This window comes from Rothia sp. HMSC065G12 (assembly GCF_001811455.1).
Lineage (GTDB): Bacteria > Actinomycetota > Actinomycetes > Actinomycetales > Micrococcaceae > Rothia > Rothia dentocariosa.
On the sequence record NZ_KV804815.1, the window covers coordinates 540,333 to 598,003 of the forward strand.

45 protein-coding genes and 2 tRNA genes (1 of these 47 only partly in view) are annotated in these 57,671 nt (G+C 53.8%); 13 read left to right on the plus strand and 34 right to left on the minus strand.

Annotated features, from left to right (window positions below; translation table 11 throughout):
* The 8 genes from HMPREF2804_RS07555 to HMPREF2804_RS07590 all read right to left on the minus strand — a co-directional run.
* Positions 1 to 1,401, minus strand: a 1,401-nt coding sequence (locus HMPREF2804_RS07555; RefSeq protein WP_246824210.1) for a hypothetical protein, incomplete at its 3' end; no start/stop codon positions are given.
* Positions 1,394 to 2,143, minus strand: a complete 750-nt coding sequence (gene nadD, locus HMPREF2804_RS07560; RefSeq protein ID WP_013399181.1) for a nicotinate-nucleotide adenylyltransferase — start codon at positions 2,141 to 2,143, stop codon at positions 1,394 to 1,396. The genes HMPREF2804_RS07555 and nadD, both read right to left, overlap by 8 nt.
* A 17-nt stretch (positions 2,144 to 2,160) precedes the next feature.
* Positions 2,161 to 2,391: a hypothetical protein gene (locus tag HMPREF2804_RS07565; protein WP_004004816.1), complete on the minus strand. Its 231-nt coding sequence runs from the start codon at positions 2,389 to 2,391 to the stop codon at positions 2,161 to 2,163.
* Positions 2,392 to 2,534: 143 nt separating this feature from the next.
* Positions 2,535 to 4,133, minus strand: coding sequence for a GTPase ObgE (obgE, locus tag HMPREF2804_RS07570; protein ID WP_070554390.1), 1,599 nt, complete (start codon positions 4,131 to 4,133; stop codon positions 2,535 to 2,537).
* A 159-nt stretch (positions 4,134 to 4,292) separates the two neighbouring features.
* Positions 4,293 to 4,550, minus strand: a complete 258-nt coding sequence (gene rpmA, locus HMPREF2804_RS07575; protein ID WP_004004819.1) for a 50S ribosomal protein L27 — start codon at positions 4,548 to 4,550, stop codon at positions 4,293 to 4,295.
* A 40-nt stretch (positions 4,551 to 4,590) separates the two neighbouring features.
* On the minus strand, positions 4,591 to 4,902 hold the full coding sequence (rplU, locus tag HMPREF2804_RS07580) for a 50S ribosomal protein L21 (RefSeq protein WP_006887214.1): 312 nt from the start codon (positions 4,900 to 4,902) through the stop codon (positions 4,591 to 4,593).
* 400 nt (positions 4,903 to 5,302) lie between these two features.
* Entirely contained in the window at positions 5,303 to 8,917 is a 3,615-nt protein-coding gene (locus tag HMPREF2804_RS07585) for an Rne/Rng family ribonuclease (RefSeq protein ID WP_048755288.1), read from the minus strand.
* Between the two features lie 469 nt (positions 8,918 to 9,386).
* Positions 9,387 to 9,626: a nucleoside-diphosphate sugar epimerase gene (locus HMPREF2804_RS07590; RefSeq protein ID WP_238382412.1), complete on the minus strand. Its 240-nt coding sequence runs from the start codon at positions 9,624 to 9,626 to the stop codon at positions 9,387 to 9,389.
* A 158-nt stretch (positions 9,627 to 9,784) separates the two neighbouring features.
* Here HMPREF2804_RS07590 and ndk point away from each other — a divergent pair, with 158 nt between their 5' ends.
* On the plus strand, positions 9,785 to 10,198 hold the full coding sequence (gene ndk, locus HMPREF2804_RS07595; RefSeq protein WP_048755287.1) for a nucleoside-diphosphate kinase: 414 nt from the start codon (positions 9,785 to 9,787) through the stop codon (positions 10,196 to 10,198).
* A 78-nt stretch (positions 10,199 to 10,276) separates the two neighbouring features.
* On the opposite strand, the gene HMPREF2804_RS07600 is transcribed toward ndk, so the two are convergent.
* The 4 genes from HMPREF2804_RS07600 to ileS all read right to left on the minus strand — a co-directional run bounded on the left by HMPREF2804_RS07600 (position 10,277) and on the right by ileS (position 16,698).
* The gene (locus HMPREF2804_RS07600) at positions 10,277 to 10,951 is read right to left on the minus strand and encodes a vitamin K epoxide reductase family protein (RefSeq protein ID WP_048755286.1); all 675 of its coding nucleotides are present in this window, start codon (positions 10,949 to 10,951) and stop codon (positions 10,277 to 10,279) included.
* A 203-nt stretch (positions 10,952 to 11,154) separates the two neighbouring features.
* A complete protein-coding gene (locus tag HMPREF2804_RS07605) occupies positions 11,155 to 11,613 on the minus strand; it encodes a DUF4233 domain-containing protein (RefSeq protein ID WP_070448482.1) in 459 nt (152 codons plus the stop codon).
* Between the two features lie 6 nt (positions 11,614 to 11,619).
* Positions 11,620 to 13,188, minus strand: coding sequence for a bifunctional folylpolyglutamate synthase/dihydrofolate synthase (locus HMPREF2804_RS07610; RefSeq protein ID WP_070448483.1), 1,569 nt, complete (start codon positions 13,186 to 13,188; stop codon positions 11,620 to 11,622).
* 162 nt (positions 13,189 to 13,350) lie between these two features.
* Entirely contained in the window at positions 13,351 to 16,698 is a 3,348-nt protein-coding gene (gene ileS, locus HMPREF2804_RS07615; protein WP_070448484.1) for an isoleucine--tRNA ligase, read from the minus strand.
* Between the two features lie 1,054 nt (positions 16,699 to 17,752).
* Here ileS and HMPREF2804_RS07620 point away from each other — a divergent pair.
* Complete coding sequence (locus tag HMPREF2804_RS07620; RefSeq protein ID WP_238382260.1) at positions 17,753 to 18,262, plus strand: DUF3995 domain-containing protein; 510 nt, start codon at positions 17,753 to 17,755, stop codon at positions 18,260 to 18,262.
* Between the two features lie 261 nt (positions 18,263 to 18,523).
* On the opposite strand, the gene HMPREF2804_RS07625 is transcribed toward HMPREF2804_RS07620, so the two are convergent.
* On the minus strand, positions 18,524 to 19,327 hold the full coding sequence (locus HMPREF2804_RS07625) for a DUF6318 family protein (RefSeq protein ID WP_141744089.1): 804 nt from the start codon (positions 19,325 to 19,327) through the stop codon (positions 18,524 to 18,526).
* Between the two features lie 135 nt (positions 19,328 to 19,462).
* Positions 19,463 to 19,804, minus strand: coding sequence for a nitrite reductase small subunit NirD (gene nirD / locus HMPREF2804_RS07630; RefSeq protein ID WP_070448485.1), 342 nt, complete (start codon positions 19,802 to 19,804; stop codon positions 19,463 to 19,465).
* Positions 19,805 to 20,320: 516 nt separating this feature from the next.
* Between nirD and nirB the strand changes: the two genes are divergently transcribed.
* Together nirB and cobA are read left to right on the plus strand one after the other, a co-directional pair.
* Positions 20,321 to 23,008: a nitrite reductase large subunit NirB gene (nirB, locus tag HMPREF2804_RS07635; protein WP_070448486.1), complete on the plus strand. Its 2,688-nt coding sequence runs from the start codon at positions 20,321 to 20,323 to the stop codon at positions 23,006 to 23,008.
* 10 nt (positions 23,009 to 23,018) lie between these two features.
* A complete protein-coding gene (gene cobA / locus HMPREF2804_RS07640; protein ID WP_070534422.1) occupies positions 23,019 to 23,912 on the plus strand; it encodes a uroporphyrinogen-III C-methyltransferase in 894 nt (297 codons plus the stop codon).
* Between the two features lie 137 nt (positions 23,913 to 24,049).
* Here the strand turns inward: cobA and HMPREF2804_RS07645 are convergent, their stop codons facing one another.
* From HMPREF2804_RS07645 to HMPREF2804_RS07660, 4 genes are all read right to left on the minus strand, one after another.
* Complete coding sequence (locus tag HMPREF2804_RS07645) at positions 24,050 to 24,811, minus strand: sirohydrochlorin chelatase (protein ID WP_070627857.1); 762 nt, start codon at positions 24,809 to 24,811, stop codon at positions 24,050 to 24,052.
* Between the two features lie 177 nt (positions 24,812 to 24,988).
* On the minus strand, positions 24,989 to 26,770 hold the full coding sequence (locus HMPREF2804_RS07650; RefSeq protein WP_070627859.1) for an LPXTG cell wall anchor domain-containing protein: 1,782 nt from the start codon (positions 26,768 to 26,770) through the stop codon (positions 24,989 to 24,991).
* Between the two features lie 339 nt (positions 26,771 to 27,109).
* Positions 27,110 to 27,907, minus strand: a complete 798-nt coding sequence (locus HMPREF2804_RS07655) for an SDR family oxidoreductase (protein ID WP_070448591.1) — start codon at positions 27,905 to 27,907, stop codon at positions 27,110 to 27,112.
* Positions 27,908 to 28,107: 200 nt separating this feature from the next.
* A complete protein-coding gene (locus HMPREF2804_RS07660; RefSeq protein ID WP_037230985.1) occupies positions 28,108 to 28,404 on the minus strand; it encodes a hypothetical protein in 297 nt (98 codons plus the stop codon).
* Positions 28,405 to 28,940: 536 nt separating this feature from the next.
* On the opposite strand from HMPREF2804_RS07660, the gene valS reads away from it, so the two are divergent.
* Positions 28,941 to 31,673 carry a valine--tRNA ligase gene (gene valS / locus HMPREF2804_RS07670; RefSeq protein WP_070627861.1) on the plus strand — a complete coding sequence of 911 codons (2,733 nt, stop codon included), beginning with the start codon at positions 28,941 to 28,943 and terminating at the stop codon, positions 31,671 to 31,673.
* 277 nt (positions 31,674 to 31,950) lie between these two features.
* A complete protein-coding gene (locus tag HMPREF2804_RS07675) occupies positions 31,951 to 33,408 on the plus strand; it encodes an LssY C-terminal domain-containing protein (protein WP_070628024.1) in 1,458 nt (485 codons plus the stop codon).
* A 76-nt stretch (positions 33,409 to 33,484) separates the two neighbouring features.
* Here the strand turns inward: HMPREF2804_RS07675 and HMPREF2804_RS07680 are convergent, their stop codons facing one another.
* The 9 genes from HMPREF2804_RS07680 to HMPREF2804_RS07720 form a co-directional block, all read right to left on the minus strand.
* Positions 33,485 to 34,132: a mycothiol-dependent nitroreductase Rv2466c family protein gene (locus tag HMPREF2804_RS07680; RefSeq protein ID WP_048751457.1), complete on the minus strand. Its 648-nt coding sequence runs from the start codon at positions 34,130 to 34,132 to the stop codon at positions 33,485 to 33,487.
* Between the two features lie 65 nt (positions 34,133 to 34,197).
* The gene (gene clpX, locus HMPREF2804_RS07685; RefSeq protein ID WP_048751527.1) at positions 34,198 to 35,493 is read right to left on the minus strand and encodes an ATP-dependent Clp protease ATP-binding subunit ClpX; all 1,296 of its coding nucleotides are present in this window, start codon (positions 35,491 to 35,493) and stop codon (positions 34,198 to 34,200) included.
* A gap of 333 nt (positions 35,494 to 35,826) precedes the next feature.
* Positions 35,827 to 36,501, minus strand: coding sequence for an ATP-dependent Clp protease proteolytic subunit (locus HMPREF2804_RS07690; RefSeq protein ID WP_048751458.1), 675 nt, complete (start codon positions 36,499 to 36,501; stop codon positions 35,827 to 35,829).
* 17 nt (positions 36,502 to 36,518) lie between these two features.
* Complete coding sequence (locus tag HMPREF2804_RS07695) at positions 36,519 to 37,157, minus strand: ATP-dependent Clp protease proteolytic subunit (protein WP_048751459.1); 639 nt, start codon at positions 37,155 to 37,157, stop codon at positions 36,519 to 36,521.
* A 276-nt stretch (positions 37,158 to 37,433) separates the two neighbouring features.
* Positions 37,434 to 38,735 carry a trigger factor gene (gene tig / locus HMPREF2804_RS07700; RefSeq protein ID WP_048751461.1) on the minus strand — a complete coding sequence of 434 codons (1,302 nt, stop codon included), beginning with the start codon at positions 38,733 to 38,735 and terminating at the stop codon, positions 37,434 to 37,436.
* A gap of 96 nt (positions 38,736 to 38,831) precedes the next feature.
* Positions 38,832 to 38,906, minus strand: a tRNA-Pro gene (locus HMPREF2804_RS07705).
* Positions 38,907 to 39,377: 471 nt separating this feature from the next.
* Positions 39,378 to 39,448, minus strand: a tRNA-Gly gene (locus tag HMPREF2804_RS07710).
* 81 nt (positions 39,449 to 39,529) lie between these two features.
* Positions 39,530 to 40,414 (minus strand): Fpg/Nei family DNA glycosylase, encoded by an 885-nt coding sequence (locus HMPREF2804_RS07715; RefSeq protein WP_048755273.1) that lies wholly within the window; start codon positions 40,412 to 40,414, stop codon positions 39,530 to 39,532.
* A gap of 239 nt (positions 40,415 to 40,653) precedes the next feature.
* A complete protein-coding gene (locus HMPREF2804_RS07720; RefSeq protein ID WP_048755272.1) occupies positions 40,654 to 41,142 on the minus strand; it encodes a ribose-5-phosphate isomerase in 489 nt (162 codons plus the stop codon).
* 57 nt (positions 41,143 to 41,199) lie between these two features.
* On the opposite strand from HMPREF2804_RS07720, the gene HMPREF2804_RS07725 reads away from it, so the two are divergent.
* Positions 41,200 to 41,436: a hypothetical protein gene (locus HMPREF2804_RS07725; RefSeq protein WP_141744370.1), complete on the plus strand. Its 237-nt coding sequence runs from the start codon at positions 41,200 to 41,202 to the stop codon at positions 41,434 to 41,436.
* Positions 41,437 to 41,591: 155 nt separating this feature from the next.
* Positions 41,592 to 44,141 (plus strand): aminopeptidase N, encoded by a 2,550-nt coding sequence (gene pepN / locus HMPREF2804_RS07730; protein ID WP_070534428.1) that lies wholly within the window; start codon positions 41,592 to 41,594, stop codon positions 44,139 to 44,141.
* A gap of 731 nt (positions 44,142 to 44,872) precedes the next feature.
* On the opposite strand, the gene HMPREF2804_RS11115 is transcribed toward pepN, so the two are convergent.
* Entirely contained in the window at positions 44,873 to 45,016 is a 144-nt protein-coding gene (locus HMPREF2804_RS11115) for a hypothetical protein (RefSeq protein WP_168162140.1), read from the minus strand.
* A 185-nt stretch (positions 45,017 to 45,201) separates the two neighbouring features.
* Between HMPREF2804_RS11115 and HMPREF2804_RS07735 the strand changes: the two genes are divergently transcribed.
* The 3 genes from HMPREF2804_RS07735 to HMPREF2804_RS07745 are packed head-to-tail and all read left to right on the plus strand — an operon-like array spanning position 45,202 to position 50,675.
* Positions 45,202 to 46,098: an ABC-three component system protein gene (locus HMPREF2804_RS07735; RefSeq protein WP_070534429.1), complete on the plus strand. Its 897-nt coding sequence runs from the start codon at positions 45,202 to 45,204 to the stop codon at positions 46,096 to 46,098.
* Positions 46,099 to 48,093, plus strand: coding sequence for a site-specific DNA-methyltransferase (locus tag HMPREF2804_RS07740; RefSeq protein ID WP_070534430.1), 1,995 nt, complete (start codon positions 46,099 to 46,101; stop codon positions 48,091 to 48,093).
* The gene (locus tag HMPREF2804_RS07745) at positions 48,093 to 50,675 is read left to right on the plus strand and encodes a DEAD/DEAH box helicase (protein WP_070534431.1); all 2,583 of its coding nucleotides are present in this window, start codon (positions 48,093 to 48,095) and stop codon (positions 50,673 to 50,675) included. Before HMPREF2804_RS07740 ends, HMPREF2804_RS07745 begins: the two co-directional genes overlap by 1 nt.
* Here the strand turns inward: HMPREF2804_RS07745 and HMPREF2804_RS07750 are convergent.
* Complete coding sequence (locus HMPREF2804_RS07750; protein ID WP_070534432.1) at positions 50,659 to 51,357, minus strand: recombinase zinc ribbon domain-containing protein; 699 nt, start codon at positions 51,355 to 51,357, stop codon at positions 50,659 to 50,661. The genes HMPREF2804_RS07745 and HMPREF2804_RS07750 overlap by 17 nt on opposite strands.
* Positions 51,358 to 51,484: 127 nt before the next feature.
* Here HMPREF2804_RS07750 and HMPREF2804_RS07755 point away from each other — a divergent pair, with 127 nt between their 5' ends.
* A complete protein-coding gene (locus HMPREF2804_RS07755; RefSeq protein ID WP_368664735.1) occupies positions 51,485 to 53,332 on the plus strand; it encodes a DNA methyltransferase in 1,848 nt (615 codons plus the stop codon).
* Between the two features lie 88 nt (positions 53,333 to 53,420).
* Here the strand turns inward: HMPREF2804_RS07755 and HMPREF2804_RS07760 are convergent, their stop codons facing one another.
* From HMPREF2804_RS07760 to HMPREF2804_RS07770, 3 genes are all read right to left on the minus strand, one after another.
* Positions 53,421 to 53,822, minus strand: coding sequence for a GNAT family N-acetyltransferase (locus HMPREF2804_RS07760; protein ID WP_070627864.1), 402 nt, complete (start codon positions 53,820 to 53,822; stop codon positions 53,421 to 53,423).
* Between the two features lie 131 nt (positions 53,823 to 53,953).
* A complete protein-coding gene (locus HMPREF2804_RS07765) occupies positions 53,954 to 54,421 on the minus strand; it encodes a globin domain-containing protein (RefSeq protein WP_070627866.1) in 468 nt (155 codons plus the stop codon).
* Complete coding sequence (locus HMPREF2804_RS07770; protein ID WP_070627869.1) at positions 54,418 to 55,293, minus strand: DUF8185 domain-containing protein; 876 nt, start codon at positions 55,291 to 55,293, stop codon at positions 54,418 to 54,420. The genes HMPREF2804_RS07765 and HMPREF2804_RS07770 overlap by 4 nt, the downstream gene beginning before the upstream one ends.
* 34 nt (positions 55,294 to 55,327) lie before the next feature.
* On the opposite strand from HMPREF2804_RS07770, the gene HMPREF2804_RS07775 reads away from it, so the two are divergent.
* Positions 55,328 to 56,224, plus strand: coding sequence for an acyl-CoA thioesterase (locus HMPREF2804_RS07775; RefSeq protein WP_070627871.1), 897 nt, complete (start codon positions 55,328 to 55,330; stop codon positions 56,222 to 56,224).
* Positions 56,225 to 56,359: 135 nt separating this feature from the next.
* Here HMPREF2804_RS07775 and HMPREF2804_RS07780 read toward each other — a convergent pair whose 3' ends face one another.
* Together HMPREF2804_RS07780 and ettA are read right to left on the minus strand one after the other, a co-directional pair.
* Positions 56,360 to 56,935 carry an HdeD family acid-resistance protein gene (locus tag HMPREF2804_RS07780; protein WP_048751473.1) on the minus strand — a complete coding sequence of 192 codons (576 nt, stop codon included), beginning with the start codon at positions 56,933 to 56,935 and terminating at the stop codon, positions 56,360 to 56,362.
* A gap of 242 nt (positions 56,936 to 57,177) precedes the next feature.
* Positions 57,178 to 57,671 carry the 3' end of an energy-dependent translational throttle protein EttA gene (ettA, locus tag HMPREF2804_RS07785; protein ID WP_048755266.1) on the minus strand. It continues 1,186 nt past the right edge of the window, so only the last 494 of its 1,680 coding nucleotides appear in the window; its start codon lies beyond the right edge, outside the window; its stop codon occupies positions 57,178 to 57,180.

The following is a 57,671-nucleotide window of genomic DNA, read 5'->3' on the forward strand; positions in this document are numbered from 1 at the left end:
CTTAGGCACAGACCCAGTACGCGAAGAAGACACCTGCGAGACGGAACCTGTACGGGTGTTCACCTTCGGGGTGGCGCCGGTACGCTCGGAAACCTTCGGAGTCGAGCCAGTACGATCCGAGACCTTCGACATCGAACCAGTACGAGTAGGTACCTTAGGCACAGACCCAGTACGCGAAGAAGACACCCGCGATACAGACCCGGTACGCGGTGAGACCTTGGGGGTTGATCCGGTACGATCGGACGCCTGCGATGGTGAATCTGCGCCCATCGGATTCTGTAAACGGACAGTATTCCAGGGGTTTACAACCTTCGGAGCTGCGTCTTTCTGCTCAGAAACCTTGGGGGTTGATCCGGTACGATCCGAGACCTTCGGCATAGATCCAGTACGGGCAGGAATCTTAGGAACGGTACCGGTTGCCGACGGTTTCCGTTTAGCAGAACCGTTCTTTGCCGCTTTCTGCGCAGGAAGAGCACCAGTCTGAGCATGCTGCGCCGAGCTCTTTGCTGCGACGGTATCGTTTTGTTCCTTAGCCTCAGAGCCAGCTTGAGCGGATGCGCTATCTTGCTGAGATTTCTCGTCCAGAACCGACAGGTCAAGTCCCTGAGCATCCATCGCGCGGATGGGTGAAGGAAGGTTCAACGGCACAGGAGCAACATTAATGCGGTTCTCATCGGCTTCACTCTGCGCATCAGCTGTATGACGGCTTTGCTGAGCTTTAGAGTCACTGGGTTTTACTGTAGGCTGCGGTGCAGTTGCCGGGCGAGCCTGCGAGGAAACAGTTTGCTCCTCGGTCTCAACGATCTCAGTATCTTCACCCTCGACAACAGGCTCATCGCGCACCATATACTGGTGCATCTTCGGGGAATTATCAGGAGAAATAATCGGGATTGACGAGGTGAACGTCAAATCGTCTGCCTCCACATGGAGGGAGTCCTGAAGCAGGGAGTCTTCCGGCTGTGGCTGAGGAGCAGGCACCGGAGGCGCGGCAGGTGCAGCAGCTGGCGCAGGCTTATTAGCTTTGACCTCTTCCGGGCGAAGAGCACGCATAGTGCTGGTTAGCGGCTCAGGTTCATGCAGTTTCTCTTCATCATTCGCATTTAGCTTAATAGACCCCTGAGTAGCGAGTGCAGCAAAACGACGCTGTACTGCAAGAACGCGCGGATCTATATCGTGAGTATTTGCCAAAGACCCCATATTCTCAACAGGGTTAGGGCGCTCGCCACGACCCATAGCGCGCAGATAGTTCGCCACGTCTTCGCGATAACGTGCTAGACGGCGCGGACCCATCACACGCGTGGGAGGCGGCACCTCAATGCCGTCCTCAGTCACGTATGTTTCGTAGAGGTACGCGTCTCCCTCGCTGTAGGGCTTCTCTTCTTTGCCCTTAGCTTCAGCCATGTAAAACCTCTTGTTCCATTACTTTGTCTTCACTAGTTGGTTGAATATCTGTTGAGTCTTTCTGGCGAGGCAGCCCGCCGCCGTAGTGCGTGGCAGCATCCTCAGGAGAATACAACCGATACTTATTGATGTACTGCACCACGCCATCAGGAACCAAATACCAGATAGGGGCACCCTTAGAGGCGCGTTGGCGAATATCGGTTGACGATATTGCCATCGCGGGAATTTCAAGTGTGGTAATCTGCCGTCCTTCGCCTAGCGGAGGATCAAGCTCGTGTCCCGGACGGGTCACTCCCACAAAGTTAGCCAACTCCCACAGCTTATGAGCATTACGCCACGTCATGATCTGGCTAATCGCGTCTGCGCCGGTGATGAAGAAAAGATCTGCATCGGGTCGCAGAGCACGTAGTTCATTAAGGGTATCAAAGGTATACGTTGCGCCGCCACGATCTATATCTATCCGGCTTACCGTAAATCGTGGATTAGATGCAGTCGCAATCACCGTCATGAGATAACGATGCTCGGGATCGCTTACGTGCCTCTCCCCTGTCTTTTGCCACGGCTGACCAGTCGGTACGAATACTACTTCGTCAAGATCAAACACCGCCGCAACCTCGCTGGCAGCTACTAAATGCCCGTGGTGAATAGGGTCAAAGGTGCCGCCCATAACTCCTAAACGTACACGCCCAGGAGTTCGCGACGGAATCGACTCAAGGCTGAGCCGCAAAGCTTGAAAAGTCACGATACTTTCCTTAGCAACTAGCGGTTATGCTTCTCGCTATAGCTACGCAATGCCTGTGCTTCGTCACCCTCCATGAGCTCCGGTGTGTGATCGGGCCGTACAATACCGCGTCCACTGTACGAGAGAGTAACAAGCAGCAGAACGGTAAATACGACGGCAGCAACGATGCCGTAAACATAGGTCGGGATGCCGTTAAGCATTCCCGCAGTGTGCTCAGCACCGTGAGCTGCTAGGACAACCGAGTTCATGTGTGTGCTTCCTTTCGATGGTTAAGCTACTCTCTATGCTACCGGTTAGGGGCGAAAATACGCGAAACGACGGGCCTATATATGCGTGATAGTTGAGACATCTTCGCAAGTCGTCAGGCTGCCTAATTCCCCGGCTTACCGGGCTATTGCTTGGCCTCAGGCATATCAATACCTTCAGCTTTACCTTTTTCCTTGAGCTTACGGCGATATTCCACCGATTCAGTCCACACACCCGCAACGCGCTCTTGCTCAAGCTCGGCGCGAGCCTCTGCTTTTGCATCCATGCGTTCCTTATATTCCTCACGTTTTTGGGCTCGGGTGGGGCGAATAATCTCTTCGAGGCGAGAGTCAGTACCACGAGGGGAAGACAGAAGTTCAGCGCCGCCTACCATAGTGGGTTCCCAGTCAAAGACCACGGAGTTATCATTTTCACCGATAACCACGGCATCTCCGGCACGGGCCCCGGATTTAAAGAGTTCGTCCTCAACCCCCAGTTTTGCCAGGCGATCCGCCAGGTAACCAACAGCTTCATCATTATTGAAATCGGTCTGCTGAATCCAACGTTCCGGTTTCTCCCCAATAACCCGAAAGAGCGGCTCCAAATTACGTTCTTCACGGCGAATAATAAATTCTTGTTTTTTCTTGGAGCGGAAGCCCTGGGGGCGAATAACTGGGGCTTCAATCGTAGAATTATCTTCTTGAGTAACACGCTTCTGACGGTCTTCTTCCACAAGGTTTGCCATTGCAAAGATGAGCGGTTTAAGCCCTTCATGGGACGCCGTCGAAATTTCAAAAACCTTGTACCCCATGTTCTCAAATTCAGGTCGCACGAAATCGGCAAGTTCACGCGCTTCAGGCACATCAATTTTATTGAGAACAATAATCTGGGGACGATCATTGAGCGGCACAGTTACCCCAGCGGTGGGGTCTACCGCATAGTTTTCAAGCTCACCACGAATAACTTCAAAGTCGCTGATAGGGTCACGCCCGGGTTCTAAAGTGGCACAGTCAATCACATGCACTAGTGCGGAGGAACGTTCAACGTGACGTAAGAAACGGTGGCCAAGCCCTTTACCCTCGGAAGCCCCCTCAATCAGACCGGGAACATCCGCAACGGTGTACCGAACATCACCTGCCTGCACAACACCCAAGTTTGGGATAAGAGTGGTAAAAGGATAGTCAGCGATTTTAGGCCGAGCCGCAGAGATAGCAGCAATCAGCGAAGATTTACCGGCTGATGGGTACCCAACAAGCGCAATATCTGCAATGGATTTGAGTTCTAGGACAATATCGGTTTCTTCCCCCGGAATACCGAGGAGTGCGAAGCCGGGTGCTTTACGTTTGGTGGATGCTAACGCAGCGTTTCCGAGACCGCCCTGGCCGCCTCGTGCAGCAGTATATTCGTCACCCACATGCAACAGGTCGGCAAGCACGTTACCGTCACGATCTTTGACGACGGTTCCCTGAGGTACGGTAAGCACTAGGTCTTCGCCGTTGTAGCCGTGGTGCATATCGCCGCGGCCGATATCTCCATTGGGAGCGTGTTGGTGCGGGCTGTGATGATACTCCAATAGTGTGGTGGTTTGGTTATCAACACGCAAAATCACGTCCCCGCCGTTACCGCCGTTACCGCCGTTGGGGCCGCCGAGAGGCTTGAATTTTTCTCGACGTACAGAGACACATCCGTTGCCTCCGTGACCACCGGATACATGCAGGACCACGCGGTCCACGAATTCTGCCACGGGTGTTCTCCTTCTGGTAAATTCCTGGTTCGCACAAGCCTAAAATACACGAGATTGCTTGAGCTTGGCGAGGGGGCGCATCCTCAAGTAGATGCGGAAAATCTTATGGTAAGAGGGGGTAGACTTTCGCCTACCCCCTCTTCCTAGCGTGAGCGAGTTTTACTCAGCTGCTGCCAGGATGTTAACGACCTTGCGGCCCTTGCGGGTACCGAATTCGACGGTGCCTGCTGCCAGAGCGAACAGAGTATCGTCGCCACCGCGACCAACATTCAGGCCGGGGTGGAAATGGGTGCCGCGCTGACGAACAAGGATCTCGCCTGCATTGACGGTCTGACCGCCGAAGCGCTTAACACCGAGGTACTGGGGGTTCGAGTCACGACCGTTGCGGGTGGAGCTTGCGCCCTTCTTATGTGCCATTCTGTTTTCCTACCTTAAGGTTTGTATCCGGTGGTTAAGATTACGCGTTGATTGCGGTGATCTTAACGGTGGTCAGCTCAGCGCGGAAGCCCTGACGCTTCTTGTAACCGGTCTTGTTCTTGTACTTCTGAATAACGATCTTCGGACCGCGCAGGTCTTCAATCTTTTCAGCAGTTACCTTGGCGGAAGCCAGGGACTTTGCGTCAGCGGTGATCTTGTCACCGTCAACGAGCAGCAGTACGGGCAGCTCGATGGTGCTACCGGGTTCACCTGCAACACGGTCAAGGGTAATTTTGTCTCCGACAGAGACTTTTTCCTGGCGGCCGCCAGCGCGTACAATCGCGTATGCCACTTTGGGACTCACTTTTCTCGACATCTTGCTTCTTCGTATCTCACACGTGCAGACAGCCTGCGCTTTCATTGCTGTGCGCTCCACGTGTATCTCTCATGGTGAGTAATAAGATGTGGATGCGGCCCGCGCTCCTTGTGGGATTGCCCAGTTGGATGCGCGCTCGGTCTGCCGGTGGTGTCTTCCGGAAGTCCTCACTATGGGGGAAAACCAGAAGCGGTATCTCCCGCTGACCCTGCGTCGATAGGGCTTCACTGAGATAAATACCAATCGTTAAGGATACTGTATGCGCGGGGTCATGCGCAATTGTATCCCTAAACTATAAAATAACGTTGGCAATACAGCCTCTAGTCCTGCATTGCCAACGTTATATTCATCATCTGCGGCAAGGAATCATATACGGTTAGTCTTCCTTACCAAGCCGCTTAATATCTGCAGCAGAAACACCGATACCGAAGAGAGTCGGAGCCTCAGATTCGACGGGTGCTTTCGCATCTGCCACAGAAGCCGAAGCCACAACCGAACCGTGAGCCGACTCGGTGGCGTCCACCGTCACGACCTTCGACTGCGCTCCCGCCGACGAAGCGGCTCGACGGGAGCGACGTTTACGCGGTGCAGATGAAGCAGCTGGCGCAGCTATCTTCTGCTGAGAACCATCTTTATCGTTCTGAGTCTCAACCGAGTTAGAGGCAGACCCGCCGGGGGTAATCACACCGGACACACGCGGCGCGCTGCCAATAACACCACTTACACGGGAGGCCGAAGCTGACTCTTCCGCACGTTGCTCCTGCCCTCGACCTGAACGCTCCTTCTCAGAGGAACGGCGCGAACGGCGGCGCTTACGTGGGCTCTCGTGCACATCTTCAACCTGCAGATTCTCACGCTCGGCGCGAGGCGACTTCTGCTCTGCTGAAGACTCGTCACCCTGATTTGACTTAAATCCACCGCTCTCGCTGCGGGTAATGCGGCCAGCCTTCTGTGAGGCACGAGCCTTCGCCTCTCCAGCGCGGATAGCCTCCGAACGGGAAGACTCGCGGGTAAACCGAGCATCATGTTCTGGGTTCAAATCACGATCGAATGCCCCAGCAAGCTGTTCCAATGTGAAGTCACCCTGCTCACCAATCCAATCGGTCTCGGTTACCTCAGCAACCTTGTCCTCACGGGATGAGACTTCGCGGTGTGCCTTCGCTCCCGCTTTGATGCCTTGAATCTCCTGTTCCAGCGAAAGCTCGGCAGTTTCGGTACGACGAGAGCGCTTACGACGTTTACGCTTCTTACGGTTTGCTTGGTCCTCAGCTTCAAGCTCGTCAGCCGAGTGCGAGGCTGCAGCAATAGAGGCCATAGCGTTGCGGCGCTCTGCCTTCTTCTCGTCCTTCTCTGAGTCCACGCCCTCAGCGGCATCACGGGTATTATTGCGCGAAGCCGCTCGTGAACGCTTACGTTCGGTGCGCTCTTGACGGTGAATGAAATCGGAGGCACCGCCGGAACGTCCGCTTAACGGCTGATCGTGCACCAACAAACCGCGTCCACCGCATGAGTCACATTGCTCAGAGAAGACCTCAAGAAGACCTGTTCCCAAACGTTTACGGGTCATCTGCACAAGACCCAGCGAGGTTACTTCAGCAACCTGGTGCTTAGTGCGGTCACGCCCCAGGCACTCGATCAGACGACGCAGCACAAGATCACGGTTTGATTCAAGCACCATATCAATAAAGTCGATAACAATAATGCCGCCAATATCACGCAGACGCAGCTGACGCACGATCTCCTCTGCCGCCTCCAAGTTATTCTTGGTGACGGTCTCTTCAAGGTTACCGCCGCTACCGGTAAATTTACCGGTGTTAACATCTACCACGGTCATAGCTTCGGTACGGTCGATCACCAAGGAACCCCCCGAAGGAAGATATACCTTGCGGTCTAGTGCCTTCGCCAGCTGCTCATTAATGCGGTAATGGTCGAAAAGATCATCTTCGTCCTCCCACTTCTGCAGGCGTGAGAGCAGATCAGGGGCAACATAGGTCACGTAGGCCTCAATAGAGTCCCATGCGCTCTGGCCCTGCACGATCATAGAGGTGAAATCCTCGTTGAAGACATCGCGCACGGTCTTAATCATCAGGTCAGGTTCCTGATAGAGCATTTCGGGGGCAAGCACCTTGCGGGAATTCGCTTTTTCCTGAATCTCTTCCCACTGCGCGCGCAAACGATTAATATCGTGGGTCAGCTCTTCTTCGGATGCGCCTTCCGCTGCAGTACGCACAATCACGCCTGCGCCATCCGGCAGCTTATCCTTCAAAATCTTTTTGAGACGTGCACGCTCAGTATCGGGGAGCTTACGTGAAATACCGGTCATTGAGCCACCGGGCACATACACCAGGAAGCGACCGGGAAGCGAAACCTGACTCGTCAAACGCGCGCCCTTATGACCGATTGGGTCTTTGGTCACCTGCACCAGCACGGAATCGCCCGGTTTAAGTGCATTCTCGATCTTGCGGGGTGCACCGTCAAGACCGGTAACATCCCAGTTCACTTCACCCGCATAGAGAACAGCGTTACGACCACGCCCAATATCGACGAATGCTGCCTCCATGGACGGAAGAACATTCTGCACTTTGCCAAGGTAAACGTTCCCAATCAAGGAATCCTGCTGGGTTTTAGAGACAAAGTGCTCTGCCAGCACGCCGTCTTCGAGAACTCCAATCTGAATGCGCCCCTCTTTTTGACGCACAAGCATCTGACGATCTACTGACTCGCGACGCGCCAAAAACTCTGCCTCGGTCACGATGTGACGACGGCGACCCAGCGATCGGGACTCGCGGCGGCGCGCACGTTTAGCTTCAAGACGGGTAGAACCACGCACGCCAGTCACGGTGTCAGAAGCATGAGAATCTGCAAGGCGAGGAGTGCGGACCTTGGTAACGGTCTCAACCTCGTCATTGGCGTTACCTTCAATTTCTATATCTTCGGTTCCACGACGGCGGCGGCGACGGCGGTGACTCGTCACCTCAGCTTCAGCTGCTGCCTCTTCACGACGGCGCTCCATACGATCGCGGCGCTCTTGTTCCAAACGCTCGGCACGCAAACGCTCGCGCTCCACAGCGACTGCAGAAGCAAGCTCAGAAAGCTCAGTGGGTTCGGGCGAATAGAATAGGGGCATAGCGCCCGGGCGCACCGATTCGCGCAACTGCGCAATCTTCTCATTCTGTACGTCACGCAAAGTTTTTGCTGGCTCCGCCGTTTCCTCTTCGTCTGACTTTTCATCTTCGAATGTGCTGGCAGTGCTCTCTTCGTCTGTCGGCTCAGAAGTCTCAGCTTCATCCTCTTCAGCGTCGTAGGTCGCTTGAGGCTCAGAGTCTTCATCGTTCTCTGCCACTAATTCCTTTGACTGGATGGTATGAGGCTCGTCAGCATCTTTAGTGTTTTCTTCCGAAGATATCATGGCTGTCTTATCTTCTTGAGCAGCTTCTTCAGTCTGGGCTTCTTCACGGTTATCAGAGACAGGCTCTGCTACCTCAGTCTGTTCGGCAAGTTCGGACACCTCAGTGTCCACTTCGGGAGAGGCAAGGTTTTTGGCAGAAGAATCGCGGGTTTCAGTTTTCTGGGATTCGGGTTGGGGCATAGTTTCATCAGCTGATGCTGCAGACTCGGCGGCTTGGGTAAAAAGAGTATCAAGAGTGTTCGCGACTTCTTCGGCAGAGGCCGCAGCCACAGTCTTCCTTGGTGCAGGGGCATGCTTAGCCTTCTGATTACGTAAATCCGTTAACCCAGCCGCAACAGCGTCTTCGGGCGTGGGTTCAGCAACTTTCTTAGCGCGCGATGAGTTCTTACGACGCGGTGCTGCTGATACTGCAGATTCACTATCCTTCAGGGGATCTGCCTGCTTTTCAACCCGGGTATTATTTTTTTCCTGATGAGTTCTCATCGTCTCGCCGGAGACATCCTGTTTATCAGCGAGAGAGATCATGTCAGCAAGAACATCCATATTCATGCTAGATTGATGGGCGTTCTTTTCGTCAGCCATTCTTTTCTTTCTTCTTCCTTCAAGAATTTTACGCCGCATCGTAAAACTCTCTGCATCGACGCGTTAGCGTGTCATAAGCCTAATTACCAAGAAATACGTGGCTCAAGCCTGCTCTTTGTGTCTGCCTTCGTTTGCTTCCGGGCGTACAAGACGGCGAGCACGAAGTCGGCTTACTCCGCAAATACGGCGGATGCGTTTCTTCATGATTTTCTCGGCCAGTATGTTTAACCGAGATGTCACTAAGATGCCAATGCCTGGGGTCATCATCCGCTAACGTCTTATCTGAACTTTTGCTATGACGGATGCGCGTGCACGTTCTCTCGGTCAATATACTGGGTATCTTTTATGCGTGCGGGGCATAAAAATGTACCGCTCATCATTATACCGTGTGCAATCCAGAACACCCCATACATGCATAAAAAGCGCAACATTGGTGTGACCAACATTGCGCTTATAACGAGAGTAAAACCTAGCCGAGACCTAGTTCAGCATCACGTTTTTCGCGTGCTTTCTGCGCCAGTTTTGGGTTACTAGGCAGATACTCTGGCCCGGAACCTGTGGCAAAGGGAATACCGAGGATGAAAGCGAAAGGAGCTGCGATCAGTAAAATAACCCACACCATCGAGAACTTTCCTGCGGTCAGAAAGAGTAGCGCCGCCAAAAAAATTACTGCTGATGCCAGCATCAATGTTGTGCCAAAGCCTTTCACGGATTCTCCTCGGTGATTGAACAATAACGCTACGATTATACGCCTCTTCTTAAAAATTTCGATGCGTATCTTGGCTGAAGCACACATGTCGGCGCCTCTTTCCCCTATGATATTGAGCAACCACTACAGAATGAACGCAAACAAGATAGAGGAAAATTATGACCGAAAAGACCCTAATTCTGGTAAAGCCTGACGGTGTTGAACGCGGGCTTATTGGCGAGATTTTGAGCCGCTTTGAGACTAAGGGTTACGTGATTGAAGGACTGAAAATGCTTCAGCCCACCGAAGAACTTCTCGCCCAGCACTATGCTGAGCACGCAGGCAAGCCTTTCTATCGTTCCCTCGTGGATTTCATGGTTTCTGGTCCCGTGGTCGCCGCTGTTCTCAGCGGAGATCGTGTAATCGAGGGTGTACGTACAATGCTGGGAACCTCAGACCCGACAACGGCAGCACCGGGAACAATTCGTGGAGATTACGGACGTGATTGGGGTGAGGGTGTGCAAAAGAACCTGGTGCATGCCTCAGACTCCCCCGAATCTGCAGCCCGTGAGATTGCTCTTTGGTTGTCTTAGAGTTGAAACCATATAACAGTGAGGGTGGGTCTTCCAGAAGATTATGGAAGACCCACCCTCACTGTGTTCACATAAAAATTAGCGCATCATATTCATGATCACGTCAAAGAAGCGGATCACAATAATCCCAAAGATGAGAATGAGCACCAAGGTGATAGTAAACCAGCTCCACGTACCGATACTCTCACGAATATTTTCAGGGGCAGGAATAACGCTATGAGAAATATTGCGTACCGTCACCTTTACAAACATAGTAATCGTCATAACCCACACGATCATGCAGAAAAGACATAGTGCGTTAATGTGGAAGGTAGTCTCAAACCAGAGCCAGAAGACAAACGCCGTAGCGAGCGCTAAGCCGATGTTGGTGGCTACCCAGAACCATTTTTTGAAGGTAGCTCCTGCAAGCATGGAGGCGGCTATCGTCATAACGATGGAGAACCCTATGAGTCCGATGAAGGGGTTGGGGAATCCAAAGGCTTCAGCTTGCGGGGTGCGCATCACGGTGCCGCAGTTAAGAAGGGCGTTGATGTCGCAGACCGAGGTATGCCCCGCATCCACGAAAATCTGAAGACGCTCAAAAACAAGGGTTGCCGATGAAGCCAGGGCTATAGCTCCCGTCATAAAGAGCCAGATCGCTAAGGAACGCTCCGATCCTTCTGCCGTATCTCGCTCACGAGAGGAAACCTGGGAGTCTATAACATCTTCAGATAGTAGATCGTCGGTTTCCGATGTTTGCTCAACGGCACCCATGTGCTGCTCCTTTACATATACCTGTTTATCGGTGGTGATAAGTGACGCATCATACCGCAGCCGCAGTATGATGCGTTGAACCCTTTGTAGCTATCCTAACGTGTTCGGCGCCTAGGGTTAAGTTTCTCGTCATAAAGACAGGGATTTTTATACCTATATCTTGGTGTTGCCAGCGATCATGGCATAATCGCCTGTATCGTTGCTTACTCACTCTCATGTAAGTTTTTACGCTCCCATTCTTCTTGTTCGGCGGCGCGTATTTCGTTTTCGGCATCGATGCGGGTACCGGCGTGTAGCGCATACCACCAGCAGGCAACAAACGGGATTGTTACTACGAGCGAGAGGGGTAACGCAATGACTGAGGCAAGAAGCATGGCGCCTTGAAGCACCCAACCAGCAGAGTATCCCCACGGTTTTGCCAGCTTAGCGGGTAGGAATATACACGCACCGGCAAGAACCAAACCTGCAACCCAGATTATAATTTTTACAGTGCTCGGATCGTTGAAATGAAGTCCGAAAACGGCTAGTGTGCCGAAGAAAATCGTGAATGCTTCGAGTACCAAAATGGTGGAAGCAAACATGACTTTCGTAGAACGTGGTTTCTTAACCGTCCCGGGCTTCCAATCCCGTTGAGCGCGTGTCATAAACTGCTTTTTTGCCATATAGTCTTAGCTTTCCTCAGGATTATCGGTGCCGTCTGCCAGAGGCAATCCCAATGAGTCTTCTAACGGGATTTCACGAGGTTCCTCCCCCGCCAGCTCAGCCATAATCTCGCCAAATAGTTCATCGGAATCGGTTTCTGCAGCCTCAGCGAGTTCTTCAGGCTCGGCGTTGTGCTGTGCAGTGGATTCTTGGGCGGGTTGTGCCAGCAGGGTACGCGCCTCCCCAATGACCGTGACCGATCCTGTTACCAACACACCAGCAGTTTCCTGCTCAAAGAGGGCGTTCTCCATGGCGATGGCAAGAGCCTCATCCAGGTGGTCATATACCGTAATAATGTTTTCGTCGAACCCGGCGTCGAGGGCGATCTCTTGAAGTTCTTCCGGGGCAATGGCTCGGGAAGATTCTGAGGCAGAAAGATACAACCGGAATGTGGCATCGGTTGAGTCTACGTATTCTTCACGAAGTACTTCAAAAATACCGAGAGCGTCTTTTTCGCCTAGAATACCGACGACTGCATGCACATGGGACAGTTCAAATGCCTCTTTAAAAGCCGTAGATGCGGCGCGCACCCCATGCGGATTATGGGCGGCGTCAAGCACTACCAAAGGCTCGCTGCGAATCATCTCAAGCCGCCCTGGCGAACGTACCTGGGCGAATCCGGCGAGTACTACATCTCGCGCAAGGGCACGATCCCCACCGAAAAATGCCTCGACTGCGGCAAGAGCTAATGATGCGTTCTGCCCCTGGTGCTCACCGTGTAGGGGGAGCTCAATCTCGGGGTATTCTCCTGCTAAACCTCGGAGAGTCAAAAGCTGCCCGCCGACCGCGCGGTCACGCTCAACCACACCAAATTCAACACCTTCGAAGGCGTACTTGGCGTTCTGCTTACGAGCAGTATCAAGAAGTATGGTCGCTACTTCAGGGTCTTGCGCCGCAGAAATAAGGTATCCGTCGGGTTTAATAATCCCGGCTTTTTCCGTTGCAATCTCAGCCAGAGTATCCCCCAGCATATCGGTATGGTCAAGGCCAACGGGTGCCACGACGGAGACAATACCGTCGGCTACATTCGTAGAATCCCACGAACCACCGATCCCGACTTCTAGAATCACCACGTCCACGGGCTCATCGGCAAAAATAGCGAAAGCAAGTACGGTGATGGACTCAAAGAACGTAAGTTTTGGTTCTCCACGTGCAGCAAATTCTTCGTCCACAAGAGTGAGGTATGGCAAAATTTCATCCCAAACGCGCACGAACGTGGCATCAGGCACCGGTTCACCGTTAATGCTGATGCGCTCAGTAACGCTTTCGAGATGTGGGCTAGTAAAACGCCCGGTGCGCAGATCATGAGCCAACAAAAGCGATTCAATCATGCGGGCGGTACTGGTTTTACCGTTAGTTCCGGTGATGTGGATGACCGGGGCGGCGCGGTGCACATCCCCGAGGATTTCAACGGCTCGACGAACCGCATCCAGCCGGGGAGCCATCTTATTTTCGGGGGCGCGTGCTAGCAATTCACCGTAGACGCGTTCAACCCCTTCGGGGTCCGGGATTGCTGGGTAGCTCATCTCGCTCATAGTGTTCTTTCCTTGGCTGGTATCAAGCTGTGCGGCCAGCGTCTTTACCAGGATTCTGCCTTATGTACAGATATATATTTGGGTGTATAGCCACCCCAGCACGGTACATACCGCGGTGTGTTATATGTGCCGGGGCGGCTTAGAGGCTATATTGCCCCTATTCTATGCTGCCTTTGCGACCGTAATGGTCAGGCTCTCGCCCTCCGTGAGGTCCAGGGAAACCGCTAGGGTCTCGCCAGTGACCAGTTCCTCGTGGGTGCGCAGAGCCTCCAGGGTGTCCTGCGGGGCACTCACCGTTAGGTTAATGCGGTCAGAGACATTCAGTCCGGCATCTTTACGGGCCTGCTGAATAGCGCGAATAGTATCGCGGGCAATACCTTCTGCTACAAGTTCATCGGTTAATTCGATGTTCAGCACTAGGAAACCGCCGGGCAGCACGGCTGCCGCTTCACGCTCGGTACCATCGTCCGAGGACGCTACCACGGTTGCCAGCTCATATTCGCCGTCAACTAGTGCAAGTCCGCCGTCGATGGTGTTGAAAGCAACGGTTACGGTACCGTCTTCGGCGATTGTCCAATCGCCAGATTTCGATGCCTTAATAGCTGTCTGAACCTGTTTACCAAGGCGGGGACCTGCGGCACGGGCATTCACCTTCAGCTGTTGCGAGATACCGTAGTCGGCTGGGTTAGCGTCCTGTGCATTCACGAGGATAACTTCACGCAGGTTCAGCTCGTCTTTCACAATCTTGGCGAAGTAATCGGCGCCCTTAGTGCCGAATGCGGTTTCCAGCTGTGCGAACTGCTCGTTGGCAATGGCCGCCGTGAGCGATTGCAGAGGCTGACGCACACGGATCTTCTTCTCTTTACGCAGAGAAGACCCTGTAGAGCATACCGCCCGTACGGTTTCCATGAGCGAAAGCAGCTCAGATTCATCAGCAAAGTCTTCAGCGGCAGGCCAGTCGGCAAGATGTACCGAACGCTCGCCGGTCAAGCCACGGTAGATTTCTTCGGTCGTGAGCGGCAGAAGTGACGCCGCTACCTTTGATACCGTCACCAAAGCGGTGTACAGGGTATCGAAGGCATCGGGGTCTTCGTCAAAGAAACGTTCACGTGAGCGGCGCACATACCAGTTGGTAAGAGCATCAGCATAAAGACGCAGATGCTCGCAGGCACTCCAGATATCGTAAGAGTCCATGTCCGCAGTAACCTGCTGTATCAGCTCCCGGGTTTTACCCAAAATAAAGCGATCCATCACATGCTGCGAATCGTACTTCACCTGTGCCGTATATCCCGCGCCTTTATTGGCGGCATTCGCGTAGAGAGCGAAAAAGTGATAGACGTTCCAGAGCGGAAGCATCACCTGTCGTACCCCTTCACGAATCCCCTGCTCGGTCACAATCAGGTTGCCGCCGCGCAGAATCGGCGATGACATGAGGAACCAGCGCATAGCGTCTGAGCCGTCGCGGTCAAGAACTTCAGAGACATCCGGGTAGTTGCGCAGCGACTTTGACATTTTCTGCCCATCAGAGCCGAGCACGATGCCGTGGCTGACAACATTCTTAAAAGCAGGACGGTCAAATAGTGCGGTCGCCAAAATATGCAGGGTGTAGAACCAGCCGCGGGTCTGACCAATATACTCAACGATGAAGTCCGCCGGATAGTGGTTCTCGAACCAGTCCTTATTCTCGAAGGGATAGTGAACCTGCGCATACGGCATCGACCCGGAGTCAAACCATACGTCCAGCACGTCTTCGACGCGGCGCATCGTAGACTTACCCGTTGGATCATCAGGGTTTGGACGCGTCAGCTCATCAATATAGGGGCGGTGCAGATCTGGCTGCCCCTCCTTGTTCAGCGGCAGGCGACCAAAGTCAGCTTTGAGTTCTTCAAGCGATCCGTAAACATCAACACGAGGATAATTTGGATCGTCCGAAACCCAAACGGGAATAGGAGAACCCCAGAAACGGTTGCGCGAAATTGACCAGTCGCGAGCGTTCTCAACCCACTTACCGAACTGCCCGTACTTGACATTTTCGGGAATCCAGTTGATCTGCTCGTTCAGCTCAGACATGCGGTCTTTGAACTCGGTCACCTTCACATACCAAGAGGTAATGGCGCGGTAAATAAGAGGATTACGGCAGCGCCAGCAGTGCGGGTAGGAGTGCACATAGGATTTCTCCACGATGAGCGCACCATCTGCCTTGAGAGCATTAATAATGGTGCGGTTTGCCTCGAAAACCTGAACTCCGGCGATACCCGCAAGTGCGGTAGACCCTGAAGGGCTAGGCTGCCCGAACAGGGGGAGGAACCTGGCGCCTTCATCTACCGAAAGCACCACGGGAATATCGTAGGATTCACAAACTTTCTGGTCGTCTTCACCATAGGCGGGTGCCTGATGGACAATACCGGTACCATCGGTGGTACTCACGTAATCGGCAACGAGAATCTGCCAGGAGGTTCCTGTGCCCCATTTCTCGGCATCGGCGAAGTAATCCCACAGCGGAGTGTAGCGCACACCTTCTAGTTGGGAGCCGGTGTAGCGCGCTGTGATGGCGGCTGCCGCATCCTCGGCGGGGCTCTCCCCTGCATACCCGAGGTCTTTCGCATAGGTTCCCAACAAATCAGCTGCGATGAGGAAGCGCCGTCCGCTGAGCTCACCGGCACCGGGAACTACGACGTATTCAATGTCGGGTCCGACGGCGAGCGCCTGGTTGGTGGGTAAGGTCCAGGGGGTGGTGGTCCAGGCAAGCGCCTCAACGCCTGCCAGTTCAGCGACAATATTTTTATTGGCAGCGAGCGAGTCGTCCGCGGTGAGAGCGAAAGCTACCGTGACGGTCTGATCTTGACGATCCTGGTAGACGTCGTCATCCATGCGCAGCTCGTGGTTCGATAACGGGGTTTCGTCTTTCCAGCAGTACGGCAGAACACGGAACCCTTGGTACGTGAGCCCTTTATCGTAGAGACGCTTGAACGCCCAAATCACGGATTCCATGTACTCAACGTTGAGGGTCTTATAGTCGTTCTCGAAGTCCACCCAACGCGCCTGCCTGGTAACGTATTGTTCCCACTCATTGGTGTATTTGAGCACGGAGGCGCGCGCGGCATCATTGAAATTATCGATGCCCATCTCTAGGATTTCTTGTTTATCGGTCATGCCGAGCTGTTTCATGGCTTCAAGCTCGGCAGGCAGACCATGAGTGTCCCAGCCGAAGCGGCGTTCTACTTTATGCCCGCGCTGAGTTTGGTAACGTGCTACAAGGTCTTTCGCGTAACCTGTGAGCAGGTGCCCGTAGTGCGGCAGACCATTTGCAAATGGAGGGCCATCGTAGAAGACGAATTCGTTATCGCCGTGGGGCCCGGCTTCGCGGTTATCGATAGATGCTTGGAAGGTTCCGTCTTTCTTCCAATAGTCGAGTACAGCTTCTTCGAGCTTAGGGAATTTAGGTGATGCGCTTACACCGTATCCTGAGGCTTCAAACGCGCTCACCTTGGGGTAGATATTTTCTGACATGCAGTGCGCCCTATTTCTGTTCAGATTCCCGCCATTGGGTACGTGAACCGCACCCTTTGCCGAGGATGGACAAACGGGTGCAAGGACGCCTTCATCGTGCACCCCTCATGGGGCGTATATGCTGGCGCGGTACCACCTTGCTTACTGATACAGACAAACGCACCGACCTCCCCCGGGGCTATGAACTGTTCATCAGGAACGTTCTTACGCCCCCGGAGAGCGGCACGTTGAGCGAGTATCAGTCGCTTATTAACAGCTGTATCGGGCTTAACCGTCCGGGTCTACTAAGACTGCATCTGTTCCGCTAAGGCGCCCCTCGCCGCAGCGAAAAGGTGGGGTCCCGCAGGTGCGGTCTGTTCTTCCGAATTGCTCGCCGGTGATCGCCGGGTCTTTGCAAACATCTACATTCTATGGGGTTTGTAGCTACGGGTGCAAGCTACAAAAAACCCAATTTTTACCCGCTTTCAGACCCTCTGTGACGCATCTCGGGCGTGTCGTAAATGCATGTTTTTACAAATATACTCAATGTTTTCATACACTTTCAGTTGAATATTAACCCTCGACACTAGGTATTGGGGTCATTCTTGCCAGCCTCCACTAAATATGCATTTTTACGTGCTCTGTCAACGAAAAAATTTTCGTTTATCTAGCGTTTATACAGCACATGGGACGTCCTGTTTCTCTGAAGAACACGCCCAGAATGCTGTGGGAAAGTTCACGGGTCTCCCCACATCGATTTCCTTCCTCAATGATGCACTTCTGACATTCCGCGCCAGTTCGGCTCCCTCTGAAATAAGGGGTTATTGAATCTGAAAAACATAAATTTTTAACAGAAGTCGCTAGCCCCTGAATGCTCTGCTCGGGTAAGTGTAGCTCACGTTCTTCATGTGCACGGCAAGCAGAGTCGTCTCGGTTGCTAATTCGGGAAGCCCCAGAATCTCGGAATTCTCCATAGAAAGCAATCCGTTATGTTCTATTAGCAATATTTTTGGGACTATAGAACAAAAATCATTTTTGGGACAATATTTACGTTTCCTGCTAGCTGGAACAAGTGATGGCTTCTAGACTGTATGACATGGAGAAAACCCGCACGCGATCCGCCGGAACACCACTGTTTATTGGAGCCGCTATCGCAGGTTTATTGCACGCTGCACCCAGCTTTTACTGGATGTGCGGCGGGATGTGGCTGTTAGATACCGTGGGGCCGATGGCTGTCGAACTACAGCAAGAGGGTAACGTTCCGGTGCGGTTTTTACTGGCTGCCGTGTTTATCGCCAAAGTTACGGGCGCACTTGTGCCGCTTATAGACCATCTACGACCGCCTGCGCACGCGTGGGTTCGCATTGTTTCTTGGGTGGGCTCTATAGTGCTTATAGGCTGGGGCGGCCGTGGAACTTTTACGGGGTGGCAGCGTGTAGTAACTGGCAAAGCTTCCCTGGATAATCCAATCATCGCGGGACACACCTACTTATGGAGTCCCCTTTTCCTCATTTGGGGACTGCTGCTGTGCGGGGCGCTATTCGTCTCGCGCGCTCGACGCCAGAAAGTGTCGTCAACAGGCTAAAGACCACTCGGCGTATGACCTTAAGAGATGTTGAAGGCATCTGCCACATCGCTACTACATATAACGTTTTGGGTAGAAATGGAGGCTTAAATTCCCTCGGCAGAAAGCTTCTTAATGTATTTGGTTAGTTCAAGGAATGTACAGTCGAGGATTTTTACATAATTATTATCTTCTGGCTCCCCGAAAGTATTTGGGGAGCCAAAAGAACTTTTGAAAATTACTTTAGAGATTTCTGCGGCTAAAACCGTAAGAGTAATGTAGCTAGGCAGCGGAGGAAGAGCTGTTGCCATTTTCAACAAGCTGAGGATATTTTTGCTTCAGATAGGTATTGGTAACGTACTTCCACGATCCACCATCGTATATGGTCACCATGTAGATGTTATCCGCTGTATCTGCTGGCTGGTCTGCCACTTCTTCCTTGCTGAGGTGGGCTTTATAGGCTTCAAACTTTTCACCATAATTCCAAGCAACAGCAACGATATCGGATTCGAATACTACCATAGGCCTTTTATCAAGAATCCAGCACTTGAGGTCGTACCCTTCCATCCAGCCACCACCGTTATAAATGTCACGATACAAGTCAAATTGTGGTCGAAGATTCGGATCATCTTCATGGCTAAGTTTCTTCGCATATTCAGAATTTCCGGTAAGAACCGCGTAAAGGAATGATGCCTCATAGGCGGCAAGAGCCTTATATGAGCCTTCCAGGGTCTTCTGGCGTATGGCATTCTCGTCAATATCAGGTTCGGGAACGTTCTTTGCAGGCTCGGTGTTGGTTGCGGGAGTATAACCGCCTTTATCTTTAGTCGGAAGTTTTATGTCTCCCACATATTTATTCCAGTCAGCAACGAACTTTGCGTACTCTTCCGGTGAGGTCGAGTCGCTGGGTGAACTTGTTGACGAAGCGCTAGAGCTTGAAGAGGATGAGCTGTTGCTCGGCGAGTTTTGAACACTCTTGACGGAGGGGGCGCATCCGGCGAGGGTTGCAATCCCAAAAGCCCCAAAACCAATAAGAGTAGCGCGACGTGAAGGAGTAGAGGTGAAAGTGGTGTATGGCGAATTCATTGGTTTTCTCTTTTCAGTATGCGTATGTTTTTGAGTGATTACTCTGCACCGTAACAACCGCGTCTGAAAAGACCCTGAACTTTCGTACCCACAACCTGAGAGTAGCCTAAAAGTTACAGAACAAAACTCTAAGAATTAGACCTGTAGGTAAATATCGCCGTCTCGCACTTCTAGAGGGTACACACCAATCGTATAGTCAGCCCCTGAGACACACTCACCCGTGGTGAGATCATACACCTCTTTATAAAGGGGCGAGGCGATAGTCGAGTGTCCGTCTTTCTCTCCAACAATGCCGCGAGCAATCACAAGAGACTGACTATTAGGGTCACGATGATCGCATGCATAGTACCCATGCTTAGTTTTAAAGATTGCGTACTGCTGACCTTTGACGAGGGCAACTTCGCCCCAATTTTCTTCGAGTTCACTTTCGGGACAGATGCGAACCCAGGAAGGTGCTACGGCGGCATTTTCAGCCATGACGGCTCTACCTTTCGACAGGTGCTATCTATGCAACCGGTCACAGTCAAGAGCTACATATCAAATCAGCATAGACAGAAGGCGGCATACGAGAGCACAAGTATTTCTTGTGTGTTCTGTTTGGAGTCTACCTTATAAAAACCACAGATAAAAATATGACATACCTAAGCTACTAAAGGTCTGAAAAACCCTTAAAAACACAGCGCTTTAGGGAGTTTAGGCTTACCTAAAACAACAATCCTTAGGGTCAAAAACACCCATTGATCCCTAGATATTTCAAGGAATTTCCTTAAAATTTTTCTCAAAAATACCGATTTTGGCACTTTCGTCGTATAGCCTCTGTGTAAGATAAAAACAGCGACTTTTTACAAGCAAGAATCTGCGTATAAAACAACATAATCCCACACTCTTGTTGTTCTGGCTCAAGGTTTGTTCCCGGTTTTCCTGCATTGCCGGTTCCTAGAGACAGGTCATTCTTTGCTGAAGTCGGTATACACACAACTAGGAAGGACAAATATGTCTCAGAACGGCCCTGGGAACACCGCCCGTAATATTCTGGTCGTCGGTGCAGGACCCGCAGCATGGCGTTTTGTACGCGCTTATCATGAAGGTGCCCAAGACGCTGGACGCGCCTCTGACACCATTACCGTTCTCAATGATGAACCGTATATTCCGTACGACCGCGTTGCTATCGAACAGCTTTTTAAAGATACCGACAAAGACCTTACCCTTGGCGACCCAGCGCTCTGGGACGAGTCCACGATCAACCTGGTTAACAATACCCGTGGCGAATCACTCAACCGTGACTCGCGCGTTGTTAAAGGTTCAGACGGCGTAGACTACCCCTACGATGTGCTTGTCTTCGCTACCGGTTCAAGTGCGGTGCGCATTCCGATTCCTAACGCAGATTGCGCCCATGTATTCCGCACCGCAGACGATGTTAAAAACATGGTCTCCGAAGTTGAACGGTTGCAGACTAAACTTGGGCGCGCACCGCGCGGTATTGTTGTCGGCGGAGGCCTTCTCGGGCTGGAAGCCGCAGAAGGTCTCAAAGACCTTGGTGCCGAACCCACCATCCTCGATGTTGCCCCGTGGCTTCTCTCCGTGGAGGTCGATCAGGGCGGCGGTTACGCGGTCAACGCCCAGATCAAAGCAACCGGGATCGACATCGAAACCGGTGCGTTCATATCCGCTATCAACAAAGATGCCTCAGGCGAGGTTATTTCGGTCTCCGTAGCAGATTCCACCTCGGACGAAGCCGTTATTCACCAGATTGATGCAGACCTCGTGGTCTTCGCTGCAGGTATTCGCCCCAACGATGAGCTGGCACGCGCCGCTGGACTAGAGACTGGCGAACGCGGTGGTATTCTCGTCAATAATGCATGCCACACAAGCGACGAGCATATCTGGGCTATCGGCGAAGTAGCCTGCGTACTTGGACGAACTTGGGGTCTGGTTGCCCCCGCCAACGCGATGGCGGATGCGGTCGCCAAGAATCTGCTCAACGGCAACGAAGATGCTCAGGTCGAAGAATTCGATATCGCCACGAAACTCAAATTCTCAGGCGTACAGGTTGCAGGCTTCGGTGACCGCCGCGGCACCACGGAAGGCTGCCTCGAAATTCTCTTCGCAGACCCCGCGCGCGGCATGTACCAGAAGATCGTGACCAGCGGCGACGCCAAGACTCTCCTCGGCGGCGTTTTCGTGGGAGACACCGCTCCTTTCGATTCCCTCAAGCCGCTGCTGGGACGAGAACTCCCGGCAGAGCCCAATGTGTATCTCACGGCGGCAGGTGGCGGCGACGGCATTCCTGATACAGAGCTGCCTGACGATGCCATTCTCTGCTCGTGCAACAACATTAGCTTCGGCGAAGTCCGTCAGGCAGTGGTTGACGGCAACCACGACGTACCCGCCCTAAAGGCATGCACCACGGCTGGCACCCAGTGCGGCTCCTGTGTGCCCATGCTACAGAAAACCCTCGAACAGCAGATGAAAAAGATGGGTATGACCGTCTCTAAGGCGCTGTGCGAACACTTCGATTTCTCCCGCGCAGAGCTTGCAGAAGCGGTACGCCTTACTAACCTCGACGACTTCGATTCGGTCATTGCACGCTTTGGGCACGGCGGCGACGGCTGTGCTATCTGTAAACCAACGGTCGCATCCATTCTTTCATCTTTCCGCAACTCCTACGTGCTCGATGCCGGTCGCGGCGGCCTACAGGAAACCAACGATCGTGCTCTGGCAAACATGCAGAAGAATGGTACCTATTCGGTTGTGCCGCGCATTCCCGCAGGCGAAATTCCCGCTAAGAAACTGGCCGTTATTGCTGCCGTTGCGGATGAGTTCAACCTCTACGTCAAGATCACCGGTGCGCAACGTATCGGTATGTTTGGCGCCCGATTGGAGCAGCTGCCCTACATTTGGGAGCGGCTGGTTGATGCTGGATTCGAGTCCGGTCAGGCATACGGCAAGTCGCTGCGTAACGTTAAATCCTGCCTCGGCTCAACCTGGTGCCGCTACGGTGTTCAAGACTCGGTGGGTATGGCCGTCGAGCTGGAGAATCGCTACCGTGGTCTGCGTTCACCCCACAAGTTCAAGTTTGGTGTCTCCGGCTGTAACCGTGAATGTGCTGAAGCACAGGGCAAAGACGTGGGCCTGATCGCCACCACCAACGGCTGGAACCTATACCTTGGTGGTAACGGCGGCGCGAACCCCGCGCATGGGCGCTTGTTCGTCAAGGATGCCTCCAGTGAAGAAGTTGTTCGTTACATCGACCGCTACCTCATGTACTACATCCGCACAGCGGATAAGCTACAACGCACTGCCCGATGGCTTGAAGATCTTGACGAAGAGCACGGTGATGGTTTGGCTCATCTGCAATCCGTACTCATCGAAGATTCTTTGGGAGTCTGCGAGGATCTGGAACGAGATATGCAGCGCCACGTGGATTCTTACCAGGACGAATGGGCTGCCACTCTCAAAGACGAACGCCGTCTGCGTCGCTTCCGCGCCTTCATCAACGAGCCCGATGGCAGCGATGAAGCAGCGCACCTGTTTGTTCTTGAACGTGAGCAGATTCGCCCAGCAACGCCCGAGGAAATTGCTGCCGCAGAGAAGGGTGAAGGCAATACCGTGCTGGTGACGGGAGCGAAAATCCCAGTCGGCCCACCCAGTGCGCATAATCCTGTTCCAGCGAACGCATAAGGACCCGCCCATGTCACCTAAAATTCCGCCGTTTCCACCGCGCGAATTTGCGACGATAGATGAGGTTCTAGCCAATATTCCGGCGGGTGTTGCTCAAGACGCGCCTTTAGTTCCAAGCTCCCGGGCAGATGTACCCGGTAAGGTGTACATCGCCGGGGGCGGTCCCGGTGCTCTCGATTTGCTGACTCTACGTGCCGTCCGAGCGCTCGGTGAAGCCGATGTCGTGCTGCTAGATCATTTAGCTCCACAAGAGCTTGCCGAATACGCTCCAAACGCCCTGATCATTGACGTGGGCAAAGTACCCGGTAAGCATGCGGTGCCGCAGTCACGCATCCAGCAACTCATGATTGACTATGCACTCGCGGGCAAAACCGTGGTGCGGCTTAAAGGCGGCGATCCATATGTATACGGTCGCGGTGCTGAGGAGCTAGATGCTTGTTTTGCAGCCGGACTGGATGCTGAGGTTATTCCGGGCATTACTAGCGCTATTGCGGTGCCTGCCCGCGCTTCTATCCCCGTGACTCTGCGTAAGGTATCGTCGATCTTTACTGTAGTTTCGGGCCATTCGGGGCTTGATGAAACCGATATACAAGCTGTTGTTTCAACGCTGCGCGCTCACGGTACCGTGGTGCTTCTGATGGGCGTGCGTACTCTGCCGGATACTATCGAGCAGATAATGTTGCGCGGTGTTGAAAGCGATATGCCGTTGGCCACCATTGAGAAGGGCTTCACGGACCAAGAGCGCGTTATCGTCACGACCTTGCAGCAAGCTCCTCAAGACTGCCAAGACGTTAAATCACCTGCTATTACAGTCATTGGTGAGGTCGTCTATTATGCACGCGACGATCGGCATCAGTTCATCAGTCATGTACATGAACGGCTGCGTGAGCAATCCACGTCTTGAGTTCTCTGCCGCTCAGAAACTTGCTCCATAGCGGATTGATTATCCGCTAATTCTGGCGCATACAACGTAGCTTCCGTCTTCGTTTTCCTAGTTGTCGAAGGCGGAAGCCATTTTGTATGCTTGACCGTATTTGAGTATTATTCGGTAGCGGCGACCAACGCCTCGTCAAGACGAGATAGAGCGCACTGAGCAATAATGCGTGCGGAGGCAATATCGTGAGCGGATACCAACGGTGCAGCCACTATAGTTGAAGCGCTAACCGCCTCGATATCACGTCTCATCTTTTTGGCAAAAAATCCATCTGCAAGCAGGTACGGGGACGCGAACCTTGGTTGCTCTTGACGAGCTATATCAATTATTGTCGGCTCAATTGCTGCGATAAAAGCGTTTCTGGTAGGTGTGTGAAGAACTTCTGCGAGCAAATCGGCGGCGCGCTGCATATCTGCTCGCCCATCTTGGCGGGATGAACCTGCAGCCCCTTGAACAATCGGTGGTGCGGCAGAACCGGTAGCTATTTTTTCATGCCATCCAATTTCCTCAAGCCGAGTTCGCTGAAGATGGGCAAGTCGCGCATCCGGCCCCAGAGAGGCAGCAATATGAATATCTTTAACTCCGCTGGTACGTGCAGCGCGCCTTAGATCAACCTGGGTGTGAAATCCTGTGGACAGGAGAACCGGCACAATAACACAAGGCTCGCCATCCGGTAAGGCTTGAGCGGCTTCATCTACACTCGGTGTCTGCACGTCTACATAAGCTTCGTGAACTTTATATTCTCGCCCGTCAGACGTGCTTCGTTCATGAAGTAGCTTTTGAAGCTCGGCGCGCACGAGGGCAATCGCTTGGCGCCCTTCTGAAGAGTCAGTACCGTGAGAGGTCGCAAGAATATTGAGAACAGACATAGCTCAAGTGTACGCGTCTGAAGAACCCGACTCACCTATAAAGGTAATTACCACCTTATAGAAGGGCATAAAGGATGGGTACCCGTACGATGCGGGCACCCATCCTTGTACCTATTCACAACACACGGAATTCGTGTGCTTCCCTATGTGATAACCTGCGGACTACCGCAGAGGTTCTTATACGTTGTCTTTCTTACGACGACGAGCCGCAACGAGAGCGGTACCTGCCACCAACGTTGAGCCGCCAAGCGTCGTGAAGAGTACAACGCCGTCAGCACCGGTACGAGCCAGGTTACGCTTATTGGCTGAGGTCGTAGCTGCAGAGCTCGAGTTACTGTGCGCATTACCAGTATTGGCGTCCGGTTCAGCTTGTACTGCATCGCCTTCTGCAGATCCGTTCAGAGCAGCTGCACCGCCTTGTCCGCCGTTGTTGTGTCCAGCCTTCTTAGCGCCGGGGCGGGTTGCGGCGACGTTGGCATTGTTATCCTCGCCACCGGGTGCCGGGTGCGAGTCATCAGAAACCATCGCTACTGTGTATGCCTGTACATGTTCTTCACCCTTGGGATTGCTAATCGCGACGATACCGTATGAGTACCCTGGACGCAGCTTTGCAGCTTCGACTTCCAGCTGTGCAGTGAACGAACCATCAACAATTTCTGAGGGTTTCACAAAGACACTCTTGATGGCTTCGCCTTGTGCTTTACCTTCGCTATCCAATTCGAAGATAGTAACTTCAACGCCTTCTGAGACGTGTTCGCCGGTAAAACCAGTACCCCGGACTACAACGACGTTAGTTGCTGCATCGCCAGAGAAGTGTGCGCTATCGACACGCAGCGAAGCCTTATTCGCTACATCCATTGTGGTTTCTTCCGCAGACGATGCAGGGGCAGGAGCTGAAGGAGTTGCGGAGGGGTTAGCAGATGCAGTCTCTGAAGCTTCAGCAGATGCATTGGAAGGGGCTGCACTAGCTGATTCAGAAGCGCTGGGAGCCTCGCTCTTCGCTGTATCAGTGGATGCGCTCGGTGTGGGAGCCGCGGACTCTTGAGGTTTGGGAGTTACTGTCTCTATAGGCTTAGGCGCCGGGGTATTCTCGGTTTGCGCCGGTGCGGCAGTCGAGGCATCCTTCTTACTAGATTCCTGAGGAGCCGGGACCTCACTCGTTACAGTATGAGCAACGCGGCGCTGCTTGAGCTCAACGATGGTACCTGCTACAAGGTGATCTTTACCGCCGGGGTTACTGACAGCAACAATTGCATAGCTCTTATTGCCTTTCAGTCTGCTTGAGCTGACGTTCACAGTGGCGGTAGCAGTACCATCAATGAGTTCTTGGGCAGAGACACGACCGGTTGCAAGAGGGGCGCCTACAGGGCGGCCTTGAGCATTTACTTCCTGAATGCGAACCTCTATAGAGCTACCAACGCGCGGACCGTAGAAACCACTGACACGCACGGTGAAAGGGCTAAATTCGTTATCGGTGTAGATAGTGGCAGAATCAACAGAAACCTTAGGAGCGTTCTGGCGCCCCTCTGAGGTTTCATCACCCTCATTCTCAACCCCGATAACCTTTGTGCCGGGAGTAGCCCTTGAGGTTTTCTCGGTCTGTTCTGGAACGGCAGAGGTTTCAGATGGTTTAGCTTCAGGGGTTGAGGCTGAATCAGTCTCAGAGGCGGTCGGAGATTCGGATTTTACCGGTTTTTCCTGTTCAGGCACCTGTGTAGAGGCCGCAGAAGCGGTTTCCTGAGCACCTGCCGGTTGAGCAGATGCGTTGGAGTTTGCCCAAGGGATAGTCTGAAGCGGCAATGAGGAATTCTCATGCGTCGATTCAGTAGCGGAGGTATCTGAACCGGTCGAACTACCTGCTTCAGATGCAAAAGTAGCAGGAACATAGCTTAACGTTCCTGCTGTAATAACGGTCGCGGCGGCGAGTGCGTAGACACGGGTTGACTTCTTTGGAGCCATGTTTCCCTCTTTGAAGTTATGTGAGTTGAGCTACTGCATATTTCTGTGATGTGAGTGCCAGATTCAGTTACTCATTGACCCATCTCAATTTATCGGTGACGCCCTAACACTAGCATTCGTGAGGGGCTTGCAATGAGAAACTGTACCACCACCCCAAAAGTGTTACCAAATATTTATTTTTACCATTACTTAATCCACGTTAAAATCAGACCAATAGCGCATATATTACGAATATTGGGAGTAAACCTCAGGTTTCTCTTGAAGGAGTAATAAGAACGCCAGATACCGCGTGCGAAACCTTAGTTTTGCACGCGGTATCTGTAGCACCTCTTTAAATATCTACGAAGACCGGATGACCTTGAACTGGCTTGCCTGAGCAAGCGGACGCAAAGTCACATGATCAAGATTGATATGGTGAGGGATATTCAATGCGAAAACTACTGTCTGAGCAACGTCTTCTGCCACCAAAGGGTTCTGTACCCCGGCATATACCTTTTCGGCAGCTTCCACAGACCCCAAGCGGTTCAATGAAAATTCTTCTGTATGCACCATACCCGGGCGAATCTCAATGACGCGCACATTGTGGTCAGCTTCCTCAAGACGCAGAGCCTCGGTAAGTCCCCGAGCACCGAATTTCGCGGCGTTATACCCTGCACCTCCTTCATAACCGCCTTCGGCTGCTGTGGAGGTCAGGTTCAGAATGCTCCCCTGACCTTGAGCCCTCAGTGCGGGAGCAAAGGCACGCACCGTATGTAGAATTCCGAGCACATTCAGGCGGTACATCGCAAGGTAGTCTTCCGGATCTCCATCAGTAACACGATCAAGACCGATCGCTCCCCCAGCGATATTAACCAGCGCATCAAGCTGTAAGTGCTCCGTTATGATCTGCTTTGCAGCTGCGTTTACTGCCGATTCATCAGTAACGTCACAGGTTATAGGATGCGCTCCGGTCTCTGCTTCAAGCGTGCGAAGACGTTCGGTACGGCGAGCAAGCGCATAAACCGTCCATCCGGTAGCCGTTAGCTGTTCAACGGTTGCGCGACCGATGCCACTGGAGGCTCCTGTTACGACGGCAACTTTACCCTCACAAGCGTTGGGGGCAAATGGATTGGCAGGAATACGAGTATTGTCTAGCATCATGAACTTACCTTTCCACGTCGGTGGTGAAAGTCTTATTCATCTATGATGCCATACACAAAATTATCGTATAGAAAGATAGGCAATGCGCGCTAACAGAGTCACACGCGCATCGTACATCTGCGGGATAGCAGACAGCATTATCGATTCTTCCCACTCTCATGAACGCTCACCTTATAAAGGTGCATAACGCAGTACTCTTAGCGTTTCCGCTGGGGAAAACCCCATTTAGAACGTTTACCGTCACGGAAACCCAGACGATGCTCAAAATGGCGAGAGCTGCTGCCCGTCTTCGTAGTATCGGGAGGAACGGTTCCTGCTTTTGCTGACATGAGGTATAAAATTCCCGCTCCCGGCAAGAAAAGCACAAGCGGAAGTATCATATGCAGACGCTCTTCGTTGTATCCGGTTCGCGTTGTTAAATGCCAAACGCAAACCGCAACGATCGCGAGATGAAGAGCAAGTACCGTCATAACAGGAGCTGATATCTCAAACATGGAAGTCCCTTAAAAAGTTTTCCTGTGTGATATTCACCAGTCTACTCTTATGCGGTATCTTGTGATAGGGAATCGAGAGGTAACACACGATGAATAGATAAATACCTCACATAAGGCACGGAAACTACAGATATACCTATGGATCTTTTAGCATTTCGCTCTCGCAGCACACAATGCGATGCTCTCTATACCCGCCGCGAGCAGCTTCGTACTCGGGCCGAGCAAATCCGTGCAAGAACGCGTCGCCCCTGGAGCTCCGATCTACATTTCCTCTTTGGACAGACCTATCGGGACCCAAAGTTCTATCATTATTTTTCGCATCTTCCACGCCGGGAACAGCGCCGTTTTCTCTCCTCGCAACGCGAGCTTATTGCACGAGTTGAGCGTGCATTAGCAGAGTACGAAACACAGGCATATGGTGCGTGATGATACGTTTCTGCGCTATACGGGATATCTATAAACTCACTCATCGTAAAGCGCCAACCTATGCTAGCGATACACCGCCACAGCCCATAAAGTATGAGAAAATAGCCCCTATGGCTGAAAATACTCAGGGCTCAGACTCGCCCGCACAGATTAACGTTCCTGATCGTCCCGCGCTCGAAGGCCTCGAAGACAAACTCTCCGAGCGCTGGGCACAGCAGAAAACCTACGCCTTCGACGAGAACACGACGCGCGAACAGGTCTATTCGATTGATACCCCACCGCCGACCGCGTCCGGCTCGCTCCATGTGGGGCACATGTTCTCCTACACTCAAACCGACGTCATCGCCCGCTACCAGCGTATGAGCGGCAAGAACGTCTTCTATCCTTTGGGCTGGGATGATAACGGTCTGCCCACCGAACGTCGCGTACAAAACTACTACGGTGTATTGTGCGACCCTTCCGTTCCCGATAACCCAGATTTTCGCCAGCTGATTCCGCTCAAGGCCGATGGCTCACCCAAACCCGACCGCAGCCAAGCAAAGTGGCCACGTATTTCACGCAATAACTTCATTGAGCTATGTGAAGAACTCGCTGTTGAAGACGAGAAAGTTTTCGAGCATCTTTTCACAACCCTGGGGCTTTCCGTCGACTGGTCCCATACCTACCGCACCATAGATGCGCATTCACGCAAAGTCTCACAGCTTGCATTCCTCAAAGACCTTGAGGCGGGTAATGCTTATATGGCGGAGGCACCGACTATGTGGGACGTTACCTTCCGAACCGCCGTAGCGCAGGCCGAGCTTGAAGATAAGGAACGCGACGGAGCATACCACCGTATCAGCTTCCACCGCGAAGATGGCGAAAAAGTCTGGATTGAGACTACCCGCCCCGAGCTGTTGCCGTCCTGTGTAGCGTTGGTGGCGCATCCCGATGATGAACGGTATCAGCCGCTCTTCGGAACGAAAGTGACTTCTCCTCTATTCGGCGTTGAGGTCGAGGTGATGGCGCATCCGCTGGCTCAGCCCGATAAAGGGGCTGGCATCGCCATGATCTGTACCTTCGGTGATACCACCGACGTTACCTGGTGGCGTGAATTGCAGCTTCCAACCCGAGCCCTCATCGGGCGTGACGGCCGTTTCTCCCGCGAGACTCCCGAATGGATTACCTCTGCCGAAGGCCGCGAACGCTACGAGCGCATGGCGGGCACCACCGTCTTTACCGGTCAGAAGACCGTAGTCGAAATGCTTGTTGAAACTGGCGAGATGGAGGGTGAGCCGAAAAAGATTAAACACCCCGTCAAGTTCTATGAGAAGGGCGATAAGCCTCTTGAGATCGTGGCTTCACGCCAGTGGTATATTCGCAACGGTGGTCGCGACGCCGAGCGCCGCGAAAAGCTTATTGAGCGCGGACGCGAAATCAACTGGGTTCCCGCCTTTATGCGCAGCCGCTACGAAAACTGGGTGGAAGGTCTTAACGGCGACTGGCTGATCTCCCGTCAGCGTTTCTTCGGCGTTCCGTTCCCGCTCTGGTACCCGCTTGATGCCGAGGGTGAGCCGGATTGTGAGAACCCGATTCTGCCGGCTGAGGATATGCTTCCGGTGGATCCGGCCTCGCAAGCTGCCCCCGGATATTCGGAAGACCAGCGTGGTGTACCTGGCGGATTTATTGCCGATCCAGATGTTCTCGATACCTGGGCTACTTCTTCACTCACCCCGCAAATTGCAACCGGCTGGGCTACAGATCCTGAACTGCACGCGAAGACCTTCCCGATGGACCTTCGCCCGCAGGGACACGATATTATTCGTACCTGGCTCTTCTCCACCACCGTACGCGCCGAGACCCTTGCATCCTCTGTACCTTGGTATAACACCGCACTGTCGGGATGGATTCTTGACCCCGACCGCAAGAAAATGTCGAAGTCTAAGGGCAATGTTGTTGTCCCGCACGATGTACTCGATAAATACGGTTCGGATGCGGTACGCTACTGGGCAGCCTCGGCCCGCTTGGGCGCTGATACCGCTTATGACGAAGGTCAGATGAAGATCGGCCGCCGCCTGGCGATTAAACTTCTCAACGCCTCAAAGTTCGTGCTGAATTTGGGTGCTACTGAGAAATCGGTGATTACCTCGCAGTCTCAGGGGCAGGTGCTTACCAACGCGCTGGATCGCTCCTTGCTTGTGCGTTTGGCGTACCTCATTGAGGAAGCAACTGCTGCTTTCGAGAAATACGAATACGCTCGTGCCCTCCAGATTGCAGAGAGTTTCTTCTGGTCTTTCACCGATGATTTCGTGGAACTCATTAAAGACCGCGCCTACGGCGCTCGTGGCGAGACCGAGCAGGCTTCTGTGCTGGCGGCTCTCGCCACCACTCTGGATGCGCTTCTGCGGCTCTTCGCGCCTTTCCTGCCGTTTGTGACCGAAGAGATTTGGTCGTGGTGGCGTGCGGGCAGCGTGCACCGCGCATCCTGGCCACAGGCTCTGCCGGTTCTTGAAGGTGCATTATTGGCGGAGTATGCAGCAAACAACCCAACAGACGGTATTTCGGCACAGTGGGTACTTGCTGATGTGAACCCCGCCCAGATTGAGAACCTCAAGCAGGTCCTCCCCGATGTCGCAGAAGCACTCGGCGGTCTGCGTAAGGCGAAGAGTGACGCAAAGGTTAAGCAGCGTACCGAGGTTGAATCTGCTACGATTGCCGCCTCTCAGGAGCAGCTGGAGCGCATCCAGTCTGGTCTTGAGGATTTGCGGGCGGCAGGCAACGCTCGCGAGGTTTCTCTGGTGCCTTCGGAAGGCGAACTTGAAGTTCGTGATGTAGTGCTTGTTGTAGAAGAAGCTGCCGAGTAGTCTCTCTAGAACAGCCACGTTCTCACGTTGTTTCTGGATATGCCGCATGGCATAGACTCCGTGCTGGAGCGAAGAATTAGGTTCTTCGCTCCAGCATTTTTTATATGGTGGGAACGGTTCAGCGAAACGACGCCCTATTGCGTACTGCCCTATGGTAGCCTGTAGAATTCACATAAGCGCCGAACGCGCAAACGCACAGATTATGCAGGCAGAAGGAATCCCCATGTCACATAAACCTTCTGACATTATTGATGAGGGTGTAGCAGAAGAACATGTTATGGCGAGCAAACCTGTGACGGTCGCGCCTCCAACATCTCCTCCAGTGTATCGGGGCGACTTTGAGTCGCGCGGCGAGCATAAGGATATTATTCCGAGGACCTTCTGGGTTGGTATTTGGGATACGGCTTTTTTCACACTGGCAGGTATAGCCTCTGTGGTGCTTACCGTTCTGATCCTGCTTAATACCGTGGGACATTCGTGGTGGGGTATTCCAATTGCACTTTCGTTCTGGGCAGTCACCGCTTATTTGACGCTCCCCCGATTTCACGCGATCATGACGCGCATCTATGTGCCCGACTATTTTATTGGGCGCACCCGCACCCCGGATGGATTATTAGGCGACCCTGTCAATATCGGTATTATCGGCTCAGAAGAGCAAATTCACCAGGTGATGCAGGATGCTGGCTGGACTCGCGCAGATGAAGTCACCTTGGTTTCCAGCTGGAAGATTATTGTTTCGACAATTACCCGAAAATCCTATAGTGAAGCACCGGTATCTCCTCTCAAGATTTTTGGACGAGTACAGTCTTTTGCGTATCAGCAGGAGGTTGACGGGAACCCGAAGAAACGCCACCATGTGCGGTTTTGGCGAACTCCGGATGGCTGGCTGCTTCCCGGTGGTCACCGCGTCGATTGGCTGGCAGCAGGAACCTATGATTCAGGGGTCGGCTTTAGCTTTTTCACCCTGCAGGTGACGCATCGGATTGATGCCGATACGGATTTTGAGCGTGATTATATTGTCGAGTCTATTCAGTATGCGCATCCGAGCACACGGGTAGATATTATCGAAGATTTTTCGACCGGCTACCACTCCCGAAACGGTGGTGGAGATACGATTCGTACGGACGGCGCGCTGCCTATTATCACGCTGAGTAATGAGGGCGTGAAAGACCCGCGCCAGGTTAAAGACCTAAACTTGGCGAGCGCTCATGACCTAGCTTATGAGATGCCTGCGGGTCTGCTGATAGCCTCTGTGATGATGATTATTTCAACTCTCTTAGAGCTTGCTAACGCTGTTCTGACTGTGGTTAATCATCAGGAATTACGCAGCACGGTGCTCAGAAGCGATGCGAGTGAAGAAATTACGGCCTTGCTTGCCGGGGAACAAGGGCAAACATTTTTGACAGTGCTGAGCGGTGTGCTTCTTGCGGTAACTCTTGTCTTCTCTCTCGTGCACCTATTTCTGCTTTGGAGTACGCTCCGGGGCTCGTCGAAGGCTCGTCGTCTGGTTCTCTTACTCCTTGCGGTGAGTTTTACAGTAACCGCTGGCGGTGTTATCTGGGGGCACCAGCATATGCCGTTGAGTGCGCTTTTCTTCCAGCTTGGAGTCAGTGTTTTTGCCATGCTGGGTTTCACCTCGGATGCGGCGGTCAGCTATACGGCTGCACGCACATTCCATATGCGCGATATTCGCTTGCGGCATCGGGGTTCTCGGCGAAAGCAAACGAGTAGCTAATTCAATACGCATAGCTGAGCCGTTACGCTCCTCCAGAGAAAGCGTAACGGCTCAGCTATAGCACATGGTAAATCTACTACCCGTCTTCACCGTGGAAGATAGGTCCCACGGTACGACTGCGCTTGAGCTCAAAGAACCCGGGATACGATGCCATTGCTACGGCACCGTCAAAGACCTTACCGGCTTCTTCACCATGCGGTGAGGGCGAGAGCACGGGACCGAAGAAAGCTACATCGTTAATCGCAAGAAGCGGCACGCCAACATCATCGCCTACCTTATCAAGCGCCTCTGCTGTCGAGGCGCGTAACTGCGCATCGTATTCGTCGGTGGTAGCGTACTGAATCAGGTCCGCAGGCAAATTCGCTTCTTTGAGAGCTTCCTCAATAGCAGGCAAAAATTTGTCTCCTTCAGAGATGTTCTTCTGATGGTGGATCTGCTCGCCCAGAGCATCGTAGAGAGCCTTCAAAACATCGTCACCGTGGAGTTCGCGGGCAGCAGCCACTACACGGGCGGGGCCCCAGGTGTTGTCGATCATAGCGCGGTATCCAGGATCAAGTTCGCGTCCTTCATTCAGAACAGCGAGTGAGAATGGGCGCCAATGCACCTGAATATCACGAACCTTCTGCACCTCGCCAATCCAGCGCGAGGTAATCCAACACCACGGGCAGGTAGGGTCGAACCAAAAATCAACGGTTGTTGTCACGAGGGTATTTCCTTTCATCATTGTATAAGCTCAAACCTCATCGAGACCTCCAATATTCCGCCAGGTTCTCACCCTGCACGAATAACCTACGCAGCCTTCTTCTTGGCGCGAGTACGAGCACTCTTAGAGGACTTTTCATCAGCCTCAAGAACGTATACGGGCTCAGCACCGGTGCGCACGGTATCTTCTGTGATTACCACGGAGGTAACGTCCTGACGGTCAGGAACCTCAAACATAATCGGTTGCAGAATACCCTCCATCATGGAGCGCAGCCCGCGTGCCCCAGTCTTACGGGTTTCTGCGAGCTCGGCGACCGCGTGCAAAGCATCATCTTCAAAGATTAGCTCAACGCCATCAAGCGCAAAGAGATGCTTATACTGCTTCAGCAAAGCATTTTTAGGCTTCGTAAGAATCTGTTCAAGCTCTTCGGTGGTGAGTTCTTTCAACGTAGAGATCACAGGCAAACGACCGATTAGCTCAGGGATGATACCGTAGTGGGTCAGATCTTCGGGCATGATCTGCGAAAGCGTCTGATCAGTATCCGGTGCGGCGGTCAGCTCGGCCCCAAAGCCTATACTGGTTCGATCGGTGCGGGCTAGGATCCTGTCTTCCAGCCCATCGAAAGCACCAGCGACAATAAAGAGAATATTTGAGGTTTCAATCTCAAGATTGGTATGTGCCGGATGTTTACGCCCACCCTCTGGAGGAACCGTTGCCAGAGTACCTTCAATAATCTTCAAAAGCGCTTGCTGCACGCCTTCCCCCGAGACATCGCGGGTAATAGATAGGTTTTCTCCGCCTTTGCGGGCAATCTTATCGATTTCGTCAATATAGATAATGCCGTTCTGCGCCTTTTCGACATCACCGTCGGCGGCGTTAATAAGCCGAAGCAGAATATTCTCGACATCGTCGCCAACGTACCCAGCTTCGGTGAGCGTAGTAGCATCGACAATGGCGAAAGGAACATCAAGCTTCTTTGCAAGAGACTGCGCAAGATAAGTTTTTCCGCTGCCGGTGGGACCAATCATCAGAATATTAGATTTTCCCAGGTCTACGGATTCACCCGCAGTTGCCGAAAGGGTTCGGGAGTGAAGTACCGGATTGTTTAAGTCATGGATGCGCTTGTAGTGGTTATAGACCGCCACCGCCAAGGTGCGTTTTGCAGAATCTTGACCGATCACATAATCATGCAGATAGCTGTAAATCTCACGAGGAGTAGCGAGTTTCTTGATCTTTTTGGTCTGCGGCTTCTTTGTTTTTTGCCGTTCCTCATGCAAAATCTCGTTGCATAGTGCAATACATTCATCGCAAATGGAGACATGCGGACCGATCACAATCTTGAAAACCTGGGTACGCGTCTTAGAACAGAATGAGCAACGCATACCCGGAGCAACAGTTTTCTTGTTTTCTTCCGTACCACCGGTGTTGTCGGTGTTAGCCACGCGCCCTCTCCTTTCTACGAGTGTTTGCAAGCTATCACAAGGTGCTTGTTACCAGGCTACCCTAGTTTTTCGCTGAGGTGTGAAGACAGGCTGTCACTGTGATGCGGCGTGTCGTATTCGATGTAATTTGACAATTATGACGCTGTGTAACTTGAGGTTTTATGTACTTTTTGGGGTATAACGTATAGGTGCCGCATCCTCAATTTTGAGGATGCGGCACCTAATAGTAATCGTATATACGTTTAGACAACAGAAAGGACTACACTCATATTTCTAATCGTGCGACGTAGCAGTATTGGTAGCAGGCTTGTTAAGTTTACGCGAATCCAGTACCTTATCCACTAAACCGTATTCTTGAGCGGCAGCAGCAGTTAGAATATTATCGCGCTCGATCGAACGGTCAACTTCCTCATAGGTCTTGCCGGAGTGCAGGGCCAGGGTTTGTGCAGTCCACTCACGCATACGCATAACTTCGTTCGCGTGAATCTCAAGGTCAGATGCCTGTCCGCCTTGCTGTCCGCTTAGGGCGGGCTGGTGAATAAGCACGCGAGCATTCGGAAGAGCCAAACGCTTACCCGGGGTTCCAGCAGCCAAAAGCACTGCCGCAGCCGATGCAGCCTGACCCAAGCATACGGTCTGAATCTCGGGGCGAATAAACTGCATGGTGTCATAGATGGCGGTCATTGCTGTAAAAGAACCACCGGGAGAGTTGATGTACAGGGTAATATCGCGATCGGGATCTTGAGCCTCAAGCACGAGAAGCTGAGCCATAATATCATCTGCCGAAGCGTCATCAACCTGGGTACCCAAGAAAATAATGCGATCCTCAAATAGCTTGGCGTACGGATCTTGACGCTTATAACCGTAGGGGGTACGTTCCTCAAAGCTGGGGAGCACGTAACGGCTCGAGGGCATCTGCGGTGCAGAATCTTGAGGTAGGTAGTTCATATGTGTATTTCCCCTCTTTACTTACCCTCGGCGGTCAGATTACCGCCAGTGGATAGTGCGATGTGATCGAAGAAGCCGTATTCCAAGCCCTCTTCAGCGGTAAACCAGTTATCACGGTCATTGTCTTTCAGAATGGTCTCAAGGCTTTTACCGGTACGTTCAGCCGTGATCTCTGCCAGACGTTTTTTCATATCTAAGATGAGTTCTGCTTGAGTACGGATGTCGGATGCGGTACCACCAATACCACCAAGCGGCTGGTGCATCAGGATTCGGGCGTTGGGGGTCGCATAACGTTTGCCCATGGCACCTGCTGTCAGAAGGAACTGTCCCATAGATGCAGCCATACCGGTTACTACAGTCACCACGTCATTCGGAATGAGCTGCATTGTGTCGTAAATAGCCATGCCAGCGGTCACCGAGCCACCGGGAGAGTTAATGTACAGGTAAATATCTGCCTCGGGATCTTCAGCCGATAGCAACAACATCTGTGAACAAATTAAGTTTGCGTTTGAGTCCCTTACTTCAGACCCCAGCCAAATAATACGCTCCTTGAGCAGACGATTATAGACGTAATCTTCCTGCCCTGTGACGGGGTTCGTAGCCATAGTCGGGGTGTTATTCCCAGACCCAATAGGCAGAGGCATGTAGCTAGACATCTTCCCTCTTCTTCTCGATGGGTTTCACGCGCTCCCTACCATGCGGGCCCGTGAAAATATTCATTGCTACTACAATACCGGGTCACGGCTGTATTCGGGCGGAGTTTCGCCGTAGTTCGCCAAAGGGCGAACGTCACTCAACCCTCAGCGCATTATATCTATTTCCTCTGTTGGGGCATGTACCAAAACTTAACACAACAATGCGGGCGTGCACCGCAGGATTCTTTCCTGCACATGCACGCCCGCATCCGTTATAGGTATCTGCGGAGAGAAGGACTACTTCTCGTCTTCTTCACCTTCAGAGAGGAACTTGGAAAGGTCTACAGCCTTACCCTTAGTGTCTTTGACGACAGCCTTCTTAAGAACTTCGCCTAGAGCCTTGGAGCGGCGTACCTCGCCCACAAGCATTCCAGCCTGGCCGGAACCGTCAAGCATCTGTGCGAACTGGTTCGGATCCATGCCGTACTGCGAGCTCATGGTGATGATGTAGTTGATCATCTCATTCTGGTTTACTTCAACTTCTTCAGCATCAGCAATAGCATCAAGCACCATCTCATTCTTAAAGGCGGTCTCGGTGTTCTCACGAACTTCCTGACGGTGCTCTTCGGTATCGTGGTCTTCACCGGCTTCGGGGTTGTTGAAGTGCTGCTCCAGCTGTTCTTCAATGACCTTTTCAGGTACGGGAACCTCAATCATCTCAATGAGCTTAGCCAGCACCTTATCGCGTGCCTGTGCGCCCTGCTCAGAGACCTTGGCCTCGGCAACCTGGTTCTTCATGTCTGCTTTAAGCTCATCAACAGTATCGAACTCAGAAGCAAGCTGCGCGAACTCATCGTCAACCTCAGGAAGCTCACGCTCCTTAACAGCGGAGAGCTTCACCTTAATGGTTGCGTCCTCCCCCGCGTGATCGCCGCCGGAAAGCGTGGTCTCGAAAGTTGCATCTTCGCCCGCAGACAGACCGATCAGGGCCTCATCAATACCGTCCACCATGGTGCCGGAACCGATCTGGTAAGACAGGTCGTTTGCTGCGTCAATTTCCTGACCATTGATTTCAGCGGTGATGTCAATGGTGACAAAATCATTCTTAGCTGCGGGACGCTCAACGTTCTTCAAGGTACCAAAACGCTCACGCAGAGCTTCAAGAGCCTGCTCTTCGTCTTCTGCAGTAACCTTGATTTCGTCAACCTCAACCTCGATACCCTCATAGTTGGGAAGCTCGATTTCAGGACGAACGGTCACGGTGATGTTCAGCTTCACGTCTGCTTCACGATCGTTCACCGTGGGCTGGCTCTGCACATCAAGTTCGGGCTGTGCCAGCGGGGAGAGCTCATTCTCGCCCAATGCCTGTGAGTAGAAGTCGTTCAAGGCGTCGTTCAGAGATGCTTCGACAATGTAGTCGTAACCTGTGCGCTGCTCAATGAGCTGCTTAGGCAGCTTGCCCTTACGGAACCCAGGAACGTTAATCTGCTGAGCCAGGTTCTTATAGGTGCGGTCCAGGTAGGACTTGAACTCTGCGAAGGGAACCTCGACCTCGATCTTCGCGAGGGTCGGGTTGAGCTTCTCGACGGCGGTCTTCACGTCCGTGTTCTCCTCATATAGTCGAATGCGGCACAAGCCTGTGAACCGCAGTTGGTTACTGGAAAAGGGCGCCGCACATGCGACGCCCGCTTCACGTCGGGGCGACAGGATTCGAACCTGCGATCTCCTGCTCCCAAAGCAGGCGCGTTAGCCAAGCTACGCCACGCCCCGTGAAACGCGAATGCTTTTAGGCATTCGGTTTTTAAGTTTACCGTGTACAAGGATAAATGCCTAACATTCGAATGTCTAATTTAGAACACGAAAACCTTAAGTCTTTCTGAGGAATTATCTGAGTATAGTCATCTATTCAAGCGTATCGACTTATTCGGGCGCTTCTGCACGTCCCAGCCCTGCCAGGTTGACGCATAGATATAGACTTCTTACATTCAGGATTTGTCTCATTTTGCCGTACCAGGCATATATACAACCAGCTCTTTAAACGGTTCCCGTTTCAAACCCGAGACAACAAAAGCCCCCAATACGAAGCATCAAGGCTTTGTTATCGAAGGGATGACGAGCTGAAGGGTACGGATTCCGAGCAAACGAGGCACGAAATCCGTGTCCGTAAACGATTCCCACTTCAGACCCTCGGCATAAGGAAAACGCCCCAGTGCAAAGCACCAAGGCGTTTTATGTATACCGAGGGGATGACGGGAATCGAACCCGCGTCATCAGTTTGGAAGACTGAGGCTTTACCATTAAGCTACATCCCCGCAAGAACTAGATAAGATTACCTGCCTGTACTGGAGACTGTCAAGTTCGGTGCGCATCGTTTGCGGGGACCGTAGCTAACGCTATTTCTGGCATCCAGGGCACCAATAGAGTTTACGGCCCGCGATTTCCTCCATACGAATGGTGGTGCCGCATCGGGGGCAGGGTTCTCCGTGGTGCTGGTAAACGTAGTTAGCATGCTCAGGCCAGGCTTCGGTTTCATGGATTCCCGGGCGGTCCTTTTGTTCGGTGGTAATGATGCGGCCGACACGCACTCCGATGGTGAGCAGATGTTTGTTATCTTCCCAGAGTCTACTCAGCTCATCATCGGTGAGAGTCTTACCGGGGCGAAGAGGATCTATTTCTTGGCGGTAAAGCGATTCGGCACGAAAAATATTGCCCACGCCCGAGATAGCGGCCTGATCCATGAGGATCACGCCGATAGGCCTTGAGCTTTTGCGGGCTGCGGCATAGAAACGTTCGGGATCTGCATCGGTGTTGAGCGGATCCGGTCCAAGTTTGGCGCGTACCTGGGCAACTTCGTCTGGGTTTAAGGTTCGGCAGATAGTGGGACCAACGAGGTCAGCCCAACCGTGTTCTGAAACGATGCGGCACCGGGTAGTGCCTTTCGGCGCGGGCGGTCCGGTATATTCTTCGGCCTCCCCCGCCGTATATTCTTTTTCGCCGATCTTACGGGGTGCGCCTATGCTGGATGCGCCTGTAAAAGTTTCGTCCCCTCCAAAGCTCCAGTTGCCATAAATGCCAAGGTGCACGTTGAGGGTCAGCTCATTGTTGAAGGGCACGAAAAGATGCTTACCGTGCGCATATGCGTTGAGAATGCTGGCTCCGTCAAGAAGGGCTGCACCATCCGTATAACGCCCCTGTGGGCTTGAGACTCGCACGCTCTCCCCCGTGAAAACATCGTTGAATTGACGGGCGATACGATGTATCGAGTGTCCTTCGGGCATGGGAATTCTCCTGTGAGCGCGTGTCTGTGGTTGTATTTTGGTGCATGCGTCTGGGGTCTAAACTTTAGAAGATGCACCTTTAATACGGTACACCGCCTATCATTCGGACGGCGCCTTGGGGTGTTTCATATACCTATAAACTAAACGGCGAATGCAGCGACATTTGTTATTCCCCGATTTTTCAGGGTACGCTACCGCCGCATCCATATAAAAAATCTGTGGCTTACTGATCTACGGTGCTATGAGTCGATATGCTTACCTTCAATACGACCGGTTCGCTCGTATTCGGCAACCTGACCGATGCGGCGGGCGTGGCGTTCTTCGTTCGTCCACGGGGTGGAAAGGAAAACCTTAATAATCTCTAGTGCTTCTTCATTGCTGTGCTGACGACCACCGACCGCAATGACCTGGGCATTATTGTGTTGGCGGGCAAGAGCGGCAGTATCGTGATTCCAGGCCAGTGCGGCACGAATTCCTTCTACTTTATTAGCGGCAATCTGCTCGCCATTACCAGAACCGCCTAGGACGATGCCCAGCGAGTCAAGCCCCTGATCACGATCTCGTTTAACGGCAAGGGCGGCGTTAATGCAGAAACTTGGGTAATCATCCAGCGGATCGTACTCTTGGGGCCCGTGATCAATCATGTCGTATCCTGCGGCGGTGAGCTGTTCGATCAGGTATTGACTCGTCTCAAGACCTGCATGGTCGGTGGCGATATGTACGCGCAAGGGGTTCTCCTGATGGTGTTCCGTGGCGCTCACAGCGTGGATATTTATATCTTTGCAGTGAGTGGTGGACTGGCTTCCCGAAATGTGCACGGCGATAGTCGTCTCTATTCTGGGCGCCCTCAGCTGTTGTGTCTCTATAACTGTAGCGAATTTAAACTTATTCCTGTAACCGGTATCGGGGCAATGGCAGGTATTATTTCGGCACATATTTTTCTGCCCACACCTGCCCTTACCATCGGCACGTATTTTGCGCATGTGATGAGTAATAATGTGCTCTCTGACAGGATGCGTTAGACTGTGGTACTAGGCACTTTTTGCCGGGGCACATACACATATCTGAATTTGTCTGATGCCTATATTCTTGAGCTTGGTTTTGCACTGTTTCTCCTGGTAGGTCCGCTGCAAAACGCTACAGGAAGATTTATAAACACATATCGAGAAAGGGAATCATGCCCGGTCTAAATTTAACCCGCGATGAGGCGATTGAGCGTGCGGGAGTTATTAAGCGGGTTCACACCTACCGTGTTGATCTCGACCTTCGCACAGACAAAGATGTTTTCTCGTCGATTGTTGAGATTCGGTTCGATGCTGAGCCTGGCGCATCCACGTTTATTGACGCTATTACCTCTCAGGTAAATTCGATTGAGCTAAACGGCGAGCGGCTTGATCCTGCTCTTGCCGATGGGGAGCGCATTGCTCTGCCGAATCTTGCAGCGCAGAATGTTCTGAAGATCGATGCAGAGATGTTCTATACAAATACCGGTGAAGGTTTGCACCGTTTTGTGGACCCGGCGGACGGTGAAATTTATCTGTACTCACAGTTCGAGGTTCCGGATTCTCGCCGTGTTTTCCCTGTATTTGAGCAGCCAGATTTGAAGGCCGAGTTTGAGTTCAGCGTGCGTGTTCCTTCGCACTGGGTTGTGGTTTCTAACCAGCCCGAGGTGAAGATTGAGCCCAAGGACTGCGGTTGCGGTCGGGCACAAACATGGTATTTCAAGCCTACTCCGCGCATGTCTTCGTACATTACAGCCATCGTGGCGGGCCCGTATGAGAAGGTTACGAGCGAACTGACGAACTCTGAGGGGCGTGTTATTCCGCTGGGTGTTTACGCGCGTAAGTCGCTGATGCCCTATGTGGATGCGGACGATATTTTTGAGCTGACTCGCCAGGGCTTCGAGTTTTATGAGGAGCAGTTCAAGACGCCGTATCCTTTCGAGAAGTACGATCAGCTCTTCGTCCCCGAGTTCAATGCGGGTGCTATGGAAAACGCAGGGTGCGTAACCTATCTTGAAACCTATGTGTTCCGTTCCAAGGTTGCAGAGGCGCTGCGTGAGCGCCGCGCCATTACGATACTTCACGAGCTTGCGCATATGTGGTTTGGTGATTTGGTCACCATGAAGTGGTGGAATGACCTGTGGCTGAACGAGTCATTTGCCGAGTTTATGTCTACACTGGCTGCGGCTGAGAATACCCGCTACGCACAGGAAGCATGGGCTACGTTCTCTGCTTCGGAGAAGACCTGGGCGTATAGGCAGGATCAGCTCTCCTCAACCCACCCAATTGTGGCTGAGATTCGTGACCTTCATGATGTTCAGGTGAACTTTGACGGCATTACCTACGCGAAGGGCGCATCGGTGCTGCGGCAGATGGTTGCGTGGGTTGGTCAGGAAAACTTCATGGCGGCCTTGAAGAAGTATTTTGACAAGCACGCTTGGGGTAACACGGTTCTTGACGACTTGCTGGTCGAGCTGGAAGAAACTTCCGGCCGTGATGTACGCGCATGGAGTGCCAAGTGGCTTGAAACCGCCGGGGTAAACACACTTACGGTCGAGGTCGCCGATGATGCCGAGGGCAATATTACTTCTCTGGGTATCCGCCAATCCTATGCTGCCGGTTATGAAACGTTGCGCCCGCATCGTGCAGTTATCGGTTTCTACGATCTGACAGACGGAAAGCTGACTCGCACCGACCGCATTGAGCTGGATATTGACGGCGAACTGACCGAGGTTGCCGAGGCTGTAGGCAAGAAACGCCCCGACCTGATTCTGCTCAATGATGAAGATTTGGCGTTTGCCAAAGTTCGCCTGGATGAGCGTTCTATTGATACTGCGGTGAAGTATCTGGGCGACATCGACTCGTCGGTAGCTCGCGGCGTGGTCTGGGGTTCCCTCTGGGATACCGTGCGTGACGCCCAGATGCCAGCGCGGCAGTATGTGGAATTTGTGCTCAATAATATCGGCAAAGAGACTAATTCGACTGCACTGCGAACCCAGCTGGGTAACCTCTCCATCGCTCTGCGTTCCTTTGTTAATCCTGAGTTTAGGGATGAAACTCGTGAACGTGCCGCCGATCGCCTGTGGTCGTTGGCTTGCGCCGCTCAGCCGGATTCAGACTCGCAGCTGCAGCTGGTTCAGGCGTTCGTTAACCAGACCCGCACCGCTGAACAGTACGAGAACGTACAGCGCCTCTTCGACGGGTCGATCACCCTCGACGGCCTGGAAATTGATACGGACCTGCGGTGGAACCTGCTGTGCCGCCTGGCAACCGGCGGGCGGGCCACCAGCAAGCAGATTGCGGCCGAGCTGGAGCGCGATAACACCGCGAACGGCCAGCAGTATGCGGCGCAGGCGTACGCATCGTTCCCCACCGCCGAGGCTAAGGCAGAGTACTGGGAGAAGATCATGGTGACCGGTGAACTGTCGAACATGATCCAGCGGTACGCCATTGCCGGGTTTAAGGCTGGCGAGAAGGAACTGACCGAGCAGTATATTGAGCCGTACTTTGAGCTGGTTGAGGGCGTGTGGCGTTCCCGTTCGCACGAGATTTCTTTGCAGATTATTAGCGGCATGTACCCCTCAGAGCCGACCGCCGAGCTGCTGGAACGCACCGAAACTTATTTGGCGTCATTGCCTGAGGACGCGGCGGCGCTGCGCCGGCAGATTGCGGAAGCGCGCGACGGCGTGGCTCGTGCCCTGAAGGTTCAGGCGGCTGATATTTAACCCCGACACGGCACCCTCGCAGAGAAATTTTGGGGCTGAAAACTCCTAAACGTTCTTCCCCAAAAAGTGCCGTAGAAATAACGGGTTACCAACGCTAAACCCCTCACTCCCCCACTCTTCCATGAAGAAAAACCTGGGAGTGAGGGGTTTAACGTGCGCGTTATTCTATTAACGGTTCCTGCCAATAGAATCCTGGACATCTGCCATAATAAAAGAGTTTTATCCCCTTTTAGAGGAGCATAATGTCTGCGCCGACATACTATGATCGTTCACATGTGCAGGGAGAGTTAAACCGTTTCGCCCACCAGTGGCGGCAGAAACTCAACCAGCATAAGAGCGCTTCTAGAAAGAATTTTGAAATTCGCTGTCGGGCAGGTCAGGGACAGGTAGGTCGATGGTGTTGCCCCTGGGGGTCAGGTACGGGACGGTGAATTGCTTGTTGAATGCCACGTGAGGGCTTCCCTTCTTGCGAAGGGAGACCTCGTTGAGGGCAACCGACGAGAGACCGTGGTGTTAAGCGCAAACAGTGACGGGCACCAACCCGACCCGGGGTGAACCCGGATACAGGTGGTGCCCGTCAAGCGCTCAACGGAGGTCTCCCGAATACGGTTGAAAAACGCATGCGGGTGTAGAAGTGAGACGGCCGGCCGGTGACCGGTCCGGATCTGGCCGCCACGAAGGTGGAGACTGTCCTGCCGGATGACGTCTGGCCGCCAGGACAGTCGTGAGGGCTACTTGCCCTTACGCGGCTTGGCCTGAGCCAACGCCGAGGCTGCGATCGACTTCATCTTGGCCGAGGTGCGACCGTCGCGCAGCAGTGCCGACGCCTTCTTGGCGACCGGTCGAGACGTCTGCTTCGTGTTACGGGTTCCCATGTCTCTTCTCACCTCCTCGCGCCACGTTCGTGTACTTGCTGTTCAGAAACGTGCACATCGAGGTAGAATCGACATATCTTCATCCGAAGAACTGCACTCGGCTTCTGAACCTGTTTTCACGGTAGAAAAACGAGTCGCTAACACATGAGACGAGACAAGACGACAGAAGACGGAGAGGAGACGAGATGGCAGCATCTTCTGACCCCCGCTATGCGCTGGGCGCTTTCTGTCAAACCGTCCACCCCTTCATGTCAGGCGTCGCCCGGACAAAAACTGGCTTCATGATGGACTTCTTCGACATGGTGATGGATCAGGAAACTGTCTTTATCGAAACGTCCGCGCACGAAAAGAAGAGAAAACCGGGGAAGACATCGATTGCAGCCGAAGTGTGGGCTGGGATTAACAAGACCGACCTTGTGCGATTCTTCAACGGGCAAAGAAAGCTGCCTGATTGGAAGGCCAAAGACTTCCATCTTCATCTCGACACGAGCAAGGTGGAACAACTCTGTGACCCTATCGGGATCGACGCGCTCGTCACGTTCCAAACACAGCTGATGATGGCCAACATCAATGTGCAAGATGTAGGGCAAATCCCTTCAGCTGTGGGTCAATGGCTGAAAGCGATCCTGTGGGAAAATAGTAAGGATCGGGATCTGCTTGCCGACGGTTTTGCCCCGCAGCCGCAACTGGACTTGTTTACCAACCTGCCGTTAGCCGAAGGCAGGATTAGTGGTGGCAAGCTTCATTTGGGGACTTCTTCGCTGCCGTGGAGTCCCGCCCCGAAAATTCCTGACTCGCCTGACCCTTTGCTCGAATCCGGTTACACCACACAGATGTACGCTGCTCTCACGGAACACCTAAGAATCTCAGTCACTGATATCAGTGACCTACCGGATCAATACCAGAAGGTGTTTTCTCGACAGCGTGGGCATTTCTGGGATGCGGAAGGGGTCCGTCGAAACCTCCGGGATCTCATCTCCACTGGAGAGCAGGAGTTCTCTGCGATGAAGGAAGACCTGTTCGACGGGGTCGTCGAAATCTGCGAGGTCGTCCCCACTGACACGAAGGGAGAAACCGACTAGATGACCGCTCAACGCCTGCAGCTCACCTGGTACAACAAGGACAAGGCTCTCATCCCCACTGAGACCGGGAAGTACGGCTACACGTGGGTTGACCCCTCTGATCCGCGCTACTGCGAAACCCACACCCTCGTGCTGGACGACTACGTGCAAGGTGCGCAGACACCAAAGTCTGATGATTTTGCCTACTCCGAACGAGCCGACCTTGAGCCCCAGGACGACAACTTGCTCATTTTGGGCGAATCCGGCGATGTGCTCGAAGCCCTCACTAGAGTGCCCGAACTAGCCAAGAAGTATGTGGGTCAGGTGAAGCTGATCTACATTGATCCGCCGTTTAACACCGCGCAAACATTCGCCAGTTACGAGGACAACCTAGAGCACTCCATCTGGCTGACCATGATGCGCGACCGGCTGCTCCACATGAAGAAGCTGCTTGCGAAAGATGGATCAATCTGGGTGCACCTGGATGATGTGGAGGCGCACCGTATGCGCCTCCTCATGGACGAGGTGTTTGGTGCGGGGAATTTTCAAGCAGAAATTGTTTGGCAAAAGGCTGACTCCCCTCGGCGTGGTTTGGGTTTCTCGGTGGACCAGGATTTCATTATCGTTTACCGCCGTAGCGAGGCCTTCGAGCCAAACACGGCTCTTCGCACAGCAGCCGACAACGCCCGCTTCTCTAATCCGGACAATGACCCCCTCGGACCTTGGTGGGACGGTGACCCATCGGGTAATCATGGCGACGGCTCGGGAGGCATGTGCTATGCGATCCAGAACCCCCTGACAGGGGAAATGATGCGCCCTCCTAAAGGTGCCAGTTGGCGATATTCGCAACAGCGCATTCTTGACGGCTTGCAGGGGTGGGTTCCGTATCGGCTGGAGAATCTTCATGACGCTGATTGGCGTGCCAGCAATGAGGGAGTACCTAGAGATAAGGCGTCCGATGATGTGTGTGCGCTAGTTTTGGATGTTCCACTCGATGAAGCACGTAAGCGGGTGGCCGCACGACGCATTTCAGGCGATCCGCTCCCGGAGATTCTGATCCGTTCGACGGGAGGAATCGGACGTAAGGCGTATATTCCCACCGAGGGAAACAATCCTCGCACATGGTGGGAAAACAAGGATGTCGGCCACAATCGCGCTGCCAAGTCCGAGCTGAAAGCTCTGTTTCCAGCATTGACGCCATTTGACACTCCGAAACCGGAGCGTCTTCTGGAGCGGATTCTTCACACCGGCTCCAGTCCTGGCGACATCGTGTTGGATGTGTTCGGCGGCTCTGGCACCACCGCTGCAGTTGCTCAGAAGATGGGTCGGCGTTGGGTCACGTGCGAATTGCTGGAGTCGACGTTCACCACGTTCACGCGTCCCCGTCTGGAGAAGGTCGTCAACGACCAAGACCCTGGTGGAATTACGCGCACGAAGGGCGAACGGGTCGACGCGACGGAAGACGGACTTCCTGATGGAGTCTCGCCGGAGGACGCCGCGAAATTCACGAGCGTGCTCAACAAGCTGATCAAGGACGACCCGGAACTAAAGAAGAGCGTCGAGGTGAAGACACTGAAGGCTGCATCGAAGACCAGACGCACGAAGGAAGTGGTGAACTGGCGTGGTGGGGGCGGATTCCAGGTGGCCCACCTTTCGCCTGCGTGTTTCGACTACACCCCTGAACTGGACCGGGTGATGCTAACGGCGGCCGCGACCGGACAGGCTCTGATCGAGTCGGTGGCTGCCAACCTCGGGTTCACACTGTTGCACCCGAACGATGACTACATTTTTGATGCCCGCCATGGCAATGCCTTGCTGAAGGTGGTGGAGGGTGTCGCCACGACCGAAATCGTCGACTGGCTGGCCTCCCAAGTTCAACCCGGAGAGACGATCGTGCTAGCAGCAACCACCGCGATGGACGGGGTCCGCCAGCATCTACGCCGTGCGGTGAAGGGGTCGCGGGTGGTCACATTGCCCGATGATGTGTTCCGTTACAGCGAGGGTGGTGACCAGTGATGGCGACCAGGCTCAACATCAGTTTTGACTCCGACATGCTGGAGTCGATCAGTGCCGAGTTCGACCTACGTGCTCCGAACAAGGAAGCACTGCGCCAGCTGGTTTTCACTCTGGACGGCGACTATGACCCAGCCGTGATGCAGGTGCTCAACCTAGCCACCGGTGTGGGCAAGACGTATCTGATGGCCGCCTTCGTGGAGTATCTGCGTCGCCAAGGTGCCGGTAACGTCGTGATCGTCACCCCGGGCAAGACGGTGCAGGCAAAGACCGTGCAGAATTTCACGCCGGGCTCGCCCCGATACATCACTGGATCGGCTGTGCCACCTGAAGTGGTGACCCCGCAGGACTACTCTGCTTGGGTGGCCCGTCAAAACGGCCCGGCTCGGCTCGCGTTCGGCCGTGAAGTGCCAATGCTGGCGTTTATCTTCAACATTCAGCAGCTCATCGCACCGAAGTCCGAAGACGGGGACACCCACGGTGGTACCCAGGACGCGATGCGCCGTAAGCCCCGCCGGTTTGATGAGAACGCTGGTGTGCTCTTCGACTACCTCAAGGGTCTCGATGATCTGGTTGTGCTCGCCGACGAATCCCACCTGTACGGGGCCAGTGCGGTCGCGTTCAATGCAGCGTTGAAGGAACTCGATCCAGCAGCGGCGATCGGGTTGACCGCGTCGGTGGACAAGGCCACCGATCACGTCATTTACGAGTACCCGCTCTACCGCGCCATCCAGGACAAGTATGTGAAGGCCCCGGTGTTGGCGTTCCGCAAGACTGGATATGGCACCGATGAAGCCTCTGAGGAGCAGCAGTTGCGTGACGCGCTGCAATTACGTGCGCTCAAGCAGGCCTACTATGACTCGTACGCGGCTTCCCAGAACCGCGATCATGTGAACGCGGTCGCTTTCGTGGTTTGCTCCGATGTTGAGCATGCCACTCAGGTCGCCGAGCTGCTGCGCACCCCGGAGTACCTCGGCCGGGATTCGGCTGTGCTGCAGGTGGACTCCAAGCACGAGGATGAGTTGACCCAGCGTCGCCTCGACGAATTGGACCGACCCGAATCGCCGGTGCTGGCGGTGGTGAGTGTGAACAAGCTCAAGGAAGGCTGGGATGTCAAGAACATCGCGGTCGTCGTGACGTTGCGGGCGATGGCTTCTGAGGTGCTCACTCAGCAGACGATGGGGCGCGGGCTGCGGCTGCCGTTCGGCCGGTATACGGGTGTGTGGCAGATCGACCAGCTCGACATCATCGCCCACCAGTCCTTCACCGAATTGTTGAACGCCGAGAACGTGCTGCAGCAGTTCGGATTGGACGAAGCCGTCCCCGAACCCGACAAAGCCAAGGTTGAGGAGGCGATCCGCAAAGCCGCCGAACAATCCAACACAGATGCACGCACAGACGCGACCGGCGGTCAACCATCGACTACGACTGTTCCGGGGCCTGGTGCTGGTACCGGTGGTGAGGGAACCGGTGGCGTAGAACCTCAGCCGGGCACCGTTCCCGTCAACGGTGGTGACGAAGATCTGGGTTTGCCCGGTGTCGGGGTTCGTACCATCACCGAGCAGGAGGATCAGCCCACCTGGGAGTTGGTTTCGATCGGACGGAACCCGAGCTTTGCTGACGTGTCCTACCGATTCCCGGTGACGACGATGACTGTGCAGCAGCCGCCCATTGACCTGTCAGAAATCAGTGACGCCGAGATTGAGCAAGCGGCGCGTCGGGTCACCTCTGCTGGGGACGTGCTGCTGCGCAAAGAGATAATCGCCGCCCTAGGCAAGAAACTCCGGGCAGAGGATCGAGAAAGCGCCGAAGTCGACTCCGTCCACGTCGACGACGCCGACGCCGAGGAGGCGCTGGTCAAACTAGTGATCAACATGTCGCTGGTGCCCAAAACCGAACAGACCGCCCGCTACGTCGCCACGTTCCTGGTGCCGAAGTTCATGCGTGCCGTGACGTTCACCGGCTGGACCGTCAAATCCCTCGACTCCGCCCGCGCCGAACTCCTAGCGCTGATCAAGAACTACACAACCGAGACACTGCGAGCCACCCGCGAGGTGCCGACCATACACCCCAAGTCGATGCCAGGCACCGGCTACACGCTCCCGTTGGGTGAGAAGGTGCATAACCAGATCGAGAGTCGTGACCAGTTCGTGCGAGGCCGGGTCTACGGTGGCTGGTTCAAGTCGCTATTCGCCGAGGAATCCTTCGACTCCTTCACCGGCGAATACCAGCTTGCTCGCCTGCTCAACACGTCGCCGGGGATCGTGTGGTGGCATCGGTTGCATCCGCAAGACCAGGCGTTCGTGTACTACAACGCGAAAGACCGCTACTTCCCCGACTTCGTGGCCTTGGACACCAACGGGGTGCATTGGATCATCGAGGGCAAAGACGAGCGCGGCCGCGATGACGCCAGGGTGCAGGCCAAGCGTAAAGCTGCCGAGGCGCTGGTGCGCCGGTTGGTGGCTGAGGATGCCTACGCCGGTCAGCACTGGGGCTACCTGATCGCCTACGAGCAAGACACCGCCCGTGCCGACTCGTGGGAAGACCTGAAAGCCTTCGCCAGCCCGGTCAGCAACGCCCTGTAGCTGCGAGTTCGCCTGGGCGCATCACGGGGCTCCAGCGTTGCGGGAGGTCGAGCGTGACGGCCTCGCCGGTGATGAACACGAATCCGAGCCTGCCATCGGTGAGCATGCAGCCGCCCTCCAGCACGGCAAGGAAATCCGGGATGTGGAGCGCAAGCTGCGTCGGCGATTCGGTCAGGAGCTTGTCGATCGCCGTGTGGAGCGTCGATGGGCGTCGCTGCACACCCGTGGCGCACAGGCTGTCCACGGCCTGGTCAACCGCCGCGCGGTTGCGCCCAGCAAGCACCTGCAACGCCTCGGCCATCTTCACTAGCAGCACCTCCTGGTAGAGGTGGCTGGTGGTGCAGGTGCCGCGCTTGACGTAGTTCGTCGGACACTCCCACACGTCGACCCGGTTCGGGGTACCGGAGTGCCAGGTCTTGTGGCCGAACGGCCGTCCGCAGTCGCCGCAGACGATCTTGCGGGACAGGCGCTTGCCGAAGGACTTGTAGCCGCGTGGGTCGACGCGGGTGCCCAGCCACGGCAACTCGCGGTCTGCAATGCCGAGAGCCTCGGCGGCGTGGCGTTGGGCGTGGAATGCGTCCATCCACTCGACGGTGTGCCCGGCGGCGAGATTTTCGAGAAGGAAGCTGGCCAACCGGTAGGTCAGTCGGGCTTGGACTGTTGCGAGTTCGGGGTATTGCATGGTGGCGGCTCCTGTCTTTGCGTCACGTACATACACGCTCTGATCAGGGCTAATAGCAAGTCGTAAACGGCGATACCTTTTAGCGCTTGCCGAACTTTTTGGCGCTCCGTTGTCAGCCACACCCGTCGTGGTTCACGTCGCCCGGCTCCACCTCCCGATTGCACCAGATGCCGAAACCGCACTGCCCGAATATGCGGCTCGACGGTCAACAATAAGGCGCGTTTTACCTAGTGGGGAGCGGGTTTCGCCCCATCTGCGTCATCCGCGCACCACAAACCCCTGTATCCACTTCGATACGGTCTGCGATCCGGCGTGCGGCTCTGGGAACTTCTTGCAGGTTGCGTATATGCAGCTGCGTGAGCTTGAGACCCGTGTGCTCACTGAGATTCACCGTCTTGAGGAGTCGGGCGGCTTTACGCTGGATGCGTCTTTGAGCACGCGCCTTTCCATTTCGCAGTTCCACGGGATTGAGATTAACTGGTGGCCTTCAAGGATTGCGGAAGTTGCCATGTTCTTATCGGAGTTTCAGGCTGACCGTGCCTTGGCGCGCGCTTTGGGCCAGGTTCCCACACGTTTGCCGATTACCTCGGTAGCTCATACTGTGCATGCGGACGCGCTCACCACCAATTGGCGTGAGATGATTCCGGCAGAAGCCACCAAGGTTTTTATATTTGGGAACCCGCCGTTTTTGGGACAGTGGACGATGTCTAAAGCACAGACTTCCGCCATGAAAACAGTGTGGGGTAAAAATTATGACGGTTACCTGGATTTTGTGACCGCTTGGTTCTGGAAAGCGGTACAGTTCTTCAATCATGATTTCGAGGGCGAATTTGCTTTCGTATCGACTAACTCTATTGCGCAGGGACAGCCGGTCCCGGCGCTTTTTGGCCCGATTTTTCGGGAAGGATGGCGCATTAAATTCGCGTATCATACGTTCCCGTGGGATTCTCAAGCACCCGGTCAAGCTGCGGTGCACTGCGTAATTACCGGGTTCACCCGCTCTGAGGACTATAAACCACGCCTATTTGAGTACAACTGGAACGCGAAGCAGACTCGTGAAGCGGCAGACGTCAAAAGTATTAATGCCTATCTTCTGGATGCCCCTAATATTCTGGTGAAGAAACGATCAAAACCGTTGGCACATTTACCCGAGGTAAAGTTTGGTACTAAACCTGCTGATAATGGAAACCTCATTGTGGAAGAAAAAGATTACGCCGAAGTTTCAAGTGATCCTATAGCAGCTAAATATTTACGGCCTTTCCGTATGGGTAAGGAACTCGTGCGCGGGATTGATCGATGGTGTCTCTGGCTTGAAGATGTAAACCCGGCAGATATTACCAAAAGTCCGGTGCTTAAAAAGCGCATTGAAGCTAACCGAGAATGGCGTAGCAAACAGACACCAACGGGAGACGCATATAAATATCGAGACACCCCACATTTAATGCGTCCGAATAAGAATCGTCCGCTGGATAACTATGTTGGTATTCCCGCCGTAGTTTCGGAGACTCGCCCCTTTTATACGGTGGCACATCTTCCCGCTGAAGTTATCGCTGGGAATCAGCTTTTTACTGCCCTTGACCCGGATGGGTTTTTCTTTGCCATTATTAGCTCGTCCATGTTTATTACCTGGCAACGTGCAGTCGGCGGCGCTTTAGAATCACGTTTGCGTTTCTCGAATACTATCGTTTGGAATAACCTTCCGCTTCCCGAAGTGGCTGAAGATTTGCGCTCCATAATTATTACGGCGGGCCAGAAAATTCTGGAAGTTCGCGAGGCACTCGCGGAAAAGCACGGTGGCCGCGTTTCACTCGCGGATATGTATAATCCACTGGCGATGAACTCTGAGCTGTTGAAGGCGCATAAGGAACTGGATCGCCACGTTGATAAGGCATTCGGTGCCGCCAAGCTGTGCGCATCCAACAATAAACGCCTCGAAATCCTCTTCGCCCGCTACGCAGAACTCACAGCAGAATAACTGATAAACGTCTACTAAGCCCGGTGCGGGGTTTACCTCCCTGCACCGGGCTTTCTCATACCTGCACTCTGCCAAGCTGTAGACCAGCCTACTTGTTCAAATCCTTGAAATACCGAGCAACGGGCCAGCGAACGAACCCTTCAGACTCGTAGAGTCCCCGGGCCGGTGCGTGCCCCGAATCGCCGCCGGTTTCGACCATCACCATGCGCATCCCGGCGTCTTTAATCTGCGCAAAGGCATGCTCCATGAGCTGCTGCCCCACGCCACACCGCTGATACTCGGGATCGACCGCAATCACATAAATCTCGCCCATCTGGTCCTCAGGGTGAATACGTGTGCAGACCCAGCCGACCGGCCGCTCATTATTAAGGGCAACAGACACATTTTCAGGCTCCTGATCGAGCACTTCCTCTAAATCGCTGAGCTGCCGCTGCTGCCACCCTTGAGGGTAGAACGCATCATAAACGAACTTGGGGACGTCGTTGTGCATCCGCGGAAAAACAGGTCCCCAGGCGCGAAGTGAAATATCCAGAAGAGCTTACCGATATTCAGGGTTATAAGAAACAATACGCGTTGTTACAACCTACAAAAGCAACGTCTGAAATGCAATGCTGTCTTGAACTATGCCCGGTTCTGCATGGCGCGTGCCGCACGCTCGAAATAGTCCCACATGGTCGCATCAATCATCATCGGAAGATCAAGAGTATCCATTGCCTGGCGCATATACTTCAGCCAAGTATCGCGTTCTTTCGCACCGATCGGGTACGGGTTATGGCGGATGCGCAAACGCGGGTGGCCGCGCTGTTCCTGGTAGGTGCTGGGCCCGCCAAAGTACTGAATCAGGAACATTTTCAGCCGCCGCGCCGCCGCATCGAAATGGTCAGTATCGTTTGCTTCGATCTCGGCGGTCTGTTCCTCTGTGAGGTGCTCAGGCGGAAACGGGTCAAAATCCGGGTACATGGCGGAAAACTCGGGGTCGGCCTTCACGAGGGCATAGAACCTGCGGGTGAGCTTATCGAAGGTTTCCTCGCCACCCACCTGGTCGTAAATGCTGACCTGCTCACCCGGCTGATTCGCAGAATAACTCATGCGAGCGCTCCCGAGCCCGAACGCACCAGCACATGCCCGCCGGGGGCAGCGATGCGCACCCAGCCGTCGGAACCAGTAGGGGCGGCATATATAGCGAGCTCACCGGTGAAGGTTTCGGGAAGGAATCCGAAGACTTGCAGGGCGAAAGCTGCGCCTGTAGGTATAGGGGTTCGGTCAAACTCCGGTAGGTGCTTAAGCACCATGGGAGATGACCAGATGCGGGTTCGCACGGTGGTGAGCACTGCGGCACCGGGGTTTTCGGGGAGTGCTTTTTCGACGGCGGCAAGTCCTTCACGGCTGGCGCGGCGGAACTCGTCGGCGTCAATAGTTCCTAGTTTTTCCCATCCTTGCAGGGGTGCGGCTTTCCCAGCCCATTCAGTGTGTACGGTGACGGGCGGCAGATACAGCACCATCTCGGATTCTTCAATGCGCGCCAGGCGTTCGAGCAGGGCGGCTGAATCTACCACAATATCAAGGGTTGATGGCTTTGCGAGGTTGAGGGCTCGCATCCCCAGAATGGTGGGGGTGTTATCCAGCATGGTTTCGGGGGCGAGAGAGCATGCGAAAACGGCGAGCACGCTCCCGCGGGCGGTAAGTCGTATTGCCGCTTGGGTATCGAGGGAACGTGCGCGTGAAATATAAGTGCTGAGGTCGGCAGCGGCGGCTATACCTTGCTGGTTGTTGGGGAAGATAAGATAGGGTTCGTCGATGCCTTCGTGCGGATTGTATTTGAGGTCTATACGCCGGGTGTTGGTTGTGGCTGAGCGTGGAGGTTCTTGCGGTTCCGGTTCTGGCAGAGGTGCTGCGTCGGGTGTGTGCAGGTCATCGGTCATGTTTTGCCTCTCGCTCGCATATTTTCTTCGATAAATCATCCTCAACTTTACCCCTTCGTGTCAGAATTAAAGAATGACGAAGCCCACCCCCACCCAGAACTTGATGACCATGCTGAACCTGACCCCCGCTGAGCCGGTGGGCGGTGACGACGCTTTTACCGCTGTGACGCTAACCCGTGAGACCCCGCGCACCTATGGCGGGCAGGTGCTCGCTCAGGCGATTATGGCGGCTGATAATACTGTTAGCGATAAGGTGTTGCATTCGATTAATGCATATTTTTTGCATCCTGGTGATATTACGAAAGAGCTTATTTTTACCTCACAACAGCTCAATAATGGGCGTTCTTTTGCGACTCGCCGGGTTCAGGCGCTTCAGGACGATATTCCCATTTTCTCTGCGATTGCATCATTTCAGAAGCCCGGTCGCGGCCCCGAGCATACGGCTGTTGAGATGCCGCAGGTTCCCGATCCTGATGGACTGCCGAGCGTGAGTGACTACATTGGCGAGGTGGCGCATCCGGTAGCGCAGGCTGTTGCATGGGAACGCCCAATTGATATTCGGTATGTGAGCCCGCACCTGTATACGGCCCCGGATTCAAGCTCGCAGAAACCGGTTGCCACGGTGTGGTTTAAGACTTTCGATCCGCTGATTGATGCTTCCGGCGCCCCGGTTTCGGATGCGGTACATCGGGCGGCAATTGCGTATGCTTCGGATTATCTTCCCCTAGAACCAGCGCTACGCAGGCACGGCAAGTTTTGGCTTGAACAGGGCATGAAGTCGGCCTCTTTGGACCATGCGATGTGGTTTCATCGTGAGGCACGTGCGGATGAGTGGCTGCTGTACGTGCTGGATTCCCCCAGCGCGCAGGGTGGCAGGATGCTCTCGCAGGGTTCGATTTTCAATCGTTCCGGTGAGCTGGTGGCGACCGTGGCGCAGGAAATGATGTTCCGCCTGCCCGAATATCGCTAAAGCTCGGGCGCCGTTAGGGCTCCGGTACAGCGACAGCTCGGAGCGTCAAAGCATACAGAAAGACCGTGTGAGGTGGTTGTCTCACACGGTCTCTCCTATGTTCTAGTGTACGGTCTAGAAGCCGTTAGGAAGCTCTTATCTAGCTTCGACGTCAATCGCACCGTCCGGGGAAATATGCACGGTGCTCTTGGTGCGGCGGGAAACGAAGAAGTCACCCACGAACACCAGACCGGTCACCAGAAGCCCCAGGGCTGCCATCCATACTGCCGCCACGCCGAAGATCATCGGGAACAGCAGCACGAGGAAGCCCAGAATCAGGGAACCAATCGCAGAGAACTGCAGGTGGCTCCCAGCGGCATAGTTTAGGTGTTTCATTTCCTGGGCGGTCATCAGACGAATCAGCGCCCATGCAACCATCCATATGCCCACAACGATCGGGATGTAGGTTGCCTGTGCACCCACCGAGGCAGTCAGCAGAATCAGACCAGCCACCACGGTCAAGATGCCGTCAACCAGGTCCCAGCCGGTACGTGCCTGCTTTGGCGTGCCGAAGTAACGCACCACTTCAAACACGCCACCGAGCAGCACCGCAAAGGAGAACACATAACCCAGAACTACCAGCGGAGTAGCGGGATCGGCGAACATGTAGATTGCCGCTGCAATCAGCAACAGACCGGTGACCAAGGACGTCCAGTTATATTTTGAGAGCATGATGCACTCTCCTTCTTATGAAATACATCAACAGTAAACACCCATTATAAACCACGAATGTGAACTCCGCCATGATGTACCGGTCACCACTGGGCGAACTATTTCTACCGACGAACAGCCAACACGTAGCGGAGCAACACGTGAGATAGCGGGATCATGCCCCCCCCCCATCAGGCACAGCAAAGCCCCGCCTCCTGAGTCATAACAGCATCAGGAGGCGGGGCTACAGCTATCAGCTACCCCTAGCGAGTAAGCTTGCGGTGCACCACGCGGTGCGGCTTCGCAGCTTCCGGTCCCAGACGTTCGATCTTGTTCTTCTCGTAAGACTCGAAGTTACCCTCGAACCAGTACCACTGATCCGGATTTTCTTCGGTGCCTTCCCATGCGAGGATATGGGTCGCCACACGGTCGAGGAACCAACGGTCGTGGGAGACGACGACGGCGCATCCAGGGAATTCCAGCAGAGCATTCTCAAGCGACGCCAGGGTTTCCACATCAAGGTCGTTGGTGGGCTCGTCCAGCAGCAGCAGGTTTCCGCCCTGTTTGAGGGTCAGCGCCAAATTCAGGCGGTTACGCTCACCACCGGAGAGCACACCCGCTTTCTTCTGCTGATCCGGCCCCTTGAACCCGAACGCCGAAACATAGGCACGCGAAGGCATCTCAACATTGCCGACCTGGATATAATCCAGACCGTCCGAGACAACCTCCCACAGGCTCTTTTCGGGGTCAATGTTGG

What these genes read in the sequence shown, in the direction of transcription:
- HMPREF2804_RS07565 (WP_004004816.1), bottom strand. Translation starts at nt 2,391, where the DNA reads ATGAACTCGGTTGTCCTAGCAGCTCACGGTGCTGAGCACACTGCGGGA.
- rpmA (WP_004004819.1), bottom strand. Translation starts at nt 4,550, where the DNA reads ATGGCACATAAGAAGGGCGCAAGCTCCACCCGCAACGGTCGTGACTCG.
- HMPREF2804_RS07585 (WP_048755288.1), bottom strand. Translation starts at nt 8,917, where the DNA reads ATGGCTGACGAAAAGAACGCCCATCAATCTAGCATGAATATGGATGTT.
- ndk (WP_048755287.1), top strand. Translation starts at nt 9,785, where the DNA reads ATGACCGAAAAGACCCTAATTCTGGTAAAGCCTGACGGTGTTGAACGC.
- HMPREF2804_RS07600 (WP_048755286.1), bottom strand. Translation starts at nt 10,951, where the DNA reads ATGGGTGCCGTTGAGCAAACATCGGAAACCGACGATCTACTATCTGAA.
- HMPREF2804_RS07605 (WP_070448482.1), bottom strand. Translation starts at nt 11,613, where the DNA reads ATGGCAAAAAAGCAGTTTATGACACGCGCTCAACGGGATTGGAAGCCC.
- HMPREF2804_RS07610 (WP_070448483.1), bottom strand. Translation starts at nt 13,188, where the DNA reads ATGAGCGAGATGAGCTACCCAGCAATCCCGGACCCCGAAGGGGTTGAA.
- ileS (WP_070448484.1), bottom strand. Translation starts at nt 16,698, where the DNA reads ATGTCAGAAAATATCTACCCCAAGGTGAGCGCGTTTGAAGCCTCAGGA.
- HMPREF2804_RS07620 (WP_238382260.1), top strand. Translation starts at nt 17,753, where the DNA reads ATGGCTTCTAGACTGTATGACATGGAGAAAACCCGCACGCGATCCGCC.
- HMPREF2804_RS07625 (WP_141744089.1), bottom strand. Translation starts at nt 19,327, where the DNA reads ATGAATTCGCCATACACCACTTTCACCTCTACTCCTTCACGTCGCGCT.
- nirD (WP_070448485.1), bottom strand. Translation starts at nt 19,804, where the DNA reads ATGGCTGAAAATGCCGCCGTAGCACCTTCCTGGGTTCGCATCTGTCCC.
- nirB (WP_070448486.1), top strand. Translation starts at nt 20,321, where the DNA reads ATGTCTCAGAACGGCCCTGGGAACACCGCCCGTAATATTCTGGTCGTC.
- cobA (WP_070534422.1), top strand. Translation starts at nt 23,019, where the DNA reads ATGTCACCTAAAATTCCGCCGTTTCCACCGCGCGAATTTGCGACGATA.
- HMPREF2804_RS07645 (WP_070627857.1), bottom strand. Translation starts at nt 24,811, where the DNA reads ATGTCTGTTCTCAATATTCTTGCGACCTCTCACGGTACTGACTCTTCA.
- HMPREF2804_RS07650 (WP_070627859.1), bottom strand. Translation starts at nt 26,770, where the DNA reads ATGGCTCCAAAGAAGTCAACCCGTGTCTACGCACTCGCCGCCGCGACC.
- HMPREF2804_RS07655 (WP_070448591.1), bottom strand. Translation starts at nt 27,907, where the DNA reads ATGCTAGACAATACTCGTATTCCTGCCAATCCATTTGCCCCCAACGCT.
- HMPREF2804_RS07660 (WP_037230985.1), bottom strand. Translation starts at nt 28,404, where the DNA reads ATGTTTGAGATATCAGCTCCTGTTATGACGGTACTTGCTCTTCATCTC.
- valS (WP_070627861.1), top strand. Translation starts at nt 28,941, where the DNA reads ATGGCTGAAAATACTCAGGGCTCAGACTCGCCCGCACAGATTAACGTT.
- HMPREF2804_RS07675 (WP_070628024.1), top strand. Translation starts at nt 31,951, where the DNA reads ATGGCGAGCAAACCTGTGACGGTCGCGCCTCCAACATCTCCTCCAGTG.
- HMPREF2804_RS07680 (WP_048751457.1), bottom strand. Translation starts at nt 34,132, where the DNA reads ATGATGAAAGGAAATACCCTCGTGACAACAACCGTTGATTTTTGGTTC.
- clpX (WP_048751527.1), bottom strand. Translation starts at nt 35,493, where the DNA reads ATGCGTTGCTCATTCTGTTCTAAGACGCGTACCCAGGTTTTCAAGATT.
- HMPREF2804_RS07690 (WP_048751458.1), bottom strand. Translation starts at nt 36,501, where the DNA reads ATGAACTACCTACCTCAAGATTCTGCACCGCAGATGCCCTCGAGCCGT.
- HMPREF2804_RS07695 (WP_048751459.1), bottom strand. Translation starts at nt 37,157, where the DNA reads ATGTCTAGCTACATGCCTCTGCCTATTGGGTCTGGGAATAACACCCCG.
- HMPREF2804_RS07715 (WP_048755273.1), bottom strand. Translation starts at nt 40,414, where the DNA reads ATGCCCGAAGGACACTCGATACATCGTATCGCCCGTCAATTCAACGAT.
- pepN (WP_070534428.1), top strand. Translation starts at nt 41,592, where the DNA reads ATGCCCGGTCTAAATTTAACCCGCGATGAGGCGATTGAGCGTGCGGGA.
- HMPREF2804_RS11115 (WP_168162140.1), bottom strand. Translation starts at nt 45,016, where the DNA reads ATGGGAACCCGTAACACGAAGCAGACGTCTCGACCGGTCGCCAAGAAG.
- HMPREF2804_RS07735 (WP_070534429.1), top strand. Translation starts at nt 45,202, where the DNA reads ATGGCAGCATCTTCTGACCCCCGCTATGCGCTGGGCGCTTTCTGTCAA.
- HMPREF2804_RS07740 (WP_070534430.1), top strand. Translation starts at nt 46,099, where the DNA reads ATGACCGCTCAACGCCTGCAGCTCACCTGGTACAACAAGGACAAGGCT.
- HMPREF2804_RS07745 (WP_070534431.1), top strand. Translation starts at nt 48,093, where the DNA reads ATGGCGACCAGGCTCAACATCAGTTTTGACTCCGACATGCTGGAGTCG.
- HMPREF2804_RS07750 (WP_070534432.1), bottom strand. Translation starts at nt 51,357, where the DNA reads ATGCAATACCCCGAACTCGCAACAGTCCAAGCCCGACTGACCTACCGG.
- HMPREF2804_RS07760 (WP_070627864.1), bottom strand. Translation starts at nt 53,822, where the DNA reads ATGCACAACGACGTCCCCAAGTTCGTTTATGATGCGTTCTACCCTCAA.
- HMPREF2804_RS07765 (WP_070627866.1), bottom strand. Translation starts at nt 54,421, where the DNA reads ATGAGTTATTCTGCGAATCAGCCGGGTGAGCAGGTCAGCATTTACGAC.
- HMPREF2804_RS07770 (WP_070627869.1), bottom strand. Translation starts at nt 55,293, where the DNA reads ATGATTTATCGAAGAAAATATGCGAGCGAGAGGCAAAACATGACCGAT.
- HMPREF2804_RS07775 (WP_070627871.1), top strand. Translation starts at nt 55,328, where the DNA reads ATGACGAAGCCCACCCCCACCCAGAACTTGATGACCATGCTGAACCTG.
- HMPREF2804_RS07780 (WP_048751473.1), bottom strand. Translation starts at nt 56,935, where the DNA reads ATGCTCTCAAAATATAACTGGACGTCCTTGGTCACCGGTCTGTTGCTG.